Below are 41727 nucleotides of genomic sequence, written 5' to 3'. Positions count from 1 at the left end.
CGCTTGCTAACGCATCAAGGTGATCTGCATACCACTGCATCATCTTCACTCGATGCTCAAGGTATTGAGCCTTGTTGTAGACCCCCGATATTCCCTCTTCTTTGTGAGCAAGCTGCGCTTCGACGTGCTCTTTCGGCCAGCCGTGTTCCCTGAGCAGAGTGCTGGCGGTGTGACGAGTACCATGACCAACCAATCGACCCTTGTAACCAATAGTCGCGAAGACCTTGTTGATGGTGTTTTCGCTAATCGTTGGGTTCTTAGCGCCCACCCCAGGGAACAGCCAGCGACTACGACCTGTGAGGCAATGAAGTTCTTTGAGAGCGGAAAGCGCTTGCTTAGGGAGTGGACACACAAAGTCTCGGCGCATCTTCATCTTGGCGGCAGGCGTCGTCCATATCTCTTTATCCAGGTCAAACTCTTTCCATTCAGCTAATCGAACCATGCCCGGTCTGGATGCGGTCCAGATGCAGAGCCATGCAGCAGTTCGGGCCGTCAGCCTGCTGGGGGTGTTTTTGAGTGCTTGGAGGAACTCTGCCAACTCTGGCTCCAGCAAATGAGGATGCTGCTGAGTCTTTGGGGCTTGAGCTGCAATATCTCGGAGGCGGCTGCCAGGATCGTTTTCCGTGAGGCCTAAGCCGATGGCTCGTCCGAATATCTGTTTGATCCAAGTGCGGCACTTTTCCGCCACGTTGTGTGCGTTCCGGGCTTCGAGTGATGCTTGGAGCTCCGCACAGTCAGTACGAGTGATTTCGTCCAAGGGCTTATCTCCCAGCGCCGGGAGTATGTCTTTGTCGAGATAAGTGCGGATTTTGTTAAGGGTGGAAGGAGCGAGTCCCTTTTCTTCCTTGGCCTTGAGCCAAGCTTCAGCAGCCGCTCGGAAGGTACGAGTCTTGGCAGCATCAATTGCCGCTTTGGCAGAGCGTTTTTGTTCGAGAGGATCGGCCCCGCTGCTAACTACCTTGCGCAGTTCCGCAGCTTTGTCTCGTGCCAACGCACCACTTACTTCCGGGTAACCCCCGAGCCCCATCCAAGCCCAATTGCCCGCCGGACGTTTGTAGCGGAGCTGCCAGGATTTACCACCATCAGGTTTAACCCTGAAGTAGAGGCCGTTTCCATCCAGCTCCCTGTATTCCTTTGATTCCGGCTCCAATCCCGCAAGTGTCGTGTCAGCGAGAGGGCGGCGCTTGATGTCTGCGCGCTTCATCCATGTATCCCAAAGTTCGGTATTTTTCTCAGGATACAAGCAGGGATACAGGGATACAACGGATAAGGGGAGACAGGGGTAGACAGACAGGCACAAAAAAACCGGCCAAGTGGCCGGTTTCTCTGGGTCTGAGAGGCTGGTAGAGACTCTCAGATACTGCTGTGTGGTGCCCCGAGGGAGACTCGAACTCCCACTCCTTTCGAAAACGGATTTTGAATCCGCCGCGTCTACCAATTCCGCCATCAGGGCTCAATGGCGGCGAAGTATAGAGAGGTGATTACCGTTGGTCAATCACGTTTCATGGTCAATTTTTGATAATTCCGCTAGACTTTCCGGCCCTGCTAGACGAACCCCATCATGCGCGTTGCTGACTTTACCTTCGAGCTTCCTGATTCGCTGATCGCCCGCCACCCTTTGGCCGAGCGTCGCGGTAGTCGCCTGCTGACCCTTGATGGGCCGAGCGGCGCCCTTGCACACCGTCAATTCACTGATTTGCTTGAGCATTTGCGCCCGGGCGATTTGATGGTATTCAACAATACCCGGGTGATTCCGGCGCGTTTGTTCGGGCAGAAAGCCTCGGGCGGCAAGCTGGAAATCCTCATCGAGCGCGTGCTCGATTCGCATCGCGTGCTGGCTCATGTGCGCTCCAGCAAGTCGCCGAAGCCGGGGTCTAAGATCCTCATCGACGGCGGTGGCGAAGCCGAGATGCTCGCGCGTCACGATGCGTTGTTCGAGTTGGGCTTCGCTGAAGAAGTGCTGCCGCTGCTCGATCGCGTCGGGCACATGCCATTGCCTCCTTATATAGACCGCCCGGACGAAGGTTCGGATCGCGAGCGCTATCAGACCGTGTACGCCCAGCGTCTGGGTGCGGTGGCGGCGCCGACGGCGGGGCTGCATTTCGATCAGCCGCTGATGGAGGCGATTGCCGCCAAAGGCGTCGAGACCGCGTTCGTCACGCTGCACGTCGGTGCGGGGACGTTCCAGCCGGTACGCGTCGACAAGATCGAAGATCACCACATGCACAGCGAGTGGCTGGAAGTCGGCCAGGACGTGGTCGACGCCGTTGCCGCGTGCCGCGCGCGTGGCGGACGGGTGATTGCCGTGGGCACCACCAGCGTGCGTTCGCTGGAAAGCGCCGCGCGCGATGGCGTGCTCAAGCCGTTCAGTGGTGACACCGACATCTTTATCTACCCGGGCCGGCCGTTCCATGTGGTCGATGCCCTGGTCACCAACTTCCATTTGCCGGAATCGACGCTGTTGATGCTGGTTTCGGCGTTCGCCGGTTATCCCGAAACCATGGCCGCCTATAAAGCCGCCGTCGACAACGGGTACCGCTTTTTCAGCTACGGTGATGCGATGTTCATCACCCGTAATCCCGCCCCGACTGCCCCTGAACACACAGGCCCAGAGGAAACAGAATGAGTCGCGAATGTCGCATGTCCTTTGAACTGCTTGCCACTGATGGCAAGGCTCGTCGTGGTCGGCTGACCTTTCCGCGTGGCACCGTCGAGACCCCGGCCTTCATGCCGGTTGGCACCTACGGCACGGTCAAGGGCATGTTGCCGCGTGACATCGTGGCCACTGGCGCGGAAATCATTCTGGGCAACACCTTCCACCTGTGGTTGCGCCCGGGCACCGAGGTGATCAAGGAGCACGGCGACCTGCACGATTTCATGCAGTGGAAAGGCCCGATCCTCACCGACTCCGGCGGTTTCCAGGTGTTCAGCCTGGGCGCGATGCGCAAGATCAAGGAAGAGGGCGTGACCTTCGCTTCCCCGGTCGACGGCTCGAAAGTGTTCATGGGCCCCGAGGAATCGATGCAGGTGCAGCGCGATCTCGGTTCCGACATCGTGATGATCTTCGACGAATGCACGCCGTACCCGGCTGACGAAGACGTTGCTCGCGTTTCGATGGAGCTGTCGCTGCGTTGGGCCCAGCGCTCGAAAAACGCGCATGGCGACAACACCGCGGCGCTGTTCGGTATCGTTCAGGGCGGCATGCACCAGGATCTGCGCATGCGCTCGCTGGAAGGTCTGGACAAGATCGGCTTCGATGGCCTGGCCATCGGCGGTCTGTCGGTGGGCGAGCCCAAGCACGAGATGATCAAGGTGCTGGATTATCTGCCGGGCATGATGCCCGCTGACAAACCTCGTTACCTTATGGGCGTTGGCAAACCGGAAGATCTGGTTGAGGGTGTGCGCCGCGGTGTGGACATGTTCGATTGCGTGATGCCAACCCGTAATGCCCGCAATGGGCATCTGTTCATTGATACAGGCGTGCTGAAGATCCGTAACGCGTTCCATCGCCATGATGATTCGCCGCTGGATCCGACCTGCGATTGCTATACCTGCCAGAACTTCTCCCCGCGCTTATCTGCATCACCTGGACAAGTGCGGCGAAATGCTCGGCAGCATGCTCAATACCATCCATAACTTGCGCCATTATCAGGTGCTGATGGCTGGTTTGCGCGAGGCTATTCAACAGGGTACATTGGCCGCCTTTGTCGATGCCTTCTACGCCAAACGCGGGCTCCCCGTTCCGCCTTTGGACTGAGTTTTCTGACCCCAAGATTCAACATTTGCAACTGGAGTGCTAAATGAGCTTTTTTATCTCTAATGCCATGGCTGACGCGGCTGCACCGGCTGCTGCGCCTATGGGCGGCGGCTTCGAGTGGATTTTCCTGGTCGGTTTCCTGGTCATCTTCTACCTGATGATCTGGCGTCCACAGGCCAAGCGCGCCAAAGAGCAGAAGAACCTGCTGAGCAGCCTTGCGAAGGGCGACGAAGTGGTCACCACCGGCGGCATCGCCGGCAAGATCACCAAAGTGGCCGATGACTTCGTGGTTCTGGAAGTTTCCGACACCGTGGAAATGAAGTTCCAGAAGGGCGCCATCGCCGCCACGCTGCCAAAAGGCACGCTGAAAGCGATCTAAGGTTCCAACTTCTACTCAATCGACGGGGCGCGCAAGGCGCCCCGCGTTCATAACGGGCGGCGTGATGCTGAACAAATATCCTCTGTGGAAATACATTCTGATCCTGGCGGTGCTGGCGATCGGTCTGATTTATTCCGCTCCCAATCTATACCCCGATGACCCGGCCATTCAGATCAGCGGCGCCAGCACGGCTCTGCAGGTCAATCAGGCCGATCTGGATCGCGTCAGCACCGCGCTGCGTGAATCCGGGATCAACGTCAAGGCGGCCTCGCTGGCGGCCAACGGCAAGGGCGGTCTGATCCGTCTGACGAAGGCTGAAGACCAGCTGCCGGCCAAGGACGTTGTGCGCAAGGCATTGGGTGATGACTACGTCGTCGCATTGAACCTGGCACAAACCACCCCGCAATGGCTGCGCAACCTCGGCGCGCACCCGATGAAGTTGGGTCTGGACCTGTCCGGTGGTGTGCACTTCCTGCTGGAAGTGGACATGGACAAAGCCCTCGACGCCCGCCTGAAAGTCTACGAAGGCGACGTCAAGAGCCTGCTGCGCAAAGAAAAACTGCGCTATCGCAGCCTGCCGCAACTGGGCGGCGCCATTCAGTTGGGCTTCAGCGATGCTGACTCCCGCGAACAGGCCCGTGCGCTGATCCGCAAGAACTTCAACGATTTCGACATTGTTCCGGCCGACCTCAACGGTCAACCGGTGCTGCGTCTGGCGATGACCCCGGCCAAGCTGGCGGAAATCCGTGAATACTCCATCAAGCAGAACTTGACCACGGTACGTAACCGCGTCAACGAGCTGGGTGTTGCCGAACCGATCGTTCAGCGTCAGGGCGCCAACCGCATCGTGGTTGAGCTGCCGGGCGTGCAGGACACTGCCGAAGCCAAGCGTATTCTCGGCAAGACGGCCAACCTTGAGTTCCGTCTGGCTGCAGAGCCGGGTGCTTCGAAAGCCACCTCCGAGACCTTCGAGTTCCGTGAAGGCAAGCGTCCTCCTGCGCAGATCGAGCGTGGCCTGATCATCACCGGTGACCAGGTGACCGACGCCAAGGCCGGTTTCGGCGAGCACGGCACGCCTGAAGTGAACATTCGTCTGGACGGTCACGGTGGCGAGCTGATGAGCCGCGCGACCCGTTCGAACGTCGGCCGCAGCATGGCGGTGATCTTCATCGAGCAGCGTCCGGTGACCACTTACACCAAGCAGGTTGTGGACGGCGTCGAGAAAGACGTGCCGGTTCAGACCTTCAAGGAAGAGAAGAAGATCATCAGTCTGGCGACCATTCAGTCGCCGCTGGGTGCGCAGTTCCGTATCACTGGCCTGAACGGCCAGGGTGAATCGTCCGAACTGGCGCTGCTGCTGCGTGCCGGTGGTCTGGCCGCTCCGATGTACTTCGCGGAAGAGCGCACAATCGGTCCAAGCCTGGGTGCTGACAACATCACCAAGGGTATCGATGCGTCGCTGTGGGGCATGCTGTTCGTCTCGCTGTTCATCATCGCCATCTACCGCTTCTTCGGCCTGATCGCCACCGTTGCGCTGGCGGTGAACATGGTGCTGCTGCTGGCCTTGATGTCGCTGCTGGGGGCAACACTGACCCTGCCGGGTATCGCCGGTATCGTGTTGACCATGGGTATGGCGGTCGACGCCAACGTACTGATCTTCTCGCGGATCCGTGAAGAGATCGCCGCCGGCATGACCGTGCAGCGTGCAATCAACGAAGGCTTCGGCCGGGCATTCACTGCGATTCTCGACGCCAACCTGACCACTCTGCTGGTCGGCGGCATCCTCTTCGCCATGGGCACCGGCCCGGTGAAGGGCTTCGCAGTGACCATGTCCCTCGGGATCTTTACCTCGATGTTCACGGCCATCATGGTGACCCGCGCAATGGTCAACCTGATCTTCGGCGGACGTGACTTCAAGAAGTTGTGGATTTAAGGGGCTGCCATGTTACGTACAATCAACTTCATGGGCGTTCGCAACTTCGCGTTCGGCGTCACAGTGTTTCTCACGTTGCTGGCTATTTTCAGCGTCTTCCACAAGGGCATGAACTGGGGCCTGGACTTCACCGGCGGTACGCTCATCGAGCTGACCTACGAGCGTCCGGCTGACGTCACCAAAGTGCGTGAGCAGTTGGCGACTTCGGGTTACCACGAAGCCATCGTGCAGAACTTCGGTGCGACCACCGACCTGCTGGTGCGCATGCCGGGTGAAGACCCGCAGCTGGGCCATCAGGTAGCAGACGCGTTGCAGAAAGTCGGCGGCGACAACCCGGCGACGGTCAAGCGCGTCGAGTTCGTCGGCCCGCAGGTCGGTGAAGAACTGCGTGACCAGGGCGGCCTCGGCATGCTGCTGGCGCTCGGTGGCATCCTGATCTACCTGGCTTTCCGCTTTCAGTGGAAATTCGCGGTCGGCGCCATCGTTTCGCTGATCCACGACGTGATCGTGACCATCGGTATCCTGTCGTTTTTCCAGATCACCTTCGACCTGACGGTGCTGGCGGCGGTACTGGCGATCATCGGCTACTCGCTGAACGACACCATTGTGGTATTCGACCGGGTTCGCGAGAACTTCCGTGTGCTGCGCAAGGCTTCGCTGATCGAGAACATCAACATCTCGACCACTCAGACCCTGCTGCGGACCATGGCGACGTCGATCTCCACCTTGCTGGCGATCGCTGCGCTGCTGTTCTTCGGCGGCGACAACCTGTTCGGCTTCTCCATCGCCCTGTTCATCGGTGTGCTGGCGGGTACCTACTCGTCGATCTATATCGCGAACGTGGTGCTGATCTGGCTGAACCTGAGCACCGAGGATCTGATTCCTCCGGCCAACACCGAGAAGGAAGTCGACGACCGTCCATAACGGCCATCCTTTCTCCGGCTGTCAGCCCAGAAAAGGCGCGAGTTGAACTCGCGCCTTTTTTTTATGCTCCAAGGCTGGGAGAAGCGCGGGCGCGTCCCGCATGTGATGGTCAGGAGGTTCATGTGAACAAGTCGTTGCTGGTTGGTGCGGTATTGGGTGCTGTCGGTGTGACTGCCGGGGGTGCTGTTGCCACCTACAGCCTGGTTAAAAGCGGCCCTGAGTATGCGCAAGTGCTGGCCGTAGAACCGGTCAAAACACAGATCAAGACTCCACGTGAAGTGTGCAAGGATGTTGCTGTAACCCGCCAGGCGCCGGTCAAGGATCAACACCAGATCCTCGGTACCGCGATTGGTGCGGTAGCGGGTGGTTTGCTGGGTAACCAGATCGGCGGCGGTACCGGCAAGAAGATTGCGACGGTTGCTGGCGCGGTCGGTGGTGGTTATGCCGGTAACAAGGTGCAGGAAGGCATGCAGAACCGTGACACCTACACCACCACCCAGACTCGCTGTAATACGGTGAATGACATCAGCGACAAGGTTGTCGGTTACGACGTGCGTTATTCGCTGGATGGCAAGGAAGGCAAAGTGCGGATGGATCGTGATCCGGGCAACCAGATTCCGGTCGACAAGGAAGGCAAGTTGATTCTGTCGCAGAATCAGCCGGGTCAGTAAGCACTGACTGTTTAACAAGAAGCACCCTGCGGGGTGCTTTTTTGTGTGCTCGCAATTTTTGGCCTCGCCGTGCCCCTTGTGGGAGTGAGCCTGCTCGCGAATGCGATCTGCCATCCAGAATTGATGTTGGCTGACCCGCCGCCTTCGCGAGCAAGCTCGCTCCCACAGTGGATTCGAGTGGAGGCTGAAGTCGCAGGCACAAAAAAAAGCACCCCGAAGGGTGCTTTTTCGTTTCGCGGGAAGCTTAGCGCTTCAGCGAAGCCGGCAGGTGCGGCTGGATGGCCGTCAGCACGGCCTTGAAGCATTTGGTGTTGCCGGCAACGATATGGCCTTTTTCAAGGAAGTCGTGACCGCCGGTGAAGTCGCTCACCAAGCCGCCTGCTTCCTGGATCAACAGGGCGCCAGCCGCCATGTCCCACTCGGACAGGCCCGATTCCCAGAACGCGTCGAAGCGACCGGCAGCCACATAGGCCAGGTCCAGGCTGGCGGAACCGGCGCGGCGGATGCCGGCAGTCTGGCCAACCAGGGCGCGGAACATGCCCAGGTAGTTGTCGAGGTTGTCCATCTGGTCGTCACGGAACGGGAAGCCGGTACCCAGCAGGGCGCCTTCGAGGCTGGTGCGACCGCTGACGCGCAGGCGGCGACCATTCAGCTGAGCGCCGCGACCACGGCTGGCGGTGAATTCTTCCTGGCGTACCGGATCCAGAACCACTGCGTGTTCCAGGCGGCCACGGTATTTGCAGGCAATGCTGACCGCAAAGTGAGGAATGCCGCGCAGGAAGTTGGTGGTGCCGTCCAGCGGATCGATGATCCACAGGTACTCTTCGCCTTCGATGCCGTTACCGACGTGCATGCCGGTCTCTTCACCCTGGATCGAGTGATTCGGGTAAGCCTTGCGCAGCGCATCGATGATTTTCTGTTCGGCGGCGCGATCGACCTCGGATACATAATCCTTGGCGTCTTTTTCGTCGACCTTGATGGTATCCAGGCGCTCGATGGAGCGGAAGATCAGTTCACTGGCGCTGCGGGCGGCGCGCAGCGCGATATTCAGCATGGGCTGCATGGATGTGTCACCTAAGGTTGTTAAAGAAAGCCGCGCATTCTATCAGAACTTTTCTTCAGGTGAAGGTCGCTGTTCGCTTTCATAGCTTAACGGTAGGCTGTTCTGTAAGATTTGCACCCCTTTCCTGTGTCCGAGAGCGCCTCCCTTGCTGCAGAACATTCGTGTCGTCCTGGTCAATACCAGCCACCCCGGCAACATCGGCGGGGCCGCGCGCGCCATGAAAAACATGGGTCTGTCGCGCTTGGTGCTGGTCGAGCCGCGCCTGTTTCCGCACCACGAAGCCGATGCCCGTGCTTCCGGTGCCGGTGACATTCTTGAAAACGCACAGGTCGTCGCCACCTTGGAAGATGCTCTGGTCGGCTGCAATCTGGTGCTCGGCACCAGCGCCCGTGACCGGCGCATTCCCTGGCCGCTGCTCGATCCCCGCGAATGCGGGAGCAAAGTGGTCGAGGAGGCCGGGCAGGGCGCGGAGATCGCGCTGGTGTTCGGTCGTGAGGACTCCGGCCTGACCAACGAAGAGTTGCAGCGATGTCACTTTCACGTGCACATCCCCTCCGATCCTGAGTTCAGTTCGTTGAACCTCGGGGCGGCGGTGCAGGTGTTGAGCTATGAAGTGCGCATGGCCTGGCTGGCCGCTCAAGGGCAGCCGACCAAGATCGAGAAAGAAGAAGTGGCCTCGGTGAAAAGTGCCGAGCTTGCGACGATGGATGAGCTGGAGCGCTTTTATGAGCATCTGGAGCAGACGCTGGTCGCCATCGAGTTTCTTGATCCGGAAAAGCCGCGGCACTTGATGGCGCGCCTGCGCCGGTTGTACGGACGCAGCTCGGTCAGCCGGGCGGAAATGAATATTTTGCGTGGCATCCTCACGGAAACCCAGAAAGCGGCCCGTGGTGAGCTTCTTAAGCGGAAGGACTGAATGATGTTTGAGCGTTTGCGTGAAGATATCCAGAGCGTATTCCATCGAGACCCGGCGGCGCGTAACGCTTTTGAAGTCCTGACCTGCTACCCCGGCATGCATGCGATCTGGATTCATCGGCTGGCCGGGATGCTGTGGCGCCACGAGCTGAAATGGCTGGCGCGACTGGTGTCGAACTTCGGGCGCTGGTTGACCGGAATCGAAATTCACCCGGGGGCCAAGGTCGGTCGGCGCTTCTTTATTGATCACGGCATGGGCATCGTTATCGGTGAAACCGCCGAGATCGGCGATGACGTGACCATTTATCAGGGCGTGACCCTCGGTGGCACCAGTTGGAACAAGGGCAAGCGCCACCCGACGCTGGGTGATGGCGTTGTCGTAGGTGCCGGCGCCAAAGTGCTCGGGCCGTTCACGGTGGGGGCGGGTGCCAAAGTCGGCTCCAACGCCGTCGTGACCAAAGAGGTGCCACCCGGTGCCACGGTGGTGGGGATTCCGGGCCGGATCATCGTCAAGTCTGATGAAGAACAGGACGCTAAGCGCAAAGCCATGGCCGAGAAGATCGGTTTCGATGCCTATGGCGTCAGCGAAGACATGCCTGACCCGGTGGCGCGTGCCATCGGTCAGTTGCTCGATCACCTGCAGGCGGTGGACGGGCGGCTGGAGGGGATGTGCGGCGCGCTGAAGGATCTGGGCAGTAATTACTGTGCGAAAGATCTGCCCGAGCTGCGCGAAGAAGATTTTGCCTGCGTCAAAGGCAAAGACGAATCCAAAGCGGGCTGACACGTCTATGCAGGAGCTGCCGAAAGCTGCGATCTTTTGATCTGATTAACAGCAAAATCAAAAGATCGCAGCCTTCGACAGCTCCTGCACAGGCATGCGGCAACCGGTGTGCCATTAAGCCGCAGACCCTGCTATCATGCGCGCGCTCTTTTGCGGGTAAACCCGACTAAAGCACTAGGTCTTATAGTTGACTTAAATGCTCGGGAATTGCATACTCCCGCCCATTCCGAACTCCGTGGTAATTGTCCATGCGACTGACTACAAAAGGCCGATACGCCGTGACCGCCATGCTTGACCTGGCGTTGCACGCGCAGCACGGGCCGGTGTCCCTGGCCGATATCTCCGAGCGCCAAGGCATCTCCCTGTCCTATCTCGAACAGCTTTTCGCCAAGCTGCGCCGCAGTAACCTGGTTTCCAGTGTTCGCGGTCCTGGCGGTGGTTACCAGCTGTCGCGCGACATGCAGGGTATCCAGGTGGCGCAGGTGATCGATGCGGTCAACGAATCGGTTGATGCTACCAAGTGCCAGGGCCAGGGCGATTGCCATTCCGGCGACACCTGCCTGACCCATCACCTGTGGTGCGACCTGAGCCTGCAGATTCACGAATTTCTAAGTGGTATCAGCTTGGCTGATCTTGTAACTCGCCGTGAGGTGCAAGAAGTAGCCCAGCGTCAGGACCAGCGCCGTTGCAACAGCAAGGCGCCACGCCTGGACAAGATTGAAGCGTCCGCCGTCGAATGACAGCCGAAGAGCTAGCGGAACGCCAGCCCTGATTTAGGAGATAGTCCATGAAATTGCCGATTTACCTTGATTACTCTGCGACCACCCCGGTCGACCCGCGCGTTGCGCAAAAGATGAGTGAATGCCTGCTGGTCGACGGAAACTTCGGTAACCCGGCGTCCCGTTCCCACGTGTTCGGCTGGAAAGCTGAAGAGTCCGTCGAAAACGCTCGTCGTCAGGTGGCCGATCTGGTCAATGCCGACCCGCGTGAAATCGTCTGGACCTCGGGCGCTACCGAGTCCGACAACCTGGCTATCAAGGGTGCGGCACATTTCTACGCTTCCAAAGGCAAGCACCTGATCACCAGCAAGATCGAGCACAAGGCTGTCCTCGACACCATGCGCCAACTGGAGCGTGAAGGTTTCGAAGTGACCTACCTCGAGCCGACCGAAGACGGCCTGATCACTCCGGCGATGATCGAAGCGGCACTGCGCGAGGACACCATTCTGGTGTCGGTGATGCATGTGAACAACGAAATCGGCACCATCAACGACATCGCTGCCATTGGCGAGCTGCTTCGTTCGAAGGGCGTCCTGTTCCACGTCGACGCGGCTCAGTCCACCGGCAAGGTCGAGATCGACCTGCAGAAGCTGAAAGTCGACATGATGTCGTTCTCCGCCCACAAAACCTACGGCCCTAAAGGCATCGGCGCGTTGTACGTCAGCCGCAAGCCGCGTGTGCGCATCGAAGCGACCATGCACGGCGGTGGTCACGAGCGTGGCATGCGTTCCGGCACCCTGGCGACGCACCAGATCGTCGGCATGGGCGAAGCGTTCCGTGTAGCCAAGGAAGACATGGCTGCCGAAAACGTGCGCATCAAAGCCCTGAGCGACCGCTTCTACAAGCAGGTCGAGCATCTGGAAGAGCTGTACGTCAACGGCAGCCTGACCGCCCGCGTTCCGCACAACCTGAACCTGAGCTTCAACTACGTTGAAGGCGAGTCGCTGATCATGGCGCTCAAGGATCTGGCGGTATCGTCCGGTTCGGCCTGCACCTCGGCGTCGCTGGAGCCTTCGTACGTACTGCGCGCCCTGGGCCGCAACGACGAACTGGCACACAGCTCGATCCGTTTCACCTTCGGCCGTTTCACCACCGAAGAAGAAATCGACTACGCCGCGCAGAAGGTCTGCGAGGCCGTTACCAAGCTGCGCGCCCTGTCGCCGCTGTGGGATATGTACAAAGACGGTGTCGACATTTCGAAAATCGAGTGGGCGGCACACTGATTTCAAGTCGCCGCGAACCGACCCTGCGACCCAAGGTTGCAGGGTTTAAAGAGCGACTCTCTGATGAGTGAGGATTAAGCATCATGGCTTACAGCGAAAAGGTCATCGACCACTACGAAAACCCGCGCAACGTCGGCAAGATGAACGCGGAAGATCCGGATGTCGGCACCGGCATGGTTGGCGCTCCGGCGTGCGGCGACGTGATGCGTCTGCAGATCAAGGTCAACGATCAGGGCGTTATCGAAGACGCCAAGTTCAAGACCTACGGCTGCGGTTCGGCAATCGCTTCCAGCTCCCTGGCCACCGAGTGGATGAAGGGCAAGACGCTGGACGAAGCCGAGACCATCAAGAACACTCAGCTGGCTGAAGAACTGGCCCTGCCGCCAGTGAAAATCCACTGCTCGGTACTCGCTGAAGACGCTATCAAAGCAGCTGTTCGCGACTACAAGCAGAAGAAAGGCTTGATCTAAGCATTGCGCGACGAGTAAGGAGTCAACGATGGCTATCAGCATGACAGAAGCGGCTGCTCGACACGTGCGACGCTCCCTCGACGGGCGCGGCAAAGGTGAAGGGATTCGTCTGGGTGTTCGCACCACAGGCTGTTCCGGCCTTGCCTACGTGCTGGAGTTTGTCGACGAGGTGGTTGCCGAGGATCAGGTGTTCGAAAGTCACGGCGAGAAAGTGATCATCGACCCGAAAAGCCTGGCTTACCTGGACGGCACCGAGCTCGATTTCGTCAAGGAAGGGTTGAACGAAGGCTTCAAGTTCAACAACCCCAACGTCCGCGGTGAATGTGGCTGCGGCGAAAGCTTCAACATCTGAGGCTTGTCGTGGGTATTCCTTGTCATTTCGCTTTATTCGAGCTGCAACCGAGCTTCCGCCTGGATCTCGAGCAGTTGGCCACGCGCTATCGTGAGTTGGCGCGCGGTGTTCATCCTGACCGCTTTGCCGACGCTTCCGAGCGCGAGCAGCGGTCGGCGCTCGAGCAGTCTGCGCGGCTCAACGATGCCTACCAGACGCTCAAGAGTCCTGCCCAGCGCGCACGCTACCTGCTGACCATCAGCGGGCATGAAGTGCCGATGGAAGTCACGGTGCATGATCCCGAGTTTCTCTTGCAGCAGATGCAGTGGCGCGAAGAGCTCGAAGACCTCCAGGACAGCGCTGACCTCGACGGTGTCGCGGTATTCAAGCGTCGCTTGAAAGTCGCTCAGGAACAGTTGAACGAAAGCTTCGCAGCTTGTTGGGACGATGCAGCGCAGCGCGAGCAGGCCGAACGCCTGATGCGGCGCATGCAGTTCCTCGACAAGCTCACCTACGAAGTGCGCCAGTTAGAAGAGCGCCTCGACGATTAACCCAGTGCCGCTCCGGTCGCACGCCTGATATACAGATAAGTCCTGATCACGATGGCCCTACTGCAGATCGCCGAACCCGGCCAAAGTCCTCAACCGCACCAGCGTCGTCTGGCTGTGGGGATCGACTTGGGCACTACCAATTCGCTGGTCGCTGCGTTGCGCAGTGGTCTTTCCGAACCACTGGCCGACGCTGACGGGCAGGTCATCCTGCCGTCCGCCGTGCGTTATCACGCCGACCGCGTCGAGGTTGGCGAGTCGGCCAAGCTGGCCGCGTCCTCCGATCCCTTGAACACTGTACTGTCGGTCAAGCGCCTGATGGGCCGTGGTCTGTCCGACGTCAAGCAATTGGGCGAGCAACTGCCGTACCGCTTTGTCGGTGGCGAATCGCACATGCCGTTCATCGACACCGTGCAAGGCCCGAAAAGCCCGGTCGAAGTCTCCGCCGACATCCTCAAGGTGCTGCGTCAGCGTGCTGAAGCGACCCTGGGTGGCGAACTGGTCGGTGCGGTGATTACTGTTCCGGCGTATTTCGATGATGCTCAGCGTCAGGCCACCAAGGATGCGGCGAAACTCGCCGGTCTGAACGTGCTGCGCCTGCTCAACGAGCCGACTGCTGCCGCGGTGGCGTATGGTCTGGATCAACACGCCGAAGGTCTGGTCGCAATCTATGACCTGGGCGGCGGCACCTTCGATATTTCGATTCTGCGTCTGACTGGCGGCGTATTCGAAGTGCTGGCCACCGGCGGCGACAGCGCGCTGGGCGGCGATGACTTCGATCACGCGATTGCTGGCTGGATCATCGAGAGCGCCCGCTTGTCCGCCGATCTCGACCCGGGTGCGCAACGCAATCTGCTGCAAACCGCCTGCGCGGCCAAAGAGGCCCTGACCGATGCGCCCAGCGTCGAAGTCGCCTACGGTGACTGGAAAGCGCAGCTGACCCGCGAAGCCTTCGATGCGCTGATCGAGCCAATGGTTGCCCGCAGTCTGAAAGCCTGCCGCCGCGCCGTGCGTGATTCCGGTGTCGAACTGGAAGACGTGCATGCCGTGGTCATGGTCGGCGGTTCGACCCGTGTGCCGCGTGTTCGCGAGGCGGTTGCCGAAGCCTTCGGTCGTCAGCCATTGACCGAAATCGACCCGGATCAAGTGGTGGCCATCGGGGCCGCGATCCAGGCGGATACGCTGGCTGGCAACAAGCGCGATGGCGGCGAACTGCTGCTGCTCGACGTGATTCCACTGTCCCTGGGGCTGGAAACCATGGGCGGGCTGATGGAGAAGGTGATTCCGCGCAACACCACCATTCCGGTGGCCCGCGCGCAGGATTTCACCACGTATAAAGATGGTCAGTCGGCCATGGCGATCCATGTGCTGCAGGGTGAGCGCGAGCTGATCAGCGACTGCCGCTCCCTGGCGCGCTTCGAACTGCGCGGCATTCCGGCGATGGTGGCTGGCGCGGCGAAGATTCGCGTGACCTTCCAGGTCGATGCCGACGGTCTGCTCAGCGTGTCTGCCCGTGAACTGGGTTCGGGCGTTGAGGCGAGCATTCAGGTCAAGCCGTCCTACGGCCTGACCGACGGTGAAATCGCCAAGATGCTCAAGGACTCGTTCCAGCACGCCAACGACGACAAGGTCGCCCCGCGTCCTGCGCGAGCAGCAAGTTGATGCCCAGCGTCTGATCGAGGCGGTGCAGGGCGCTCTGGAGGCCGATGGCGAGCGCTTGCTCGACGCCGAAGAGCGCATGGTCATCGAGTTGCAAATGCAGGAACTGGCCGAACTGATGAAAGGCACCGATGGTTACGCCATCGAGCAGCAGACCAAGCGTCTGTCGCAAGTGACCGATGCTTTTGCTGCCCGCCGCATGGATCTGACGGTGAAAGCCGCTCTGTCGGGGCGCAACCTGAATGAAATCGAGGATATCTGATGCCGCAGGTCATTTTTCTGCCCCACGAGAAGTTCTGCCCTGAAGGGATGGTCGTCGAGGCCGAGCCTGGCACTTCGATTCTCGAGCTGGCTCACGAACACCACATCGAGATGGAAAGTGCCTGCGGCGGCGTTTGCGCCTGCACCACTTGCCACTGCATCATTCGCGAGGGTTTCGACTCGCTGGAAGAGGCCGACGAACTGGAAGAAGACTTCCTTGATCGTGCCTGGGGTCTGGAAGCGCAATCGCGCCTGGCCTGTCAGGCGATCGTCGGTGAAGAAGATCTCACCGTCGAGATTCCAAAATATTCGCTTAACCATGCGGCCGAAGCGCCGCACTGACTGGTAAGACTGTCATGAGCTACGGTTGGAATGATGTTCAACGTATTGCAGAAGAGCTGGCCGAGGCCCACGAGGGGCTCGATCCGTATTCTGTAGGTTTTGTCCGTCTGCAGCAGATGATTCTTGAGCTGCCGGATTTCGACAGCACTTCTGGTCGGGTCGGCGAGAAGGTGCTCGAGGCGGTTCAGGAGCTCTGGGCCGCAGAATTGGACTGATCCTCCCCGCAGGTTAGGCAATACCCAAGAACCCGCGTATAATTCGCGGGTTTAATTTTTCGCAAATTACTGTTTCTGGAGTTACACCATGGCTGTTCAACGTACTTTCTCCATCATCAAGCCTGACGCCGTTGCTAAAGGCGCTGCCGGCGAAATCGTTACCCGTTTCGAAAAGGCTGGTCTGAAAGTGGTTGCTTCGAAAATGAAGCAGCTGTCCAAAGCCGAAGCTGAAGGCTTCTACGCTGAGCACAAAGAGCGCGGTTTCTTCGGTGACCTGGTTGCTTTCATGATCTCCGGTCCAGTGGTTGTTCAGGTTCTGGAAGGCGAAAACGCTATCGCTCGCAACCGTGAGCTGATGGGCGCTACCAACCCTAAAGAAGCTGCTGCCGGCACCATCCGTGCTGACTTCGCCGAGTCGATCGACGCCAACGCCGTTCACGGTTCGGACTCCGAAGCCGCTGCTGCTCGCGAAATCTCGTACTTCTTCGCAGCTACTGAAGTAACCACTCGCTAAGCATTGCTTAAAGAGTGAAGGTGAATCCATGACGACATCGACTGTGAAAACAAACCTGCTGGGTCTGACCCAGCCGGAAATGGAAAAATTCTTCGACTCAATCGGGGAGAAGCGTTTCCGTGCCGGTCAGGTAATGAAATGGATTCACCACTTTGGTGTCGATGATTTCGACGCCATGACGAACGTCAGCAAGGCCTTGCGCGAAAAGCTCAAGGCTGTTGCTGAGGTCCGTGGTCCCGAAGTGGTCAGCGAGGACATTTCCAGCGACGGCACCCGCAAGTGGGTGGTGCGCGTGGCGTCCGGCAGCTGTGTCGAGACCGTGTACATTCCCCAGGGCAAACGCGGCACTCTGTGCGTTTCGTCCCAGGCAGGCTGTGCCCTGGACTGCAGTTTCTGCTCCACCGGCAAGCAAGGCTTCAACAGCAACCTCACCGCCGCCGAAGTCATCGGTCAGGTGTGGATTGCCAATAAATCCTTCGGCAGTGTTCCGGCTACCATCGACCGCGCCATCACCAACGTGGTGATGATGGGCATGGGCGAACCGCTGCTGAACTTCGACAACGTCGTGGCCGCCATGCATCTGATGATGGATGACCTGGGCTACGGGATCTCCAAGCGCCGCGTAACCCTGTCCACCTCGGGCGTGGTGCCGATGATCGATGAGCTGGCCAAGCACATCGACGTCTCCCTGGCGTTGTCCCTGCACGCACCGAATGACGCATTGCGTAACCAATTGGTGCCGATCAACAAGAAATATCCGCTTAAAATGCTGCTCGAGTCGTGCCAGCGCTACATGTCCGCTCTGGGCGAGAAACGTGTGCTGACCATCGAGTACACCTTGCTCAAGGACGTCAACGACAAGCTTGAGCACGCGGTGGAAATGATCGAGTTGCTCAAAGACATTCCGTGCAAGATCAACCTGATTCCGTTCAACCCGTTCCCGCACTCCGGTTACGAGCGGCCGAGCAACAATGCCATTCGTCGGTTCCAGGATCAGTTGCATCAGGCCGGCTTTAACGTCACTGTCCGCACCACCCGTGGTGAAGACATCGACGCCGCATGTGGTCAATTGGTAGGGCAGGTGCTGGATCGCACCCGTCGCAGCGAACGTTACATCGCCGTGCGCGAGTTGAGCGCCGACAGCGATCTGGCACAGAACGCCGCGAACACTAACTAAGAGAGGATCTCTATGTCCCTGCGCTTTGCGCTGCTGTTGCTGATGGCCAGCCTGTGTGCTGGTTGTGTCCTGTCGGGTGACTACAACCCGATGAAGACCAGCAAGGGCCGCGACGAAGCGCGTGCCGCCTACGTGCAGCTGGGACTGGGATACTTGCAGCAAGGGATGACCGAGCGCGCCAAGGTGCCGCTGAAGAAGGCGCTGGAGCTGGACGGCTCCGATGCTGATGCCAATGCTGCCCTCGGGCTGGTGTTCCAGGCCGAAATGGAGCCGAAACTGGCCGATGAGCATTTCCGCAAAGCCCTGTCCTCGCGTCCCGCCGATGCACGCATCCTCAATAACTACGGCAGTTTTCTCTACGAAGAACAGCGTTACAAGGAAGCCTACGAGCGTTTTGAGCAGGCAGCCGCCGATACCCTGTATCCTGAGCGTTCGCGGGTGTTCGAGAACCTCGGCATGACCGCCTCGAAGCTCGGGCAGCGGGATCTGGCACAACAGCAACTGGAAAAAGCCCTGCGGCTGAACCGTCAACAACCGCGCGCTTTGCTGGAAATGGCTGAGTTGTCCTTCGAAGACAGGCATTATGTGCCCGCGCGTGACTATTACGACCGTTTCAGCCTGCTAACCGAGCAAAATGCACGTAGTCTATTGCTCGGCGTTCGGCTGGCAAAAGTGTTTGAAGATCGCGACAAGGCCGCCAGTTACGGCCTGCAATTAAAACGACTCTATCCCGGTACGCCGGAATATCAGCAATACCTGTCGGAGCAATGATGAAAGCGGCGCATCCCGAAGTTGTAGCAGCGACTCGCGTTAATCCCGGTGAGACCTTGCGCCAGGCACGCGAAAGCAATGGCTGGTCGCTGGCCGAAGTGGCCCTCAAGCTCAACCTCACCGTGACTTCCCTGAGCAATCTTGAGGCTGGCGCTTTCGACAAGCTGCCGGGGCATACTTTCGCTCGCGGTTACATTCGCGCTTATGCCAAATTGCTCGGCATGGACCAGACCGTTCTGGTCCAGCAGTTCGACCAGTCCACTGGCACCGACTCACAAGGCAGCAATGTGCATGCATTGGGTCGTATTGAAGAGCCGGTGCGGGTGTCCCACACCATTTTGCGGATCGTCAGCCTGCTGTTGCTGATTGCGGTCATCGGCGGCGGTTTCGTCTGGTGGCAGGATCAGACCTCGCTGCGCACCAAGGATTTGACCAGCCTCGCCCCGGAGCACGTTGAAGTCGAAGGCGCCGACGGCACCACGCAGATTCACCCGATCGACGAGCCGGAAGACCAGGCCGTGGCCGAAGGTCAGTCCGAGGGCGCGACCGCTCTGGCGCTGCCACAGTCGGAAACCACCGCTGAATCGACCGGTGCCGAGCCTGCCGCTCCGGCCGCGGCACCAGCAGCACCGGCCGTAACGCCAGCCGCCCCGGCTCATACACCGGCTCCGGTGGTTGCCACTCCGGCTACACCTGCACCGAACGTTCCGGCTGCTCCGGCACCGACCGTGACTGCGCCAGTGGTGGCGGCCACTCCAGCGCCAACCGCAGAAGCGGCTGCTCCGGCGGCCGGCGATGGCCAGGTACAATTGCAGTTCAGCGCCGATTGCTGGGCACAGGTCACCGACGGTCGCGGCAAGGTATTGTTCAGCGGTCTGAAACACAAAGGCGACAGCGTCTCGGTTTCCGGCAAGCCGCCACTGGCGGTACGCCTGGGTGTGGCTCGTGCCGCACAGGTCAGCTACAACGGCCAACCGGTCGATATCGCTCCGTTCACCAGTGGCGAGACTGCTCGCCTGAAGTTGGGTCAATAAGTCATGCACGGCGAATCTCCAATCAAACGTCGCGTTTCGCGCAAGATCTGGGTCGGTAACGTGCCTGTCGGCGGCGATGCGCCCATCGCTGTGCAGAGCATGACCAACAGCGACACCAATGATGTGGCGGCCACCGTTGCCCAGATCAATCGTCTGGAAGCGGCCGGCGTCGACATCGTCCGCGTTTCGGTGCCGGACATGGACGCCGCCGAGGCGTTTGGCAAGATCAAGCAACTGGTCAAGGTGCCGCTGGTTGCCGACATCCACTTCGACTACAAGATCGCGCTGCGCGTCGCCGAACTGGGTGTGGACTGCTTGCGCATCAACCCGGGCAACATCGGTCGTGAAGACCGGGTGCGCGCGGTGGTCGATGCCGCCCGTGACCGCGGGATTCCGATCCGTATCGGCGTCAACGCCGGCTCCCTGGAAAAAGACCTGCAGAAGAAATACGGCGAACCGACTCCGGCTGCACTGGTCGAGTCCGCGCTGCGTCACGTCGAGCACCTCGAACGCCTGAATTTCCAGGACTTCAAGGTCAGTGTGAAAGCCTCCGATGTGTTCATGGCCGTTGAAGCCTACCGTCTGCTGGCCAAGGAAATCGTCCAGCCGCTGCACCTGGGTATCACCGAAGCCGGTGGTTTGCGTTCGGGCACAGTGAAATCCGCCGTGGGCCTAGGTATGCTGCTCGCCGAGGGGATTGGCGATACTATCCGCATCTCGCTGGCGGCCGATCCGGTCGAGGAAGTGAAGGTCGGTTACGACATTCTCAAGTCTTTGCATCTGCGTTCCCGTGGCATCAACTTCATCGCCTGCCCGAGCTGCTCGCGGCAGAACTTCGATGTGGTCAAGACCATGAACGAGCTGGAAGGGCGCCTTGAAGACCTGCTGGTGCCGCTGGATGTCGCGGTGATCGGTTGCGTGGTCAACGGCCCCGGCGAAGCCAAGGAAGCCCATATCGGCTTGACCGGCGGCACGCCAAACCTGATTTACATCGACGGCAAGCCGTCGCAGAAACTGACGAATGACAATCTGGTGGACGAGCTGGAAAAGCTGATCCGCGAGAAAGCGGCCGAGAAGGTCGAAGCTGACGCAGCGGTCATCGCGCGCGGCTGACCTGACTGAAGCGCCGAACGAATTTAAGGATTTAAAGTGAGCAAGTCTCTGCAAGCCATTCGTGGCATGAACGACATCCTGCCCGAACAGACCCCGCTGTGGCGTTATTTCGAGGGTACAGTCGCGCGTCTGCTGGATAACTACGGTTACAAGCAGATCCGCATGCCGATTGTCGAATTCACCGAGCTGTTCAAGCGCTCGATCGGTGAAGTGACCGACATCGTCGAAAAAGAGATGTACACCTTCGAAGATCGCAACGGCGACTCCCTGACCCTGCGTCCGGAAGGCACCGCAGCGTGTGTGCGTGCGGTGCTCGAGCACGGCATCACCGGCGGTGGCCAGGTGCAGAAGCTTTGGTACATCGGCCCGATGTTCCGTCACGAGCGTCCGCAGAAAGGCCGTTATCGCCAGTTCCACCAGATCGGTCTGGAAGTGTTCAACCTCGACGGCCCGGACATCGATGCCGAGCTGATCATCATGACTTGGCGCCTGTGGGGCGAGCTGGGTATCCGTGATGCGGTCAAGCTCGAACTCAACAGCCTGGGGACCAGCGAGTCTCGTGGTCGCTATCGTGAAGCGCTGGTCGAGTACCTCTTGGCGCACCACGACAAGCTCGACGAAGACAGCCAGCGTCGCCTGAAAACCAACCCGCTGCGCGTGCTCGACACCAAAAATGCCGACACTCAGGCGGTATTGGTCGATGCGCCGAAAATGGCCGACTACCTGGACGACGAATCCCGTGCGCACTTCGAAGGTCTGAAGGCGCGTCTGGACGCGGTTGGCATCCCGTACGTGCTCAACCCGAAACTGGTACGCGGCCTCGATTACTACAGCAAAACCGTATTCGAATGGGTCACCGACAGGCTCGGCGCCCAAGGCACTGTCTGCGCGGGCGGTCGTTACGACGGTCTGGTCGAGCAGATGGGCGGCAAGCCGACCGCAGGCGTGGGTTTCGCCATGGGCATCGAGCGTCTGGTGTTGATGCTCGAAACCCTGGAGCAGATCCCGGAAGAAATCTCCCGTCAGGTCGACGTCTACCTCTGCGCCTTTGGCGAGCAGGCCGAACTGGCCGGCCTGGCCCTGGCCGAGCGGGTACGTGACCAGCTTCCAAACCTGCGTCTGCAAGTCAATGCCGGCGCCGGCAGCTTCAAAAGCCAGTTCAAGAAAGCCGACAAGAGCGGTGCGCTGTATGCATTGATCCTGGGTGACGACGAAATGGCCCAGCAAGTGGTAGGTTTCAAACCCCTGCGTGGCCAGGGCGAACAACAAAGCATTGCCTGGGATGCGCTTGCCGCTCACCTGGCCACCTGCGTCGTGCAGGGTTGAAGCTGTCCAAACAGCCGATTTAGCGATTAAGGAGTATTGGGGTGTCGAGTACCGAAGACGAACAGTTGGCGGATTTGAAGGACTGGTGGACACGCAACGGCAAACCTCTGGTCACCGGCGGCCTGTTGGCGCTGGTCATCGTGTTCGGCTGGCAGGCTTTTCACAAGTATCAGAGCAACCAGGCGCAAGGCGCCTCGGTGCTCTATCAGCAACTGCTGGAAACCACGCTGACCCCGGACGGCAAGCCTGACGCTGCCCGCGTTGCGGACCTGGCCGGCAAACTCAACAGCGAATTCGGCGGCACCGCGTACGCACAGTACGGCAGCTTGTTCGTGGCCAAGGTAGCGGTCGACAGCGGCAAGCTGGACGACGCCGCCACCGAACTCAAGGCCATCGTTGCCAAACCGGCCAACCCGGCGCTGGGCGAAATCGCCCGTCAGCGTCTGGCGCAGGTGCTGGGTGCGCAGAACAAGGCTGATGAAGCCCTGAAACTGCTCGACGGCGATGCCGACAAGGCGTTCCTGGCCACTCGCGAAGAACTCAAGGGTGACTTGCTGGTTCAGTTGGGTCGTACCGACGAGGCGAACACCGCGTATCAAAAAGCCAAGGCGGCACTGTCGGATGAAGCGGCAGTCGGTGGCCTTCAAATCAAGCTCGACGACCTGGCCAAAGGGGATGCGTGACGTGATCCGTTGGAAGCATGCAGCATTGCTGGCTCTGGCCATTCTGGCCGCGGGTTGCAGCAGCAACAGCAAAAAAGAACTGCCACCGGCCGAGCTGACCGACTTCAAGGAAGAAGTGGTTCTGCAAAAGCAGTGGAGCCGTTCGATCGGTGACGGTCAGGGTGAAACCTACAACATGCTGGTTCCGGCGATTGATGGTGACACCATCTACGCGGCCGATGTGACTGGCATTGTTATGGCCATGGATCGCGGCAATGGCGACGTGAAGTGGAAAAAGGATCTTGAGCTGCCTGTTTCCGGCGCCGTTGGCGTGGGTTACGGTCTGGTCACGATCGGTACTCTGAAAGGTGAAATCGTTGCCCTCGACGCCATCAACGGCGAAGAGAAGTGGCGCGCCCGGGTTTCCAGCGAAGTCCTCGCGCCGCCGGCCAACAACGGTGACGTTGTCGTGGTGCAGACTCAGGACGATCGTCTGATCGGCCTGGACGCTGCCACTGGCGACCGTCGCTGGACTTACGACAGTACCCCTGCGGTCCTGACCCTGCGCGGCACCAGCGCACCCGTCGTGACCAACCGCCTCGCGGTGGCTGGCCTGTCGACCGGTAAAGTGGTTGCCCTGGACATTTCCAACGGCGTGCCGGTCTGGGAGCAGCGCGTTGCGATTCCAACCGGTCGTTCCGAACTGGAGCGCGTGGTCGACATCGACGGCGGTCTGCTGCTGTCCGGTGAAACCCTTTACGTCGCCAGCTATCAGGGCCGCGTCGCGGCACTCGATCTGCAAAGTGGCCGTCAACTCTGGCAGCGCGATGCATCGAGCTATGCCGGTGTTGCCCAGGGTTTCGGCAACGTTTACGTGAGCCTGTCTTCGGGCACCGTTGAAGGCGTTGACGAGCGTTCGACCACTGCGCTGTGGAGCAACGACTCGCTGGCTCGCCGCCAGCTGTCGGCGCCGGAAGTGTTCTCCAGTTACGTAGCCGTCGGTGACCTGGAAGGTTACCTGCACCTGTTGAGCCAGGTGGACGGTCGTTTTGTGGGTCGTGAGCGTATCGACAGTGACGGCCTGCGTGCCCGTCCGCTGGTGGTGGGCAACACGATCTATGTGTATGGCAACAGCGGCAAACTGGAAGCCCTGACCATCAAGTAACAACTATGCTTGGGGTTAACCCCCAAGCGGCCCCGGATTTCCGGGGCTTGCAGCGCTAACCGGCGTTGCCCCGAGCACCAGCCGCTGCCTCGCAGCGGCTTTTGTATTTTCTGAAATAACGAAGTGGAGAGCCGCATGGTTCCCGTAATCGCCCTGGTGGGCCGACCGAACGTCGGCAAATCCACCTTGTTCAACCGCCTGACCAGGACTCGCGACGCCATCGTCGGCGACTTGTCCGGTCTGACCCGTGATCGCCAGTACGGTGAGGCCAAGTGGCAAGGGCGTTCCTACATTCTGATCGACACCGGCGGTATCTCCGGTGACGAACATGGTATGGACGAAAAAATGGCCGAGCAGTCGCTGCTGGCCATTGAAGAAGCGGATGTTGTGCTGTTCCTGGTAGATGCCAAGGCCGGTTTTACCGCTGCCGACCAGATGATCGCCGAACACTTGCGCAAGCGTAACAAGCGCTCCCACGTGGTCGCCAACAAGGTCGACAACATCGACCCGGAAATGGCCCGAGCTGAATTCGCCCCGCTGGGCATGGGCCACGCGATCCCGATCGCCGGTGCTCATGGCCGTGGTATCACTCAACTGCTGGAAGCGGCACTGAGCGATTTCCCGCGTGATGAAGACGAGCCGCAGGAAGGCGAAGAAGAAGAGATCGTCGCCGAAGGCGAGGAAGCCAAGCGCATTCCTGGCCCGAGCGAAAAAGACGGGATCAAGATCGCCATCATTGGCCGTCCGAACGTCGGCAAGTCGACGCTGGTCAACCGCATGCTCGGTGAAGACCGGGTCATCGTCTATGACCAGCCCGGCACCACCCGCGACAGTATCTACATTCCGTTCGAGCGTAACGACGAGAAGTACACGCTGATCGACACCGCCGGTGTGCGCAAGCGCGGCAAGATCCACGAAGAAGTCGAAAAATTCTCCGTGGTCAAAACCCTGCAGGCGATCAAAGACGCCAACGTGGTGATCTTCGTGATGGACGCCCGCGAAGGTGTGGTCGATCACGACCTCAACCTGCTGGGCTTTGCCCTTGAAGCCGGTCGTGCGCTGGTGATCGCGATCAACAAATGGGACGGCATGACCCCGAGCGAGCGCGACTTCGTCAAGGTCGAGCTGCAACGTCGTCTGTTCTTCGTCGACTTCGCCGACATCCACTTCATCTCGGCATTGCACGGTACAGGCGTGGGCAACCTTTACGCCTCGGTGCAAAACTCGTTCAATCCGCGGTGACCCGCTGGCCGACCAGCCGCCTGACGCAGATTCTCGAAGACGCGGTCAGCGAGCACCAGCCGCCGATGGTCAACAGCCGCCGGATCAAGCTGCGTTACGCTCACCTGGGTGGTGCGAACCCGCCGATCATCGTGATCCACGGTAACCAGATCGAGAAAGTGCCGAAGTCGTATGTGCGCTATCTGGAGAACACTTACCGCCGAGTGCTGAAGCTGGTCGGTACGCCGATCCGCATCGAGTTCAAGGGCGGCGAGAACCCGTACGAAGGCAACAAGAACACGCTGACCGACCGCCAAGTCAACAAGAAGCGTCGCTTGATGTCGCACAACAAGAAAGCCAGCAAGAAACGCCGCGACAAGAAGTGATCAAGTTGATTGTTTCCACAATTGCGTGGGAATGCTCAACCGCTTCTGTAGGCGCTGGCGAAGCCTGCGATCTTTTGACTTTGCTTTGAAGGCGAGATCAAAAGATCGCAGCCTGCGGCAGCTCCTACGGGTCCGGCGATAAAGAGGGTGCTCGGTTAAGCGCCCTTTTTTTATGGGCGCCGGATGGGCTATTCTCGGGCTCTCCCGCGCCGCCGTCAGAGCCGGGTGTAGAGCAGGGAACCCCTCGATGATCACCAGTAAGTTGCCGAACGTCGGCATCACTATTTTCACGCAGATGTCTCAGCTCGCGGCGCAGACCGGAGCGATCAACCTGTCCCAGGGTTTCCCTGACTTCGACGGCCCGCAATCCCTGCGTGACGCGGTCGGTCGGCATATCGCCAGCGGCCACAACCAGTATTCACCGATGACCGGCCTGCCGGCGCTGCGCGAGCAGATCGCGGCGAAGATCGCGCGCAGTTACGGCGTGAAAGTCGATGCCGACAGCGAAGTGACCGTCACGCCGGGCGCAACCCAGGCGATCTTCTGTGCGATTCAGGCGGTTATCCACAGCGGCGACGAAGTCATCGTGTTCGACCCGTGCTACGACAGCTATGAACCGGCGACGCAGTTGGCGGGCGGTCGCTGCGTGCATGTGCAGTTGAACCCGGATGATTTCTCCATCGATTTCGACAAGCTCGCCGCGGCCCTCAGCCCGCGCACGAAAATGATCGTCATCAATACCCCGCACAACCCGAGCGGAGCGCTGATCAGCCGTGCCGAACTGGATCAACTGGCAGCGTTGATCCGTGGGCGCGACATCTACCTGATCAGCGATGAAGTCTACGAACACCTGGTGTTCGACGGCGTGCCGCATGTCAGCGTGTTGGCCCACGAAGAGCTGTATCAGCGTGCGTTTGTGGTCAGTTCGTTCGGCAAGACCTACCACGTCACCGGCTGGAAAACCGGCTACGTGGTTGCGCCCCCGGCGCTGACCGCCGAGCTGCGCAAGGTGCACCAGTACGTGAGTTTCTGCGGCGTGACACCGCTGCAATACGCCCTGGCCGATTACATGGCCGAGCACCCGGAACACGTTGAAGAGCTGCCGGGTTTCTATCAGGCCAAGCGCGACCTGTTTTGCGATCTGCTGGCGCCGTCGCGTTTCACCTTCACCCGCGTTACCGGCACGTATTTCCAGCTGGTCGACTACTCGCAGATTCGCCCTGATTTGAACGACGTCGACATGGCGATCTGGATGACCCGCGAACATGGCGTGGCGAGCATTCCGGTGTCGGTGTTCTATCAGGATCCACCGCAAGGCCAGCGTCTGGTGCGCCTGTGCTTTGCCAAACGCGAGGAGACGCTGCGCGAGGCAGCGGCAAAACTATGCGTGATCTGAGTGCGTTGCCCGATCTCAATCTGGCGCTGATCCAGACCAGCCTCGCCTGGCATGACCGTCAGGCCAACCTTGAGCACTTCGACGTGCTGCTGGAGCAGGCCCGAGGCGCCGACCTGATCATCCTGCCGGAGATGTTCACCACCGGTTTCTCCATGGCGTCGGAGACCCTCGCCGAAGCCGAGCATGGCCCGACCCGCAAATGGATGAAGGCGCAGGCCGCGAAGCTCAATGCAGTGATCACCGGCAGCGTGATCATTCAGGCGGCGGACGGCAGCCATCGCAATCGCCTGCTGTGGGCACGCCCGGACGGTGAAGTCTGGCATTACGACAAGCGCCACCTGTTCCGTATGGCGGGTGAGCACAATCACTACACGCCCGGCGAGCGTCAGGTGCAGTTCGAACTCAAGGGCTGGCGGATTCGGCCGCTGATTTGCTACGACCTGCGTTTCCCGGTGTGGAGTCGCGATGCGCAGGACACCGATCTGCTGCTGTACACCGCCAATTGGCCGGGCGCACGGCGTCTGCACTGGAACCGCTTGCTGCCGGCGCGGGCGATTGAAAACCTGTGCTACGTGGCGGCGGTGAACCGGATCGGCACCGACGGCAAGGGCTTTGCCTATACCGGCGACAGTCAGGTGCTGGATTTCCAGGGCGAGACCTTGCTGGCGGCCGGAGAGGCAGACGGCGTGTTCAAAGCAGTACTGGAAGCGGCACCACTGGCGGCGTATCGCGAGCGCTTTCCGGCGAATCTGGATGCGGATACCTTCGAGTTCACCTGAAAAAGCCAAAAGATCGCAGCCCTGCGGCAGCTCCTACAGGTTATGCCGACAATTCGCGTAACGCAGCGGCGGCCAGAAATCCGGAGCGGGAACTGTAGCGCTGATCACGCCGGACTGTTTGATCTATACGCTCCAGCAGTTGCTCGGGCAACGTGGCGTTGAAGCGTACCGACTTGCCGAAATAGGGTGTGATATCAAAGTCGACGACACCCCAGATCCCACCCGCATAATCCGGGTTGTCGAGATGTGCATCAATGTCCCGAACTCGAGGCAACGGTGTACCATCAGCCACCAGCCCCTCATAGTGCAGGGCCAGAGCCTCCTGAGTGTTTTCAAAAGCTTCGGCTACCGTGCTCCCTGCGGAGAAGCACCCCGGTACATCCGGGACAATCACTCCGTAGTCCGAGTCGGCATCCTTGTGCAAAACGACCGGGAATTTCATAAACGTGAATCCTTCGTCTGACGTGTCCATAAAAGGACTTTCACTTCCAATAACGGGCTTCATTTCAACCCCGCCTGTTTCAAAATGCTGTTGATCGTCCCTTTGGGAAGGTCTGAATCCGGATGCTTGATCGTCACCCGACCCGGCTTACGCGGATGCTTGTACTGATGGTGACTGCCCTTCACTGCAACCAGATACCAACCATCCTCCTCGATCATCCTGATCATTTCCCGACTACGCATTTCCTTCGCCCTGTTCGACAGCAAGAGCGGGTCACTTTAGGGCGTAAGCAACCGATTTATACACACGATACACACCATGAGAAATATTAGCTGGGTGAACAAACGCTCGGTAATTGGTTCGACCAACGGCAGGCGCGAGCCAGCGAGAAAGGGCCTTGCCGTCCAGATACATTTGAATGCGTCGCGAAATGTGTCTGATTGAGAATGGTTGGCTTGTATTGATGTGGGCTGACTTGACTATGCTCTCAATGAAACCGAGGTGGCCCTTTCGCGGGCAAGCCCGCTCCCACAGGATCTTTGTTGTGTACAGAATCTGTGAATGACCGAGATCACTGTGGGAGCGAGCTTGCCCGCGAAGGCGTCCGATCAAGCACCGCATAACCCGCAGGTACACCCATGCACACCGCCATCATCATCTTCTTCGGCCTGGTCCTGCTGGCCCTGATGCTCTACATCGGCGAGCGCATCGGCTTCAGCCGACAAACCCTGGCCTACAGCTTCGCTGCGCTGTGGCTGGCATTGACGGTGATCAACGGTGCGGTGGGGGTGGTGCATGCCGGGCAGCCGCTGGGATCAGAAATCGCGGTGGGCAGTGCGGTGTTCGGGGTGCCGGTGGCGGCGATGGTGTTGTTCATGGTGCTGAGCGCCGAGTTGTGAAACGTCCCGGCGCTCAGTTGCCGATCAACGTACCAGATGCAGGAACTGCATGTGGCGTTCGTACTGGTCGAGGATGTCGTTGATGATCTGTTCCTTGGTGTAGCCGACCAGATCGTAATCCTGACTGCCCTCGCTCAAGTGCACTTCAGCGCGGTAGTAGCGGCGGTTGTTGAGTTGCTTGGAACCCATGCCACCCCGGGCAAACGACGGCGTGAAGTAGCCGCGCATCTGCACCTGGTAGATGAACGGATGCTGCTCACCGTGGCCGATTTCCAGGCTGATGTTGTCGTGCGCCGGATCCGGCTGGGTGACCACGTTCAAGCCCTTCTCGACGAAGACCGCCGTCACTTCCTCAATCGCCGGACGCACCGTGGTGTCCATGAAGCGGTACACCTCGTCGCGCGACGGGAAGTGCACCGCCTGACTCAGACGCTGGCGCCAGCCGCCCGTGCCGCGCCGCGAACCGGAGACCGGTGCCAGCGAATGCAGTTGCGCGATCTGCTTCTGCGATTCCAGATAGAACGCCTTGTGCAGGCCCCACATCATCAGCAGCAAAATCATCGAGAACGGCAGCGAGGTCAGCACCACCGCCGATTTCAGCGCATCGATACTGCCGGAAAACAACAGCGCACTGGTCACCAGCGCGGTCATCGCACCCCAGAACACGCGCAGCCATTTCGGCCCGTCTTCGTCCGGATTGCCGCCCTTCGCCGACAGGGTCGAAAGCACCACGGTGCCGGAGTCGGCGGAAGTGACGAAAAACACGAAGCTGATGAACACCGTCACCGCGATGACAGTCTTGCTCCACGGGTAGGTTTCCAGCAGCAGGTAAAGGCTCATCGACGGATTGTCGAGGGCCGACATGCCCAGCGCCGACATGCCGTGGTTGAGCACCTGATCGATGGCGCTGTTGCCGAAAATCGACATCCACGCCAGGGTGAAACCGAGCGGAATCAGCAGCACGCCGAAGACGAATTCGCGGATGGTACGGCCACGGGAAATCCGCGCAATGAACAGGCCCACGAACGGCGACCAGGCGATCCACCAGGCCCAGTAGAACACCGTCCAGCCGCCGAGCCAGTCGCTTGGTTTGTCGTAGGCGTAGAGGTCGAAACTCTTCATCGGCAACGCACCGAGGTAGTCGCCGAGGTTCTGGATCAAGGTGTTGAGCAAGTGCTGGGTGGGACCGGCGAACAACACGAACAGCAGCAGCGCACAGGCCAGCAACATGTTGATATCGGACATCACCCGCACGCCCTTGTCCACACCGGAGACGGCGACGATGATCGCCGCGCCCATCATCAGCGTGATCAGGCCGACCTGAATCCACTGGGTGTGGGCAATGCCGAACAGGTAGTCCAGACCCGAGTTGAGGTGCAGCACACCAAAACCCATGTCGGCACCCAGGCCGAACACCGTAGCGATAATGCCGAAGCCGTCTACCGCGTAACCGATGGGGCCGTTGATGCGCTTGCCGATCAGCGGGTACAGCGCCGAACGCAACGCCAGCGGCAGGTTATGCCGGTAGGCGAAATAGGCCAGCGCCATGCCGACAAAGGCGAACACGCCCCAGCCATGCAGGCCCCAGTGCAGAAACAGAATCTGCATCGCCTGCCGCGCCGCATCGGCGGTGCCGGCCTCGCCTTGCGGCGGTTGCAGCATGTGGGTCAGCGGTTCGGACACGCAGAAGAAGAACAGCGTGATGCTGATCCCGGCGGCGAACAGCATGCCGGCCCAGGACAGGTAACTGAACTCGGGTTCGTCGTGGTCGGCACCGAGTTTGATCTTGCCGTAGCCCGATAACGCGGTGACCACCACGAAGACCAGATACAGCGTCATCGCGAGCATGTAGTACCAGCCGACCGTATTGGCCGCCCAGTTTTGCGCAGCCAGCAACCAGGCGCCGGCCTGCTCCGGCATGGCGATGACAACCAGACCAAACAGCAGAATCACCGTCGCGGCAAAGTAGAACACCGGCGGATTCATGCGCACCAGACCGCTGGCGGGGGTAGACGATGCACTCATGAAACGTGCACCTCGAGGGGTTGAAACGTGGCTGAAATGATCGGACTCAGCAAAGGCAAGCCTCCTGTTGTGAGCGGGCAGCGAACCACCGGTTTAACTTGAATGAACGTTCAAGTTAAACATGGATAGGGTGGTAAGGACTAATCGCAGGGCCAGGCGGTAGTTTTCGTACAGCAGCCCAAGGAGGGGTATGACGCGGGCTTGAGGGGATTCGTTCAACGGAGAATTGGCTGAATGCCATCAACCTGATTCGATGCGAAAATTGTGGCGAGGGAGCTTGCTCCCGCTGGACTGCGCAGCAGTCCCAATCCGGCGTCAGTCGTAATTGGGAGTCCTGCGGCCTCCAGCGGGAGCAAGCTCCCTCGCCACAAACGAACTGGAAATCTTACTTCTGCGTTCCGTCATCATGCTGCAGATTGGCCTGGGTCAGGTTGCTCCCCGCCGGCACACTGCGGGTCAGCCAGACATTGCCGCCAATGGTCGAACCCTGGCCGATGGTGATCCGCCCCAGAATCGTCGCTCCGGCATAAATCACCACGTCGTCCTCGACAATCGGATGCCGTGGATGGCCCTTCTGCAACTGCCCGTCTTCATCGGCCGGGAAGCGCTTGGCGCCCAAGGTCACGGCCTGATAAATCCGCACCCGCTCGCCGATGATCGCGGTCTCGCCGATCACCACACCGGTACCGTGGTCGATGAAGAAACTGCGGCCGATCTGCGCGCCCGGGTGGATATCGATGCCGGTGGCCGAGTGCGCAATTTCCGCGCTGATCCGCGCCAGCAACGGCAACCCGGCGCGATACAAATGGTGCGCCAGACGATGGTGAATCACCGCCAGAATCCCCCGGATAGCACAACAGCACCTCATCGACGCTGCGTGCCGCCGGGTCACCGTGATAGGCCGCCAGCACGTCGGTATCGAGCAGGCTGCGCAGGCCCGGCAAGGCCAGGGCAAAATCCTGAATGATGCGGATCGCCTGCGCTTCGACATCAGCATCACCTTGCGCGCTGTGCCGGGCGACATACCGCAATTCCAGCCGCGCTTGCGCCAGCAAGGCATTCAACGCGGTATCGAGGGTGTGGCCGACATAGAAGTCCTCACTTTCCTCACGCAGATCCACCGGCCCCAGCCGCATCGGGAACAACGCGCCACACAGCGCTTCGAGAATCTCGGCCATCGCCGCGCGGGACGGCAACTCACGACCACCCTGCTCGCCGCTGGCCCGGCCATTCTGGGTACGCCACTGATCCCGCGCGGTACGCAGTTGGCTGACGATGGTCTGCAATTGCCAATGGCTGGAACGCTCGCTCACGGTAAAGACTCCTCACGGGCGGCCGGACGGTCTGGCCGCGTCAACGGCGACTACTTTACGGCATGCCCGTGAGGGCGAATTAAGAACCGATAGTGCTGGCCTAAGCACATTTGGCTATAAGCGATTCACGGTTGCCCCGGTAAAACGGCGTGCCTATAGTCCTGTCATCTTTCTCCGCCAGTACGGACTCATGATCAAACAACAGCTGGATCGCTTTAACCGTCTCGACCTGCTCGGCCAACCCACGCCGCTGGAAAAACTTGAACGTCTGTCCGCCTGGCTGGGCCGCGATGTGTACATCAAACGCGATGACCTGACGCCGCTGGCCATGGGCGGCAACAAGCTGCGCAAACTCGAATACCTCGCCGCCGATGCCCTCGCTCAGGGCGCCGACACGCTGATCACCGCCGGTGCCCTGCAATCGAACCACGTGCGCCAGACCGCCGCATTGGCGGCCAAGCTTGGCCTGGGTTGCGTGGCGCTGCTGGAAAATCCGCTGGGCACCGATGACAGCAATTACACCGGCAACGGCAACCGTCTGCTACTGGATCTGTTCGACACCAAGGTCGAGCTGGTGGACAACCTCGACAACGCCGACGAACAACTCGCCGCACTCGCTGTGCGCCTGCGCAGCAATGGCAAGAAACCGTATCTGGTGCCAATTGGTGGCTCGAATGCCCTTGGTGCATTGGGCTACGTACGTGCCGGTTTCGAACTGGCGGAGCAGATCAAGGACACCGGCCTGGAATTCTCCGCCGTGGTGTTGGCCTCGGGCAGCGCCGGAACCCACAGCGGTCTGGCGCTGGCGTTGAGCGAAGCACTGCCGCAATTGCCGGTGATCGGCGTGACCGTCTCGCGCAGCGAAGAAGATCAGCGCCCGAAAGTGCAAGGTCTGGCCGAACGTACGGCGGACCTGCTGGGTGTGAAATTGCCAGTGAACTTCAAGGTCGAGTTGTGGGACGAATACTTCGGTCCGCGTTACGGCGAGCCGAATGCCGGGACACTGGCGGCGGTGAAGCTGTTGGCCAGTCAGGACGCGGTGTTGCTCGACCCGGTGTATACCGGCAAGGCCATGGCCGGGTTGCTCGACGGGATTGGCCGCCAGCGTTTTGATGAAGGGCCGATCATCTTCCTGCACACGGGTGGGGCGCCGGCGTTGTTTGCCTACAGGGATTCGCTGACAAGCTGATCCTCCCTGCTGCAAGAATTTCTGTGGTGAGGGGATTTATCCCCGTTGGACTGCGCAGCAGTCCCCTGCTCTTCAAGTCAGAAGAGAGGGCCGCTTCGCGCCCCATCGGGGATAAATCCCCTCGCCACAATCGATCACATATATTCGAAATTGGAATAACAGAAAGATCATTAAGTATTTTCAAGTCTAAAGCAGACATCTTATAGTCTCGCCGCAGGCGAATTTCGGGCAAGACGCATAAGCTGCTTTAGGGCACGATAACGCAGTCGTTCAACTCCCGGATTCGCCAACTTTCCTTAAGCGTCTTCCATAAGAAAACACAGGGGCTTGTCATGAATTTTTCCGCACTACGTCGCACTCTGCTGGTAGGTTCGCTGGGCCTTGCACTGAGCGCCGGCCTGATCGGCCAGGCAACCGCCGGTGAGCAGCTGCAACAGATCAAGGACAAAGGCGTCATCAACGTCGGCCTGGAAGGCACTTACCCACCGTTCAGCTTCGTTGACGAGAACGGCAAACTGTCCGGTTTCGAAGTCGAGCTCTCCGAAGCCCTGGCGCAGAAACTCGGCGTCAAAGCCAAGATTCAGCCGACCAAGTGGGACGGTATCCTCGCTGCGCTGGAATCCAAGCGTCTGGACGTCGTGGTCAACCAAGTGACCATCTCCGACGAGCGCAAGAAGAAATATGACTTCTCCGAGCCGTACACCGTTTCCGGGATTCAGGCGCTGGTGCTGAAGGACAAGGAAGCCAAGTTGAACATCAAGACTGCCGCCGATCTGTCCGGCAAGAAAGTCGGTGTCGGCCTGGGCACCAACTACGAGCAATGGGTCCGCGCCAACGTGCCGGGCGCTGACGTTCGCACCTACGACGATGATCCGACCAAGTTCGCCGACCTGAACAACGGCCGCACCGACGCCATCCTGATCGACCGTCTGGCCGCACTGGAATACGCCAAGAAAGCCCCGAAAACCGTGGCTGCCGGTGAAGCGTTCTCCCGTCAGGAATCCGGTATTGCCCTGCGCAAAGGCGAGCCTGAGCTGCTGGCTGCGGTGAACAAGGCGCTCGACGAGCTGCGTGCCGACGGTACCCTTGAGAAACTGTCGAAGAAATACTTCAACGCTGACGTCACCAAATAATGGAAGAAGCTTTCCAACTCGCACTGGACTCCGCGCCCTTTCTGCTCAAGGGCGCGTACTACACGGTTATCCTCAGCCTGGGCGGCATGTTCTTCGGCTTGCTGCTGGGCTTCGGCCTGGCCTTGATGCGCCTGTCGCGCTTCAAACTGGTGAGCTGGATTGCCCGCATCTACGTGTCGTTCTTCCGCGGCACGCCGTTGCTGGTGCAACTGTTCGTGATCTATTACGGCTTGCCGCAACTGGGTCTGGAACTGGATCCGCTGCCGGCGGCGCTGATCGGCTTCTCGCTGAACATGGCCGCCTACGCCTGTGAAATCCTCCGCGCGGCGATCGGTTCGATCGAACGTGGTCAATGGGAGGCCGCTGCGAGCATCGGCATGACCCGCGCGCAAACCCTGCGCCGGGCCATCCTGCCGCAGGCCATGCGCACGGCGCTGCCGCCGTTGGGCAACAGCTTCATTTCACTGGTCAAGGACACGGCACTGGCCGCCACCATTCAGGTGCCGGAACTGTTCCGCCAGGCGCAGCTGATTACCGCCCGGACTTTCGAAGTCTTCACCATGTATCTTGCCGCCGCGCTGATCTACTGGATTCTGGCCACGGTGCTCTCGCACCTGCAGAACAAGTTGGAAGAGCGGGCCAATCGGCACGACCAGGAGTCCTGACCCATGATTGTCGTGGAAAAACTGACAAAGCAGTTCAAGGGTCAAGAGGTGCTCAAAGGCATCGATCTTGAAGTAAAGGAAGGCGAGGTCGTGGCCATCATCGGCCCCAGCGGTTCGGGTAAAACCACGTTCCTGCGCTGCCTGAACTTCCTTGAAGAGCCCACCAGCGGCCGGATCAAGGTCGGCGATATCGAGATCGATACCCGCCGGCCTCTGAGCCAGCAACAAAGCCTGGTGCGCAACTTGCGCCAGCACGTAGGTTTCGTGTTCCAGAACTTCAACCTGTTCCCGCACCGCACCGCCCTGGAAAACGTCATCGAAGGGCCGATCGTGGTCAAGAAGATGCCGCGCGAACAAGCCGTTGCCCTGGGCATGAAGCTGTTGGCCAAGGTCGGTCTGGCCGGCAAGGAAGATGCGTATCCCCGTCGTCTGTCCGGTGGTCAGCAACAGCGCGTGGCGATTGCCCGGGCGCTGGCGATGGAGCCGGAGGTGATCCTGTTCGACGAACCGACCTCGGCGCTCGACCCGGAACTGGTCGGCGAAGTGTTGGCGACCATTCGTGGTCTGGCTGAAGAAAAACGCACCATGGTCATCGTCACTCACGAAATGGGGTTCGCCCGCGACGTGGCCAACCGTGTGGTGTTTTTTGACAAGGGCGTGATCGTCGAGCAAGGCGAAGCCAAGGCCTTGTTTGCCAACCCGAAAGAAGAGCGCACCAAACAGTTTCTCAGCAAGTTTCTGAATCACGCCTGAGAAGCTTATTGCTTTGAGTCATTAACTTCCACGGATGGAAGTTATACTTTTTCCGCCTGCACAAACATCCAAACCCCTCCATTCTAAAACCTGTCAAAACAATACATACATGTTCTGCAGCCGTTGGGCTTAATCCGTTGCGCATCTCTTTGCCTGCGAAACGATCCAAACTCGCCTGCATGAAAAACAGCAAAAACTGCCGAAAAACCGTAGTTCCATTCGCCATTGCGGCTAGGCAGCGTGACTGCACAACGTAGGAATCTTCTGATTAATCGGTAATTCACGGATTAACTAAGACACTCTATTGACACTCTTTCCCGCACACTCTTATCTAGTCGTCAACCGGCACCCATTAGTTGAATCAATTCGCACTCAGCCTGAACAAAAGTTCAGGCTGCATAACCGATTCATCACGCCTTTTGTTTTTTCAAGAAACGGAATTCGCCGCAAGATTTCAAGGAGAGAGCCCGATGATCCGCACTTCGCATACCCCCGAACTGGCAGCCCCGCACCTGGCAGCCGCGCAAAAAAACGCCATCAACCTGGCCGCGGCCGCGCATCTGCTGATCGATGTTCTGCCGTACCCCGGCATGGACGCCGGCGATCTGATCGAACTGTTCTGGAACAACTGCTACGTCGCCTCACGCGTCCTGACCCGTGAAGACCTCGGCACATCGGTCAGTCTGCGAGTGCCGGAGAGCTTCATCGCCAGCGGTACCGCACGGATTCACTATCGGGTCATGCAAATCGGGCAGGGGCCGGCGCTGTCGGCGGCAACCCGGGTTCAAGTCAAGCTCGACTGCCCAGGCGGCCAGCCTTCGGCGTTGTGCGGTGACGAGAATCAGCAACTGGCGCCGGTCACGGTACCCGACACCATCCGCCGCCAGGGCGTGAATCCCAATCAGATCAAACGCGGTGTGCCCCTGACCATCGAGCCCTACCGGAACATGGCCGAGGACGACGCCATCACCTTGCGCTGGGGCGATGTGCGCATGGACCTGGCCCGAATCACCGCTGCCGATGTCGGCCTGCCGATTCAGGTCTGGGTGCCACCGGCAGTGATCGTCGAGGGCGGTGAGGATCTGCGCCTCGACGTGACCTACTGCGTCATCGACTGGGTCGGCAACAACTCACGCTGGGCACCGCCACGGACGCTGAAGATCGGTTGCGTGAATCCTTATCTGAAGGTGCCGCTGCGCCAGGATCTGAAGGCCGCTGAATCGACCAAGGATTGATGTCGCATTCCTGTACTCATGGGGCTTTGTAGTAAGGAGATCCAGGAAAAAGTCGCACCGCCCCGATGGACTGCGAAGCGGTCCCGTTTTTTATGATTCAGAAAGGGCCGCTGCGCGGCCTGTCGGGGATAAATCCCCTCACCACAGGTTGTACCACCACGGCTGGGAGCCTGTTAACCAACCCGACCACCACCCCTTCTATACATATTCCTAAAAGTTAGTTTATTTAATATTTATACACGTTTAGGGTATATGAACCGGACCACCGGACATTCTTTCGTTCGCCGCACTTTTGCGGCGTTTTTCATGAGATGTGAGGTAGGTAGTATGGTCCGGAACACAATCACCCCAGTGCAGATCGCCAGGGCATTGCGTGCAGCCAGGGAGCGGCACTGATGTCCAGTCTGGCCGATGCAAACGTCCAGTCGGATCTGGACATCGCCCCGTTGTTGTTGCCCGCGCAGGTCTTGCGCAACGACGCCCAAGCCATCAAGGCCGCCCATGAGCTGGCGCAAGTCGCCCGCGTGCAGGCCGCCAGGCGCGACCGCCAGCGCAAGCTGCCGTGGTCGGAAATCGAACAGTTCACCCGCAGCGGTCTGGGCAGCATTGCCATCCCCCGTGAATACGGCGGCCCACAGGTTTCGTTTGTCACGTTGGCCGAGGTGTTCGCGATCATTTCCGCGGCCGACCCGGCGCTGGGACAGATCCCGCAAAACCAGTTCGGCATCATCAATCTGGTACTCGGCAGCGCCACCGAGGCGCAGAAAAAACAGCTGTTCCAGAGTGTTCTGGAAGGCTGGCGCATCGGCAATGCCGGCCCTGAACGCGGCACCAAAAATACCCTGGAATTGAAAGCGCGCATCACCGCCGACGGCGATGACTATGTGATCAACGGCCAGAAGTTCTATTCCACCGGCGCATTGTTCGCGCACTGGGTGGCGGTCAAGGCGCTGAATGACGACGGCAAGCAGGTGCTGGCGTTCGTCCGCCGTGGCACCCCGGGCCTGCGCATCGTTGATGACTGGTCGGGTTTCGGTCAGCGCACCACCGCCAGTGGCACGATTGTGCTGAACAACGTGCGCGTCGAGTCGAGCCTGGTGGTCGATAACTGGAAGATCAACGAAAAGCCCAACACTCAAGGCGCCGTGTCGCAGCTGATTCAAGCGGCCATCGACGCTGGTATCGCCCGAGGTGCCATCGACGACGCCATCGAATTCGTCAAAACCCGCGCGCGGCCATGGATCGACGCCAAGGTCGAACGCGCCAGCGATGACCTCTACGTGATCGCCGACATCGGCAAACTGAAAATCGAACTGCACGCCGCCGAGGCATTGCTGCGCAAGGCCGGGCAAGTGCTGGATCAGGTGCACGCCGCACCGCTCACCGCCGAGTCCGCCGCCCGCGCCTCGATTGCCGTGGCCGAGGCCAAAGTGCTGACCACCGAGATTTCACTGCTGGCCAGCGAAAAGCTTTTCGAACTGGCCGGCAGCCGCGCGACCCTCGCCGAATTCAACCTCGACCGCCACTGGCGCAACGCCCGGGTGCACACCCTGCACGACCCGGTGCGCTGGAAATATCACGCGGTCGGCGCCTATCGCCTCAACGGTACTTTGCCGGCCCGCCATTCCTGGATCTGACGACCGCACACTTTCTCAAAGGCATTGGAGAGAACCATGACTTTTTCCCACCCCGTCGCGGTCATCACCAGCGATGAGCAAGCCCTGATCGTCGCCAGCGACCTGGCCGAAGATTTCAAACGCGACAGTGCCGTGCGTGACCGTGAACGTCGCCTGCCACTGCCGGAACTCGACGTATTCTCCCGCTCCGGCCTGTGGGGCATCAGCGTGCCCAAGGAATACGGCGGCGCCGGCGTGTCCAACGTGACCCTGGCCAAAGTCATCGCCCTGATCGCTCAGGCCGACGGCTCCCTCGGACAGATTCCGCAGAACCATTTCTACGCCCTCGAAGTGCTGCGCGTTAACGGCAGCCACGAGCAGAAACAGCGGCTGTACGCCGAGGTGCTGGCCGGCCAGCGCTTCGGCAATGCCCTGGCGGAACTCGGTACCAAAACCGCCCACGACCGCGTCACCCGCCTCACGCGTGACGGTGACGGCGACGGCTATCGCATCAACGGGCGCAAGTTTTATGCGACCGGCGCGATCTACGCGCAGCGCATCCCGACGTCGGTGGTCGATGAAAATGGCGTGCAGCAACTGGCCTTCGTCCCGCGTGACAGCAAAGGCCTGACGGTCATCGACGACTGGAGCGGTTTCGGCCAGCGCACCACCGGCAGCGGTTCGGTGGTGTTCGAAGACGTCTACGTTGCCGCCGAGGACGTGGTCCCGTTCCAGAGTGCTTTCGAGCGTCCGACCACGGTCGGCCCGCTGGCGCAGATCCTTCACGCCGCCATCGACACTGGCATCGCTCGCGCCGCTTACGAAGATGCCCTGCACTTCGTGCGCAGCAAGACCCGGCCGTGGATCGACTCCGGTAATGACAAGGCCACCGAAGACCCGCTGACCCTGAAGAGTTTCGGCCATTTGAGTATTCGTCTGCACGCCACTGAAGCACTGCTGGAACGCGCCGGCGAATCCCTCGACAAGGCCCAGGCCGAGACCAACGCCGAAACCGTCGCTGCTGCCTCGATTGCCGTCGCCGAAGCGCGGGCGATCAGCACTGAAATCTCGCTGGCTGCTGGCAGCACGCTGTTCGAACTGGCCGGTAGTCAGGCCACCCTGATTGAGCACGGCCTCGACCGTCACTGGCGCAACGCCCGGGTGCACACCCTGCACGATCCGGTGCGCTGGAAATATCACGCGGTGGGCAATTACTACCTCAACGATGAAAAGCCGCCGCTGCGGGGCACCATTTGATGAGCAAGAAAAAGATTCTGCTCAATGCGTTCAACATGAACTGCATTGGCCACATCAACCACGGTTTGTGGACACACCCGCGCGACACGTCGACGCGCTACAACACTCTCGAGTACTGGACCGAACTGGCGCAATTGCTGGAGCGCGGGCTGTTCGACGGGCTGTTCATCGCCGACATCGTCGGCGTGTACGACGTCTACCAGAACTCGGTGGATGTCACGCTGAAAGAGTCGATCCAGTTGCCGGTCAACGACCCGCTGCTGCTGGTGTCGGCCATGGCTGCGGTGACGAAAAATCTCGGTTTCGGCCTCACCGCCAACCTCACCTATGAACCGCCCTATCTGTTCGCCCGCCGCATGTCCACGCTCGATCATCTGAGCCGCGGTCGGGTCGGCTGGAACATCGTCACCGGTTACCTCGACAGCGCCGCCAAGGCCATGGGCCTGCGCGAACAGGTCGAGCATGACCGTCGCTACGATCAGGCCGACGAGTACCTCGAAGTGCTCTACAAACTCTGGGAGGGCAGTTGGGAAAACGGTGCGGTACTCAATGACCGCGTGCAGCGCATCTACGCGCAGCCGGAGAAGGTGCACAAGGTCGAGCATCACGGCGAGTTCTATCAGGTCGAGGGTTATCACCTCTGCGAGCCGTCGCCGCAGCGCACGCCTGTGCTGTTCCAGGCTGGCAGTTCCGATCGTGGATTGCTGTTCGCCGGGCGTCACGCCGAGTGCGTGTTCATCAGCGGCCAGAACAAGCCATCGACCAAAGTGCAGGTAGACAAGGTCCGCGCCAGCGCGGTCGAGGCCGGGCGCAATCCCGAAGACATCAAGGTGTTCATGGGCCTCAACGTGATCGTCGGCGCCACCGAAGAAGCCGCGTGGGCCAAGCACGCCGAGTACTTGAGTCATGCCAGTGCCGAGGCCGGTGTGGCGCACTTCTCGGCGTCCACCGGCATCGATTTTTCTCAATACGAAATCGACGAGCCGATCCAGTACGTCAAGAGCAACGCCATCCAGTCCGCGACCAAAAACCTGCAGAACAACGACTGGACCCGCCGCAAATTGCTCGACCAGCACGCTCTCGGTGGCCGCTACATCACCGTGGTCGGCTCGCCTGAGCAAGTGGCGGATGAACTGGAAGCGTGGATCGCCGAAACCGGTCTCGACGGCTTCAACCTGACGCGCATCGTTACCCCGGAAAGCTATGTCGATTTCATCGAGCTGGTGATTCCGGAGTTGCAGCGGCGCGGGTCGTACAAGACTGCGTATGACAGCGGCAGCTTGCGCGAAAAACTGTTTCACGGTGAGGCGCATTTGCCCGAGCAACACACCGGCTCTTCATACCGACATTAAAAGCTTCGCGAGCAGGCTCGCTCCCACATTGAGAACGCATTTCCTCTGTGGGA

General features: G+C 59.9%; 38 protein-coding genes, 1 tRNA gene and 4 pseudogenes. 36 read left to right on the top strand and 7 right to left on the bottom strand.

Annotated features, from left to right (window positions below):
- Together HT737_RS09615 and HT737_RS09610 are read right to left on the bottom strand one after the other, a co-directional pair.
- Positions 1 to 1204 (bottom strand): tyrosine-type recombinase/integrase (locus HT737_RS09615; RefSeq protein WP_182402353.1); only part of this gene is annotated, 1204 nt, incomplete at its 3' end.
- 164 nt (positions 1205 to 1368) lie between these two features.
- A tRNA-Leu gene (locus HT737_RS09610) sits at positions 1369 to 1453 on the bottom strand.
- Between the two features lie 108 nt (positions 1454 to 1561).
- Here HT737_RS09610 and queA point away from each other — a divergent pair.
- The 6 genes and pseudogenes from queA to HT737_RS09580 all read left to right on the top strand — a co-directional run bounded on the left by queA (position 1562) and on the right by HT737_RS09580 (position 7664).
- Entirely contained in the window at positions 1562 to 2626 is a 1065-nt protein-coding gene (gene queA, locus HT737_RS09605; protein WP_121187070.1) for a tRNA preQ1(34) S-adenosylmethionine ribosyltransferase-isomerase QueA, read from the top strand.
- Between the two features lie 14 nt (positions 2627 to 2640).
- Positions 2641 to 3757 (top strand): annotated as a pseudogene (tgt, locus tag HT737_RS09600) (tRNA guanosine(34) transglycosylase Tgt).
- A gap of 43 nt (positions 3758 to 3800) precedes the next feature.
- Positions 3801 to 4136 carry a preprotein translocase subunit YajC gene (yajC, locus tag HT737_RS09595; protein ID WP_041071802.1) on the top strand — a complete coding sequence of 112 codons (336 nt, stop codon included), beginning with the start codon at positions 3801 to 3803 and terminating at the stop codon, positions 4134 to 4136.
- A gap of 64 nt (positions 4137 to 4200) precedes the next feature.
- The gene (gene secD / locus HT737_RS09590; RefSeq protein ID WP_041071804.1) at positions 4201 to 6069 is read left to right on the top strand and encodes a protein translocase subunit SecD; all 1869 of its coding nucleotides are present in this window, start codon (positions 4201 to 4203) and stop codon (positions 6067 to 6069) included.
- A 9-nt stretch (positions 6070 to 6078) separates the two neighbouring features.
- Positions 6079 to 6993 carry a protein translocase subunit SecF gene (gene secF / locus HT737_RS09585; RefSeq protein ID WP_041071806.1) on the top strand — a complete coding sequence of 305 codons (915 nt, stop codon included), beginning with the start codon at positions 6079 to 6081 and terminating at the stop codon, positions 6991 to 6993.
- A 122-nt stretch (positions 6994 to 7115) separates the two neighbouring features.
- A complete protein-coding gene (locus tag HT737_RS09580) occupies positions 7116 to 7664 on the top strand; it encodes a glycine zipper 2TM domain-containing protein (protein ID WP_041071808.1) in 549 nt (182 codons plus the stop codon).
- Between the two features lie 244 nt (positions 7665 to 7908).
- Here the strand turns inward: HT737_RS09580 and suhB are convergent, their stop codons facing one another.
- On the bottom strand, positions 7909 to 8727 hold the full coding sequence (gene suhB / locus HT737_RS09575; protein ID WP_007964419.1) for an inositol-phosphate phosphatase: 819 nt from the start codon (positions 8725 to 8727) through the stop codon (positions 7909 to 7911).
- 145 nt (positions 8728 to 8872) lie between these two features.
- On the opposite strand from suhB, the gene trmJ reads away from it, so the two are divergent.
- The 21 genes and pseudogenes from trmJ (at position 8873) to HT737_RS09470 (ending at position 27795) form a co-directional block, all read left to right on the top strand.
- Positions 8873 to 9643 (top strand): tRNA (cytosine(32)/uridine(32)-2'-O)-methyltransferase TrmJ, encoded by a 771-nt coding sequence (gene trmJ, locus HT737_RS09570; RefSeq protein WP_041071810.1) that lies wholly within the window; start codon positions 8873 to 8875, stop codon positions 9641 to 9643.
- 3 nt (positions 9644 to 9646) lie between these two features.
- Positions 9647 to 10423, top strand: a complete 777-nt coding sequence (cysE, locus tag HT737_RS09565; protein ID WP_041071871.1) for a serine O-acetyltransferase — start codon at positions 9647 to 9649, stop codon at positions 10421 to 10423.
- A gap of 248 nt (positions 10424 to 10671) precedes the next feature.
- Positions 10672 to 11163, top strand: coding sequence for a Fe-S cluster assembly transcriptional regulator IscR (iscR, locus tag HT737_RS09560; protein ID WP_003227911.1), 492 nt, complete (start codon positions 10672 to 10674; stop codon positions 11161 to 11163).
- Between the two features lie 47 nt (positions 11164 to 11210).
- Positions 11211 to 12425: an IscS subfamily cysteine desulfurase gene (locus HT737_RS09555; RefSeq protein ID WP_041071812.1), complete on the top strand. Its 1215-nt coding sequence runs from the start codon at positions 11211 to 11213 to the stop codon at positions 12423 to 12425.
- A gap of 83 nt (positions 12426 to 12508) precedes the next feature.
- The gene (gene iscU / locus HT737_RS09550; protein ID WP_003227907.1) at positions 12509 to 12895 is read left to right on the top strand and encodes a Fe-S cluster assembly scaffold IscU; all 387 of its coding nucleotides are present in this window, start codon (positions 12509 to 12511) and stop codon (positions 12893 to 12895) included.
- 28 nt (positions 12896 to 12923) lie between these two features.
- Positions 12924 to 13247, top strand: a complete 324-nt coding sequence (gene iscA / locus HT737_RS09545; RefSeq protein ID WP_003227904.1) for an iron-sulfur cluster assembly protein IscA — start codon at positions 12924 to 12926, stop codon at positions 13245 to 13247.
- Between the two features lie 8 nt (positions 13248 to 13255).
- A complete protein-coding gene (hscB, locus tag HT737_RS09540) occupies positions 13256 to 13777 on the top strand; it encodes a co-chaperone HscB (RefSeq protein ID WP_003227901.1) in 522 nt (173 codons plus the stop codon).
- Positions 13778 to 13828: 51 nt separating this feature from the next.
- Positions 13829 to 15695 (top strand): annotated as a pseudogene (hscA, locus tag HT737_RS09535) (Fe-S protein assembly chaperone HscA).
- On the top strand, positions 15695 to 16036 hold the full coding sequence (fdx, locus tag HT737_RS09530; protein WP_041071821.1) for an ISC system 2Fe-2S type ferredoxin: 342 nt from the start codon (positions 15695 to 15697) through the stop codon (positions 16034 to 16036). The pseudogene hscA and the gene fdx overlap by 1 nt, the downstream one beginning before the upstream one ends.
- 14 nt (positions 16037 to 16050) lie before the next feature.
- Entirely contained in the window at positions 16051 to 16251 is a 201-nt protein-coding gene (iscX, locus tag HT737_RS09525; RefSeq protein ID WP_047296339.1) for a Fe-S cluster assembly protein IscX, read from the top strand.
- 88 nt (positions 16252 to 16339) lie between these two features.
- Positions 16340 to 16765 carry a nucleoside-diphosphate kinase gene (gene ndk, locus HT737_RS09520; RefSeq protein WP_003227894.1) on the top strand — a complete coding sequence of 142 codons (426 nt, stop codon included), beginning with the start codon at positions 16340 to 16342 and terminating at the stop codon, positions 16763 to 16765.
- 28 nt (positions 16766 to 16793) lie between these two features.
- Positions 16794 to 17942, top strand: a complete 1149-nt coding sequence (gene rlmN, locus HT737_RS09515) for a 23S rRNA (adenine(2503)-C(2))-methyltransferase RlmN (protein WP_007964428.1) — start codon at positions 16794 to 16796, stop codon at positions 17940 to 17942.
- Between the two features lie 12 nt (positions 17943 to 17954).
- On the top strand, positions 17955 to 18713 hold the full coding sequence (pilW, locus tag HT737_RS09510) for a type IV pilus biogenesis/stability protein PilW (protein ID WP_047296336.1): 759 nt from the start codon (positions 17955 to 17957) through the stop codon (positions 18711 to 18713).
- Entirely contained in the window at positions 18713 to 19747 is a 1035-nt protein-coding gene (locus tag HT737_RS09505) for a RodZ family helix-turn-helix domain-containing protein (RefSeq protein ID WP_047296335.1), read from the top strand. The genes pilW and HT737_RS09505 overlap by 1 nt, the downstream gene beginning before the upstream one ends.
- 3 nt (positions 19748 to 19750) lie before the next feature.
- Positions 19751 to 20860 (top strand): flavodoxin-dependent (E)-4-hydroxy-3-methylbut-2-enyl-diphosphate synthase, encoded by a 1110-nt coding sequence (ispG, locus tag HT737_RS09500; RefSeq protein ID WP_025109215.1) that lies wholly within the window; start codon positions 19751 to 19753, stop codon positions 20858 to 20860.
- A gap of 36 nt (positions 20861 to 20896) precedes the next feature.
- The gene (hisS, locus tag HT737_RS09495) at positions 20897 to 22186 is read left to right on the top strand and encodes a histidine--tRNA ligase (RefSeq protein ID WP_182402351.1); all 1290 of its coding nucleotides are present in this window, start codon (positions 20897 to 20899) and stop codon (positions 22184 to 22186) included.
- A gap of 41 nt (positions 22187 to 22227) precedes the next feature.
- Positions 22228 to 22869, top strand: a complete 642-nt coding sequence (locus HT737_RS09490) for a tetratricopeptide repeat protein (protein WP_041071830.1) — start codon at positions 22228 to 22230, stop codon at positions 22867 to 22869.
- Entirely contained in the window at positions 22862 to 24013 is a 1152-nt protein-coding gene (gene bamB, locus HT737_RS09485) for an outer membrane protein assembly factor BamB (RefSeq protein WP_047296334.1), read from the top strand. Before HT737_RS09490 ends, bamB begins: the two co-directional genes overlap by 8 nt.
- A 135-nt stretch (positions 24014 to 24148) precedes the next feature.
- Positions 24149 to 25620, top strand: a pseudogene (der, locus tag HT737_RS09480) (ribosome biogenesis GTPase Der).
- A gap of 247 nt (positions 25621 to 25867) precedes the next feature.
- Positions 25868 to 27016 carry a pyridoxal phosphate-dependent aminotransferase gene (locus HT737_RS09475; RefSeq protein ID WP_182402349.1) on the top strand — a complete coding sequence of 383 codons (1149 nt, stop codon included), beginning with the start codon at positions 25868 to 25870 and terminating at the stop codon, positions 27014 to 27016.
- Positions 27004 to 27795, top strand: coding sequence for an amidohydrolase (locus HT737_RS09470; RefSeq protein WP_047296332.1), 792 nt, complete (start codon positions 27004 to 27006; stop codon positions 27793 to 27795). The genes HT737_RS09475 and HT737_RS09470 overlap by 13 nt, the downstream gene beginning before the upstream one ends.
- A 40-nt stretch (positions 27796 to 27835) precedes the next feature.
- On the opposite strand, the gene HT737_RS09465 is transcribed toward HT737_RS09470, so the two are convergent.
- Together HT737_RS09465 and HT737_RS09460 are read right to left on the bottom strand one after the other, a co-directional pair.
- Entirely contained in the window at positions 27836 to 28300 is a 465-nt protein-coding gene (locus HT737_RS09465) for a type II toxin-antitoxin system HicB family antitoxin (protein ID WP_244905600.1), read from the bottom strand.
- Positions 28297 to 28479, bottom strand: coding sequence for a type II toxin-antitoxin system HicA family toxin (locus HT737_RS09460; protein WP_027611194.1), 183 nt, complete (start codon positions 28477 to 28479; stop codon positions 28297 to 28299). Before HT737_RS09460 ends, HT737_RS09465 begins: the two co-directional genes overlap by 4 nt.
- A 396-nt stretch (positions 28480 to 28875) precedes the next feature.
- Between HT737_RS09460 and HT737_RS09455 the strand changes: the two genes are divergently transcribed.
- Positions 28876 to 29136 (top strand): hypothetical protein, encoded by a 261-nt coding sequence (locus HT737_RS09455; RefSeq protein ID WP_182402347.1) that lies wholly within the window; start codon positions 28876 to 28878, stop codon positions 29134 to 29136.
- Positions 29137 to 29160: 24 nt separating this feature from the next.
- On the opposite strand, the gene betT is transcribed toward HT737_RS09455, so the two are convergent.
- Positions 29161 to 31122 (bottom strand): choline transporter BetT, encoded by a 1962-nt coding sequence (betT, locus tag HT737_RS09450; RefSeq protein WP_174377299.1) that lies wholly within the window; start codon positions 31120 to 31122, stop codon positions 29161 to 29163.
- A gap of 424 nt (positions 31123 to 31546) precedes the next feature.
- Positions 31547 to 32474 (bottom strand): annotated as a pseudogene (gene epsC, locus HT737_RS09445) (serine O-acetyltransferase EpsC).
- A gap of 190 nt (positions 32475 to 32664) precedes the next feature.
- Between epsC and HT737_RS09440 the strand changes: the two are divergent.
- From HT737_RS09440 to HT737_RS09405, 8 genes are all read left to right on the top strand, one after another.
- Positions 32665 to 33663, top strand: a complete 999-nt coding sequence (locus HT737_RS09440; protein ID WP_182402345.1) for a D-cysteine desulfhydrase — start codon at positions 32665 to 32667, stop codon at positions 33661 to 33663.
- Positions 33664 to 33995: 332 nt separating this feature from the next.
- Positions 33996 to 34796 carry a cystine ABC transporter substrate-binding protein gene (gene tcyJ / locus HT737_RS09435; RefSeq protein WP_086794003.1) on the top strand — a complete coding sequence of 267 codons (801 nt, stop codon included), beginning with the start codon at positions 33996 to 33998 and terminating at the stop codon, positions 34794 to 34796.
- Positions 34796 to 35461 carry a cystine ABC transporter permease gene (tcyL, locus tag HT737_RS09430; protein WP_003220607.1) on the top strand — a complete coding sequence of 222 codons (666 nt, stop codon included), beginning with the start codon at positions 34796 to 34798 and terminating at the stop codon, positions 35459 to 35461. Before tcyJ ends, tcyL begins: the two co-directional genes overlap by 1 nt.
- 3 nt (positions 35462 to 35464) lie before the next feature.
- On the top strand, positions 35465 to 36214 hold the full coding sequence (gene tcyN, locus HT737_RS09425) for an L-cystine ABC transporter ATP-binding protein TcyN (RefSeq protein ID WP_047290800.1): 750 nt from the start codon (positions 35465 to 35467) through the stop codon (positions 36212 to 36214).
- A 470-nt stretch (positions 36215 to 36684) separates the two neighbouring features.
- Positions 36685 to 37449, top strand: a complete 765-nt coding sequence (locus HT737_RS09420) for a hypothetical protein (protein WP_182402343.1) — start codon at positions 36685 to 36687, stop codon at positions 37447 to 37449.
- Between the two features lie 395 nt (positions 37450 to 37844).
- Positions 37845 to 39086 (top strand): SfnB family sulfur acquisition oxidoreductase, encoded by a 1242-nt coding sequence (locus tag HT737_RS09415; RefSeq protein ID WP_095667825.1) that lies wholly within the window; start codon positions 37845 to 37847, stop codon positions 39084 to 39086.
- Between the two features lie 36 nt (positions 39087 to 39122).
- A complete protein-coding gene (locus HT737_RS09410) occupies positions 39123 to 40322 on the top strand; it encodes an SfnB family sulfur acquisition oxidoreductase (protein ID WP_182402341.1) in 1200 nt (399 codons plus the stop codon).
- Positions 40322 to 41674, top strand: coding sequence for an LLM class flavin-dependent oxidoreductase (locus HT737_RS09405; protein ID WP_182402339.1), 1353 nt, complete (start codon positions 40322 to 40324; stop codon positions 41672 to 41674). The genes HT737_RS09410 and HT737_RS09405 overlap by 1 nt, the downstream gene beginning before the upstream one ends.
- The last annotated feature ends 53 nt before the right edge of the window (positions 41675 to 41727 follow it).

The sequence above is a fragment of the Pseudomonas sp. MD195_PC81_125 genome (genome assembly GCF_014060985.1).
GTDB classification, from domain to species: Bacteria; Pseudomonadota; Gammaproteobacteria; order Pseudomonadales; family Pseudomonadaceae; genus Aquipseudomonas; species Aquipseudomonas parakoreensis.
This window is presented reverse-complemented; position numbering and strand designations above follow the sequence as displayed.

Bases quoted from the DNA above. Each gene is read 5' to 3' on its own strand.
- queA (WP_121187070.1), top strand. From the start codon at position 1,562: ATGCGCGTTGCTGACTTTACCTTCGAGCTTCCTGATTCGCTGATCGCC.
- yajC (WP_041071802.1), top strand. From the start codon at position 3,801: ATGAGCTTTTTTATCTCTAATGCCATGGCTGACGCGGCTGCACCGGCT.
- secD (WP_041071804.1), top strand. From the start codon at position 4,201: ATGCTGAACAAATATCCTCTGTGGAAATACATTCTGATCCTGGCGGTG.
- secF (WP_041071806.1), top strand. From the start codon at position 6,079: ATGTTACGTACAATCAACTTCATGGGCGTTCGCAACTTCGCGTTCGGC.
- suhB (WP_007964419.1), bottom strand. From the start codon at position 8,727: ATGCAGCCCATGCTGAATATCGCGCTGCGCGCCGCCCGCAGCGCCAGT.
- cysE (WP_041071871.1), top strand. From the start codon at position 9,647: ATGTTTGAGCGTTTGCGTGAAGATATCCAGAGCGTATTCCATCGAGAC.
- iscR (WP_003227911.1), top strand. From the start codon at position 10,672: ATGCGACTGACTACAAAAGGCCGATACGCCGTGACCGCCATGCTTGAC.
- HT737_RS09555 (WP_041071812.1), top strand. From the start codon at position 11,211: ATGAAATTGCCGATTTACCTTGATTACTCTGCGACCACCCCGGTCGAC.
- iscU (WP_003227907.1), top strand. From the start codon at position 12,509: ATGGCTTACAGCGAAAAGGTCATCGACCACTACGAAAACCCGCGCAAC.
- iscA (WP_003227904.1), top strand. From the start codon at position 12,924: ATGGCTATCAGCATGACAGAAGCGGCTGCTCGACACGTGCGACGCTCC.
- fdx (WP_041071821.1), top strand. From the start codon at position 15,695: ATGCCGCAGGTCATTTTTCTGCCCCACGAGAAGTTCTGCCCTGAAGGG.
- iscX (WP_047296339.1), top strand. From the start codon at position 16,051: ATGAGCTACGGTTGGAATGATGTTCAACGTATTGCAGAAGAGCTGGCC.
- ndk (WP_003227894.1), top strand. From the start codon at position 16,340: ATGGCTGTTCAACGTACTTTCTCCATCATCAAGCCTGACGCCGTTGCT.
- rlmN (WP_007964428.1), top strand. From the start codon at position 16,794: ATGACGACATCGACTGTGAAAACAAACCTGCTGGGTCTGACCCAGCCG.
- pilW (WP_047296336.1), top strand. From the start codon at position 17,955: ATGTCCCTGCGCTTTGCGCTGCTGTTGCTGATGGCCAGCCTGTGTGCT.
- HT737_RS09505 (WP_047296335.1), top strand. From the start codon at position 18,713: ATGAAAGCGGCGCATCCCGAAGTTGTAGCAGCGACTCGCGTTAATCCC.
- ispG (WP_025109215.1), top strand. From the start codon at position 19,751: ATGCACGGCGAATCTCCAATCAAACGTCGCGTTTCGCGCAAGATCTGG.
- bamB (WP_047296334.1), top strand. From the start codon at position 22,862: ATGCGTGACGTGATCCGTTGGAAGCATGCAGCATTGCTGGCTCTGGCC.
- HT737_RS09475 (WP_182402349.1), top strand. From the start codon at position 25,868: ATGATCACCAGTAAGTTGCCGAACGTCGGCATCACTATTTTCACGCAG.
- HT737_RS09470 (WP_047296332.1), top strand. From the start codon at position 27,004: ATGCGTGATCTGAGTGCGTTGCCCGATCTCAATCTGGCGCTGATCCAG.
- HT737_RS09465 (WP_244905600.1), bottom strand. From the start codon at position 28,300: ATGAAGCCCGTTATTGGAAGTGAAAGTCCTTTTATGGACACGTCAGAC.
- HT737_RS09460 (WP_027611194.1), bottom strand. From the start codon at position 28,479: ATGCGTAGTCGGGAAATGATCAGGATGATCGAGGAGGATGGTTGGTAT.
- HT737_RS09455 (WP_182402347.1), top strand. From the start codon at position 28,876: ATGCACACCGCCATCATCATCTTCTTCGGCCTGGTCCTGCTGGCCCTG.
- betT (WP_174377299.1), bottom strand. From the start codon at position 31,122: ATGAATCCGCCGGTGTTCTACTTTGCCGCGACGGTGATTCTGCTGTTT.
- HT737_RS09440 (WP_182402345.1), top strand. From the start codon at position 32,665: ATGATCAAACAACAGCTGGATCGCTTTAACCGTCTCGACCTGCTCGGC.
- tcyJ (WP_086794003.1), top strand. From the start codon at position 33,996: ATGAATTTTTCCGCACTACGTCGCACTCTGCTGGTAGGTTCGCTGGGC.
- tcyL (WP_003220607.1), top strand. From the start codon at position 34,796: ATGGAAGAAGCTTTCCAACTCGCACTGGACTCCGCGCCCTTTCTGCTC.
- tcyN (WP_047290800.1), top strand. From the start codon at position 35,465: ATGATTGTCGTGGAAAAACTGACAAAGCAGTTCAAGGGTCAAGAGGTG.
- HT737_RS09420 (WP_182402343.1), top strand. From the start codon at position 36,685: ATGATCCGCACTTCGCATACCCCCGAACTGGCAGCCCCGCACCTGGCA.
- HT737_RS09415 (WP_095667825.1), top strand. From the start codon at position 37,845: ATGTCCAGTCTGGCCGATGCAAACGTCCAGTCGGATCTGGACATCGCC.
- HT737_RS09410 (WP_182402341.1), top strand. From the start codon at position 39,123: ATGACTTTTTCCCACCCCGTCGCGGTCATCACCAGCGATGAGCAAGCC.
- HT737_RS09405 (WP_182402339.1), top strand. From the start codon at position 40,322: ATGAGCAAGAAAAAGATTCTGCTCAATGCGTTCAACATGAACTGCATT.